This is a genomic window from Olivibacter sp. XZL3, assembly GCF_004368405.1.
Classification (GTDB): domain Bacteria; phylum Bacteroidota; class Bacteroidia; order Sphingobacteriales; family Sphingobacteriaceae; genus Olivibacter.
Genome location: NZ_SBJH01000040.1, coordinates 1 through 54,588 on the forward strand (window position 1 = coordinate 1; position 54,588 = coordinate 54,588).

A 54,588-nucleotide genomic window follows, 5' to 3' on the forward strand; every position below is an offset into this window, starting at 1 on the left:
AAACTCCTCTGGAGTTTCCCACATTCCAACATCTTAATCAACAACAATAAAAGTGTCTACTTTTTTTAGGACATGACATTGGCAATAGGTAGTAGGCCGTAGGCTTTTGATTTTTTGCCTACCGCCAAGCAGGGAGAACTGGAAACTGGCAACCGGAAACTGATAACAAAAAGAGGCGATTATGAAGAGGAAGACAAAACTTCGGTCTTCCGTTTTTCTGCTGCCGTTATATTTGTTGGTTGCTCTTCCATGGCAAAGGTTTTGCTATCGGATTTCCGTTGCCGAAAGTAAGTGAAAGCCGACGGCCCCATAGAAAGTAAGATCAATGCGAGACCGATATATAACAGGTTAAAAACATCTGTAAAAAAGGGTCCTACCGAAAACACCCCCAGAATGATCATTGTAGATAAGGGAAGCGAAAGTGCCAGCATATTCATCGCCAACTCGTTGTTGAAAACCGCGGGCGCATTGGGATCTCCTTCTTTTTTACTCATAGATTCAACAATAGCCATATGCGCAAAAGGCCAAAAACTGCAAGCACTCTGGGGAAACACCACAGCGAGCATCATCGATGCATAGGAAGCCCCCGGCATAAAAGCAATCAATAAGGCACTGAGACAGAAAACTACGCCCGATCTAAAAACAAGTAACCTGAATATGGCTTTAAACTGTTTCCATTTAAATACCACCGCTATACCGATGAATAATAAGATCAACGGTGTCATCAAATTACCAAGCAGGTTCAATGTATCTTGGAAAAAGCCCGGAAAGTCTTCAAAATAAAGGCCACATCCCAACAAAATTAATGCTGCGGCCATAACCAAGTTGATGGGCTCATTCAGCATTCCTATCACTAAGGACTTTAACTTTTCGTTATTGCTGTGCTTCACTTGGCGATTCAATTTATAAAACCAATGCATCGCCAGCATATAACTAAAAAAAAGCACTGCAATTTTATTGCCGATATCCGCTAAAGCACCGCGCGCCAACGCCTCCTCTCCTATGTATTCTGTAATAAAAGGAAAGCATGAAAGGCCGGGTGCCAGCGATGGAATAAGCAACATATAAGTACGCATTTCAGCACTTTGTTTGTGCACACCATACAAGGGAAGGATAAATTTTAAAATCAGCAGAAAAACTACATTAAAAACGAGCACCAACAAAGGAAGTATCAACAAGTTCGGCTTTACATGAAGCTTCATTAAAGCTACGAAAATGACCGTAGGCAAGGCTACGTTCAATATGATCATTTTAATAGACTGCTGATGCTCTTTCTTACTAAGCTTACTTTTTAATAGTAAACCGATCACAATCACTAATAGGAGGGATAATGTTTTTTGTATAGCGATATTCATTAATGTTTTGCTTATTTACATCTCGGGGCCCGATTCCGCATAAAATGCATCTGCTTTGCATTGCCTGCACAATGAAGCCCGACTGGCTGCAGCATCCTAAAAGGTTTACTTTAGACCGCGCCGATGCCAGCGATGAAGTTTTAATATGCAAGAGGCATAGGTAAAATCGGATCTACCATATGCCTCTAAAAAGCTGCCGACCTAAGCAGTCACCTGCTTGAACACTTCGGTAAAGAGTTGCATTTCCGGCATCGTACCCACACTTACTCTACACCATGGCTCATTATTAAAGCTGTATAGTCGAACTCCCACACCCTTAGCCGTCATTGATTTCATAAAGGCTTCTCCAACGGTATCTTTATGTAGTGGGAAGATCACAAAATTCGTGTAGGAAGGAATATACTTATAACCCATTTTTTCGAGCTCTGCACACACGTATTCTCTTGCAGCCGTATTTAAGGTTTTGCATTCCGCACAGAAATCACCGTCTGCCATACTGGCTGCGGCTCCTTTGATCGATGTCACACATAGGCCCATGGTGCTCCGAACCATATCCGTAATGCTTTTGATACGCTCCGGCTTAGCTACCACGTAACCGATACGCAGACCTGCCATAGAATGTATTTTAGAAAAGGTACGCGCCACAATCACATCTTTCCCTTTCCTTACCAAGTCCACCATACTATTGGCTTCCGGATCATCTAAAAATTCCAAATAGGCCTCATCAACGAATATTGGCGTCTTTTCCGATACCTTTGCGCAGAAATTCCGTAAGGCGTTTGGTTCCGTTATAGACCCCATAGGATTATTAGGGTTACACACATACACCAATTGCGTCTTGCTATCTACCGCAGCCTCCATTGCAGGCAAGTCGTGCGCATAGTCTGCCGTTAACGGAACCGCTTTCCAGTCGGCACCAATTGCTTGAGCGGTATTGATCAGCGACATATAGGAAGGGTCCGCAGAAACAATATTTCCGCCTTTTATAAACCGACTAATGGCGGTTTTCTCGAGCAGATCCGTAGAGCCCGGTCCGAGCATGATGTGATCGGGCGTTACCCCCTCCTTTTCGGCGATCATATCGATCAACACCGCTGCGTCTGAATGGCCGTAACGGTTTCCGACAGCAACCGCTTCGCTGATTGCTCGTTTTACACTTTCTGAAGGCCCATAGGGGTTTTCATTAGCGTTCAATTTTGCCTTTAATGTCGGCGCTGCATCCCAATAATAGGATGGATGCTCAATTTCCCAAATAACGCTACTGGAAGCTTTCTTTGCGGAAGACGACCAAGCTAAATGTGGCGCCAAGGTCAAACTGCTAGCTGCCATCAAGCTCGATTTCAGCCAGTTTCTTCGATTTATTTTAGTGGACATGGGTGATAAAATAATATATTAAGTTTCAAAAACTTTATGATTTCTGTATTAGTAACTGCCTCTAAAGACTCCCTATACATCTACGATTTTTTTAAACTCTCCGGCATTGAATCAAAAAAATAAAAAACACGAACAAAATCCGCCAGATCAAACAGGAATAATTGGTTATACAATAGCAATTCTACAAAAAAACCACCTCAAATCAAACTATTTATAAAAATAACAAGAAAACAACATTTAATAATGTAAAAAAGTGTCGTCTATCGCAACAATCGCTAAAAAATTCAAACGATCACCTCACAATTCAACCAGAAGACACACTATTCGCAACACAAATAACAGCTATTCTAAAAAATACAGCAGATTAGTTAAGACCAGCGGAATTACTGGCATTTAGTGAGGACGAGAACAAAGCCATCTGAAAGACGAAATACTTGTCTATGGCGAGCGACTTAAAAGGCCGCAACCAGGCATATCACAGTAGAAGTGAGACGTTGCGGCCCTCCATAAAAATAACCTAAAGTTTAATTACCTCTTAAATCCCTGTACCTACAGCACGGTCGAGATGCACGTAGCCCCCATCCACATGAATCAGCTGTCCGGTGGTATGGGAAGACTGCGAAGAAAGTAGGAACACGGCCATAGCCGCAATTTCTTCAGATGTGGTCATTCTGTTTTCGAATGGGATTCGACTCGTAATCTGCTTGAGCGTTTCCTCCGGATTGTCCAAGGTTTGGATCCAGCTATCATATTGGGGTGTCGCGCATTCCGCTACGACAATAGCATTTACACGGATGCCGTACGGCAAGAGCTCCACAGCCCATTCGCGGGTAAGGGCATTTCTTGCTCCATTGGAAGCCGCATAAGCGGAGGTGCCGCCCTGTCCGGTTTCGGCCGTCTTCGAACTTATATTTAAAATGACACCCCTATGCGCTTTCAGCGAAGGCAAGGCATAGTGAGCCATCAGGTAATAGTGTATCAGGCTGTTATGAAGTCCTTGCAGGAACAACTCATAATTTCCTCCTTCCAAACCGACGCCGTCATTCAATCCTGCATTATTGACCAGGCCGTCAATTCTTCCGTATTGATTTAACACCTGGTCGACCGCCTCTTTACAGGCCATTGGCTGGGTCAGTTCCGCCTCAACGCCGAAAGCACGACCGCCGTCCGCAACGATTTCGTCCACCACTATCTTGTTATCGTTCCTTTTCCGTCCTACAATAACGGGTACAGCCCCCTCTTTTGCTAAGGCAAGCGCTATACTGCGGCCAATGCCTTTCGCGCCTCCCGTTACTATGACTATTTTATCTTTGAGTTTTAAGTCCATTATTATCGCTTTGAGCTATCAGCTTTCGGTTTTCAGCTTTCACCTCAGCAAAATCAACTGATGGCTGATATTATCCGACAACCGACTGCTAATTAAAGTCTATAAAATTCTGCTGCATTTTTGTACCAAATTCCTTCCTGCTCCCCTGCCGTTAAGGCGGAAATATGCCTATCCAACAAGCTTAGCGTTTGTTCGTACTGTGCGGCGACCAGACAGACGGGCCAGTCGGAACCAAACATGAGTCGGGACGGACCGAAAGTATCCAACAGATGGTTAATATAAAAGGAAAAGTCGTCCGCTTTCCAATGCTTCCAATTGGCTTCGGTCGGCATGCCCGACAACTTACAATATAAATTCGGGTAGCGGGCCAACAGGGCCATCTCCGAAGCCCAAGGTTCTGTTTTTTTGGAAGCAATATAAGGCTTGGCAAGATGGTCAATCACAAAGCGCTGCTCCCCATCAAAATGAGGCAAAAACTTGATTACGGCTGGCAACTGCTTCGGTCTGACAAGGATATCGTAGCTGAATCCAAATTTGTGCAAAGCCGCTACCCCACGAATAAAGGAAGGACTCAACATAAATTGCGGATCAGACTCGCCTTGCAAGATATGGCGAAAACCTTTCAATTTAGTAAACAGGCTATAGTGAGCCAAACGACCCTCGATATGGACACTCTTTAGATCCACCCATCCCACCACTCCTTTTATAAAAGGAAATTGATTGGCCAGGTTGAGCAGGAAATTCGTTTCCTCCTCCGATTGGTCGGCCTGTACAGCGACGCAGCCGTCGACCCCGTTCGCCTGCAAAAGAGGCGCTAAATCGGTCGGCAGAAAATCACGCCGGATAACAGCCATATCCGCTGTTATCCAGGCGTCCCTCACCGCATCATAATGCCAAAAATGTTGGTGTGCATCAATGCGCTTCATAAGCTTTTACGACTTGTTTGGAGGTGCCCAAGCCTTCCGCGCCCAGCTCCACCACATCTCCTGGTTTTAAATAAACCGGCGGATTAAAACCGAGTCCGACGCCCGCCGGTGTTCCTGTCGAAATCACGTCCCCCGGCAACAAGGTCATAAACTGACTGATGTAAGAGACAATGAACGGCACTTTAAAAATTAAATTGCTAGTATTTCCGTCCTGTACGGTTTTTCCGTTAACGCTCAGCCATAAACGGACGTTGTTTATATCCGCAATCTCCTCTTGCGTTGCTAAAAAAGGACCGATAGGAGCGAAGGTGTCACAACCTTTTCCTTTATCCCAGGTACCGCCCCGCTCCAATTGGTATTCCCTTTCCGACACGTCATTGTGCAACACATAACCAGCTACATAGTCCATAGCCGCTGCTTCTTCTACATAACTTGCTTTCTTACCGATCACAATACCGAATTCGACTTCCCAGTCGGTTTTTGTAGAACCTTTCGGGATCACGATTGCATCATTGGGTCCTACAAGTGAGGTGGTTGATTTCATAAAGATAATCGGTTCAGCAGGAATCTGCGCCTTTGTTTCTTCGGCATGATCCCTATAATTGAGGCCTATACAAACAATTTTTGATGGGCGCGCAATCGGACTTCCTAAGCGGGTCTCCGCAGGGATTTCCACCAGCGTTCCCTCATTTGCCTTGATAAATTCTTCCAGCCTGGCCAGTCCGTTTTCTTCAAAAAATTGTTCATTGAAATCGCCACCGAAAGCAGATACATCGTAGTTTTTTCCTTCAATTTGTACACCTATTTTCTCACGGTTAGGTTCACCGTAACGGATTAGTTTCATTTGCGTTAGTTATTTGTTGGTCGTTATCCGTTGTTCGCTATCGACTTAACTTACTAAAAACCGACAACCAATAACGAATAACCATATTAATTATTCAATTTAATAAAGCCTCCATCAATCGGATAATCATTTCCCGTAATAAAGCCCGCTTCATCTGAACACAGATAAAGTACCAGCGAAGCGATTTCTTCTGGCTTGGCCATCCGACCAATGGGCTGACTAGCCGCTAATTTAGCAAACATTTCGTCTTCTTTGCCCGGATAATTTTTGGAGATAAAGCCATCCACGAAGGGCGTGTGCACCCTTGCCGGCGATATACTATTACACCGGATTCCATAATCGATATAATCACGTGCGACCGATAAGGTCATTGCTGCAATAGCCCCTTTACTCATGGAGTAAGCAAATCGATCGCTAATACCGACCTGTGCTGCGATTGAAGCCAGGTTCAGAATGACGCCTTTCTTTTGCTCCTTCATATAGGGAATCACACTGAATAGGGCGTTGTAAGCGCCTTTGACATTGACGCTGTAGACGCGTTCAAAATCTTCCTCTTTGCAGTTTTCTAAATTACCGACATGAGCAATACCTGCATTATTTACCAAAATGTCGGCACCACCGATCCGCTGCACGACAGCAAGCATTTCGCCTTGATCGCTTACATTTACGGCATGCGCGAAGGCCTTTCCACCCGCTGCCTCAATCTCGTCCCTTACCACCGAAGCAGCAGCTTCATTCAGTTCCAGTATATGAACCTCTGCGCCCTGCTTACCAAAAAGCAAGCTGATTGCTTTTCCTATACCACTTCCTCCTCCTGTAATAATCGCCTTTTTTCCTGTTAAATCAAACATAATATTTCATATTTAGCTATCGGCCTCATTTCGTTTAATACCTCAGCTTTACTTTAAACCTTACAACTTACAACCGATAATAACGTATAACTTATAACCTAAAAACTTATAACTTACAAAGACACCCCTCGCCTCCATGGAATAAAGTCGTCTTGCCCTAATTTCATCGCTTTAGGCAGCTGATTCCCACTAGCCACCTCGATTACAAAATCCAAGATCCTTTCCGCGGCCTGCGCTATTGTTTCGGTTCCTTCGATAATGGTACCGCAATTGATGTCAATAATATCTGGCATCTTTTCATAAGTCTTCGTATTCGTCGACAACTTAATAACCGGCGCGATCGGATTGCCTGTCGGTGTCCCTAGTCCGGTCGTAAAGAGCACCACATTCGCACCCGCGGCTACTTCTGCGGTTGTGCTTTCCACATCGTTTCCCGGCGTACACAACAGGTTCAATCCGGGCCCATTCGCCAGTCCGGGGTAATCAACCACCGCTTGGACGGGAGAAGTCCCCCCTTTTTTTGCTGCACCGGCGGATTTAATAGCGTCGGTTATCAAACCGTCCCGAATATTTCCCGGCGAGGGATTGGCATAAAAGCCACTACCATCCTGCTCGGCCTTTGCATTATAGGTCTTCATCAATTCCATAAACCGAAGGGCAGTTTCCTCATCTTTACACCGATCGCTCAACTCCTGTTCGACACCACAAAGTTCCGGAAACTCTGAAAGAATAACCGAGCCTCCTAAAGTCACCAACATATCCGACAAATAGCCCAGTGCCGGATTGGCCGAAATACCTGAAAAACCATCCGAGCCGCCACATTCCAGACCGATACATAATTTGTCTAGGCCGGCGGGCTGTCTTTCTTGCTGATTCGCTTGCACCAAGCCGATAAAGGTATGTTTCAGCGCCTCTTGAAGCAACACACTTTCCGATCCAATGCGTTGCTGCTCGAAAATATAGAGCGGTTTGTCGAAATGCGGATCGCGCTTGGCGATCTCCTCTCTCAAAATGCTGGCCTGCGCATGCTGGCAACCTAAGCTTAACACCGTTGCACCGGCTACGTTGGGATGGGTTATGTAACCGGCCAACAAACCGCACAAGGCATCGGAGTCCATTCGTGTTCCGCCGCAGCCCATATCATGATTTAAGAATTTAATGCCATCTACATTGGCAAACAGTTTGTTGGCGTTTTGCGCGCCTTTTGCGCCCTGCAAGTCCGCCGCTAATAACTGCTCAACGGAAGCACCTGTTTTATAAAGCGATATCAGCTGTTCGACCTCCGGCTCATAGCTTTTAGCCTTTTTGAAGCCCAGCTTCTGCTCAAACGCTTCTTTCATCACCAACACATTTCTATTTTCACAGAACACCAGCGGAATGACCAGCCAGTAATTTCCCGTTCCAACAGTTCCATTGCTTCGATGATAGCCTAAAAAAGTACGATTCAGAAAACCCGAAACATCGGGCTTATGCCAATCCAGTTTCCGCTTTCCTAATTTAAAATCATTGGCAGCATGATAAATGTTCTCCGTCGTGATGGCTTCGCCCTTCGCAAGTTGTCTGTTTGCCTTTCCAACCAGCACGCCATACATGTAAATCTTTTCTTCAGGCCCCAGCGATGTCAAAGTGAACTTATGTTTTGCCGCTACCGATTGCTGCAAAGTGAAGCTATCTCCGTTAAAATGAATCCATTCACCTTCCGGCAGATCCTGCAGTGCTACCAGCACATTGTCCGTTGGATGTATTTGTAAATATTTTTGTATCGTTGCCATTTTAACCTATCCGCTGCCCGCCCTAAGCTGGCAGCTTTTTTAATATACTCGTTCCTCTTAAAATATACCTAAGGCTTAAAGCTTATCGCCTATAGCCTATTGCATAAAGTCTATAACTTAAAAATCTCCTCCATCAATAACCACTTTTCACCCGCTTTTGCCTGTGGTAAGGGTTGCTGGAATTTCCACATTAATGCTTCCCACTGCTGCACCTTCGGGTTATTGGCGTCCATTTCGGCCTTCCGCTCAAAGCTAAAGTCGTCGGCAACCTCCATGAGCATAAATAAACGATTGCCCAGTCGATATATCCGCATATCGACAATGCCCGCCGCTTGGATCGACTCTTTAACTTCCGGCCAAATGGTCCGATGGTATTGTTCGTATTCTTCGATTAACTGCGCGTCGTCCTTGAGATCAAGCGCTAGTGCATATGTTTTCATTTTTGCAAAGTCAAAAGTTAAAAGTCGAAAGCCTGTTAGGCATCCTAATCACCCCCTCCCGGCGGCCTAATAGCATACGGCTTGTAGCCTAAGGCATACAGCTTAAAGCCTACCGCTTATTGCCTACCGCCTATGCCCTTCCAGCAACATGTCCTTTCCATCCATAATAAAACACAACCAAAAAGCATACTAGAGGAATCAGATAGGCAATTTGGATACTGTTCGCCGCAACGGAAACAAGGCCCATTAGCAAGGGAACGACAGCACCTCCAATAATGGACATCACCAGGAAGGAAGACGCTATCTTGGTTTCCTCACTGCTGAGGTTCCGTATACCGAGCGAAAAAATGGTCGGGTACATAATCGACATAAAAAAAGGAACGGCTACCAAAGCATATAAGGCGAGGGTACCTGCAGTAAACACCGCTATAAGCAACAGCAGGGTACAAAGCAGACCATAGAGCGCCAATAATGCAGCAGGCCTGATATAACGCATCAAAAAGGTTCCGCTGAAGCGCCCTAACATAAACCCGACCATCGCCACCGACCCAAATAAATAGGCGGCATTCTTTTCGCCCATACCCGCCACATGATTCGCATAACGGATAAAGAAACTACCAACGCCAACCTGCGCGCCCACATAAAAAAACTGACTAATAACCGCCCAGAGAAAATGTTTATGCTTAAATACCTTTAGCGAGAAGTTCGTACCCATAGTATGAGCTTCTTCAGGCTCGTCGTCTTCACTTTCCGGAAGTCGCGTGACGACAAATAACACCAAGAGCGCTAACACAATGCCCGCAATTACCAGATAAGGCAATTTAACCGTATCTGCCTCCGACTGAAGGTACGTATTCAAGGATTCGCTGCTCATCGCCGCCAGCTCTTCCGGGCTATGCTCAATACCTGAAAGAATAAACTTACCACCTAAAATCGGTGCAACTACCGCACCCAGCCCGTTAAACGATTGTGCAAAGTTCAACCGTTGAGTTGCGGTCTCCTTATCCCCCAGCACCGCAATGTAAGGATTGGCAACCGTTTCCAGAAAGGTGGCCCCCGCAGCAATGACAAAAATAGCCGCTAAGAAAAAAACGTAGCTTCGTTCGGAAGCTGCCGGTATCACCAAAAGCGCCCCCGCGGCATATAAGATCAGACCAAGTAAAATTCCCTTTTTATAACCAAAGCGCTGCATATATAAACCCGCAGGAATTGCCACCACAAAATAGCTGATGTAGGCAGAGGTATCAATCAAGGAAGATTGTAAATCGTTTAAGGCAAACGCCTTCCTGAGATGCGGTATTAATATCGGGTTTAGGTTATGAAGCAACGCCCATAAAAAAAATAAAGACGTAACTAAAATGACGGGTATCAGAACACCTTTTTTAGACATAAAACAATATTAGGTTCAGTTTTCAACAAATAAATTTATCTCCATTGGTAAAGCCAATTACAAATTAAGGAATTTGACCCTTTAAAACCCTTGCTCATTTTAGCCAATTATTCAGTTATTTTAGCATATTTATTATATATTTGTTGAATTAGCTGGCCATAAAACTGAATAACTGCGGGTACACCGGGTATTCGGTGCATGCTTAAACACCTAACGTAAAATAACAGATGAAGCCTCAATTACTTAAACTTAGTACGGCTCCTACGCAATCTTTCAGTATCCGTCAGGATTTTGTTCCCTATATCAATAATCGATGGCACTATCATGCGGAAGTGGAACTCATTCATTTTTATCGGGGAAAAGGCACACAATTTATCGGCGACCAGATTAATCACTTCCATGCTGGAGATATCGTTTTGGTAGGGTCGCAGCTACCTCATTACTGGCGGTTTGACGAGCATTATTTCGATCATCAGAACGATGACACTGCGGACGTACGGGTAGTGCATTTTAACGAGCACTTTTGGGGTAAAGATTTTTTGGAGCTGCCCGAAAATATTGCGATTAAACAACTCCTTGAAAAGGCCCGTCGGGGCATTCAGGTAACAGGTGCTGCCAAAAAAAAGGTTGGCCTGCTGCTCGAACAGATGCTTCAATCGGAAGGAACGCGACGCATTATTCTGTTAATGGAAGCGCTGCATGCGATTGCTTCCGACAGTTCACACCGGTTGATATCCTCCATCGGCTTCCACCCTTCCTTACAGGATGAGGAGAAAAAACGCATCAATAATATATTCGACTATACCTTGGCCAACTTTCGCCAAAAGATCAGTCTGGAAGATGTTTCAGCCATAGCCGGCATCAGTTCCAACTCTTTCTGCCGGTATTTTAAAGCAAAAACGGGAAAAACCTATTCCCGCTTTCTTCTGGAAATCCGTGTAGGGCACGCCTGTAAATTGCTGATTGAAAACAAAATGAGCGTGAAGCAACTCTGTTACGAAAGCGGCTTCAACAACTTTGCCAGCTTCCATAAGTACTTTAAGCAAATAACAGAAAAAAGCCCTTTGGCTTACCAAAAGGCTTTTTTGGAGAAAGCTTCGTAGTAGTTAATAGTTAACCTGTTAATAGGGAATAGTGTGTGGGTGGTATAAAATGCTGTAGGCTTCTGCTACTCCTGCCACTGCCACCGCTACTATTTTATCGATCATACCAATAACGAGCAACGAATAACCAATAACGAACAACTAACTGCTACCGCGTTCCATCACAGACACCGCGGAAATAACCGACCGACTCGGCAATACCTGCCAGCGGATCTTTCATATCTTTTTCATACTCCAAGCTGCAAGATCCTGTATAGTTGATTTTCCGCAACATCTTTACGTAGGCAGGAATATCGATTACGCCGCGCCCAAGCTCGCAGGTGGTGCCTTCCTTCGTAGCAGCTGTCACATTTTTTAAGTGCATATCAAAAATCCGCTTACTGTATTTTTGCAGATCGGCCACCGAATCCCGGCCATCCCGTTTATTGTGTCCCATATCAAAGCATATTCCGACCCGCGCGTCTAAATCCTTTATAAGGTCATAAATAACCGATGCATTCGGGTAAAGCTTGTCCTCCGGACCATGATTATGTATCGCATAGCGAATGTTGTATTCCTTCGTTTTTTCAGCCACATATCCGAGATCCTCGTGGTTAGGAATACCGATAATCAGATCGACGCCAACCCGCTTGGCATAATCAAAGCCCTTATCGATCTCGTCCTTCGTTTTCATATAAATAGGCCCAACGGCATAGCCTGTTACGTCAAAGCTTTTTAATTTCGCATGAAAAGCCGCAATCTGCTCCGCGCTGCTATTGTAGGGCAAATGAAAATCTTTGATGCATAAGTAATGTACATCCACCTTTTTCATCATCTGTAAGGACTCGTCTAAATTGAAATTAACAAAGCTATAGCCGGCAATTCCCAGCTTAAAAGGATCCTCTTTCGCCATTGTACGGTGTAGGGGCTGTGCCTGCAGGCTATTGTAGGCGCCATTTGCCAGGGAAGCTCCTACCGCTCCCAATAGGCTTTTCTTTAAAAAATTTCTTCTTGTATTCATGCTTTTGATTTATTTTTTGGTAGCCAATGCAAGGGCTTTGGTTGTCACATAATATTTTGCGATCATGTTAGGCACTTCCCAGTCGGGCAATTTACCCTCCTTCAGATAGCGGAGGTAATTATTGGTCACCTGCGCAAAGTGTTCCTCATGGCTGGTCGCCAATACTTCCGGTACGACTATTTTGTAATAGCCGTTTTTCAGTTTCTCTGCTGTCACTCCGTCGTATTTTTTTGCTACTTCAGCAACCGCTTCTTCAACCGCTTTTTCGAAACCTGCTTTATCTTTACCCACGGCCTCCAGGTAGAGGACAGGCTTATAGTGCTCATCCTCCCCTTGTTTAATGATTAGATTTGCCTTCGATCCCCGCATAATCGAGTAATGCGTATCGCCGGTGCCTTCGGGAGCTTCGAAGTTCCACTTCACTACTACCTTGGCATGAACCCCTTTAATGGTATAGTTGATTTCGCCGTTTGCATATACGCCAAGCTCATTCTTGTCATTCACATTGGCCTGAAAGGTGTCGGGGTAAGTCTCATTCGTCGCCTTCTGAAATTCCGCGGCCTTCAACCAGGTCGGCCACCGCTTTGCCGCCAATAACTCAATATCTTTTTTATAATCAATAGCCTGATTGGGAAAGCCCTCCCATTGCACCAGGTCGACCAAGTGTGTTGTTACATCGACAATACCCTCCCCCTGTTGACTAACGTCAAAAAACCAAGTGGGTCGGATTAAGGGCTTACCCGATACGGTCTTAAAGAAATGATGCACACTTTCTTTGGTGATGGCCGGCTCTTCCAGCGATCCTTTTTCCAAGCTACCGAACAGCGATTCGATCTGCGAAAACTCTTTTTGTAAAGTAGCTGTAATCTCAAAACGTTCGGTCATGATATCATACAGCATGACGTTTTTTTCTTTTGCATCCGCAAATGATTTCTCTAGGGTTTTAAACCCTTCCTCATTAATCGCCATCGGCTTATCGGCCAACACATTGAGCCCTGCGTTGATGGACTGGCTGATGTAATCAATTTTTCGTTTATTGTTACCCGCTAAAACCACCACGTTACCTTTTCTATCCTGCAGCATTTTCTGCAGAAAGTCATCACCGGTATATACTTCCTCTTTCCAATGGGTAGGATGATCGGCATCGCTATTATAACGCTCAATAAGTCCCAGGTGCGCCTGCAAGTCTTTCCCGTCCGTTGGCGCATAAACGTGTACAACACTGTCTACGTCCGGATACATTGACTTTTGAACCAAGGCCGCATGGAAATGTCCGGGATCTAAAGTAATTAGACTTATTTGCTCATGCTGCTGGCCCTTTTCTTCTTTTTGCTGATTATCACATGCTGTCGTCATCATGCCGATCAATAAAGTGGCCGCCATAATCATTTTGGTATTAGCTATCATATCTTTTTTTCGCATAATGCGTCCATTAACCTGGTGTTCAATATCTATTTTTTCCTTCAAAGTTCTGGGTATTTGTTTATATACTCATCCAATAACTGCGTTTTAATATGACGAAGCTTGCCACATACTACTGCAGGCATACGCGGAATTTGTCCATCTCGAACTGATTCGGTGACTCATGCTGGCTTCATTAGGCTATACAAAATACTGGCTTTTACATAGAAACTCCATGTGTAATACAATAATAATCATCTCTGTACAATTTGTTAACCTCTTTCTTCAAAAAATTAACGATAACGTTGTCGTAGAAAAACAGAAAAACATGCCACGTAGGCTTTAAAAACATATTAAATCCTTGTTACTTTGACCAATATTTAACCTCCATGTACAAACCTATTACTATAAAAGACATTGCCAAGACACTGAACATCTCGGTGTCGACCGTGTCAAAAGCGCTCAATGACCATCCCAACATAGGCGCAACCACCAAAGAACGGGTATTGGCACTTGCCGCGAAATTGGATTACACCCCGAATAAAACCGCTATTCAATTCAAGCAACAAAAAACGTTCACGCTGGGGATTATCATCCCCACGCTCCTTGATCATTTTTACACCATTGCTGTCAACGGTTTCGAAAAAATAGCATCGCAGGCAAAGTACAACGTGCTTATTGGCCAAAGCCACGAAAGTCTTCGACGGGAAAAAGAATTGGTTTCTGTAATGCACGGCAACCGCATTGACGGTTTACTGATTGCCATATCAAAAGAGACCGACCATACTGATCACTTGCGTAAGCTGAAACGATCGGGCATCCCGGTAGTCTGTTTAGCGCGTAAACCTGTCAATGAAACTTTTAGCTGCGTGAGCAGTGATGTTTATCGTGCCGCAAGGGATGCTGTCTCGCTTTTCATTTCGCGGGGTCATCAACGGATTGGCTTTATTAACGGCCCCAGTCATTGGGCAACCAGCAGAGACCGCTTTCTTGGCTACAGAGATGGCCTATTGCAGCACAAAATCGCTTTTGACCAACAACTCGTCGAAGAGAGTGATCTCGGTACCGCTAACAATCAGCAGGCAGTGAAACGTCTCATGCGACTACCCAGTCCGCCAACAGCGATTCTTCTATTCAAAGATTACCTGATGTTAGATGTGATGAGCTGCTTAAGAAAAGAGTTTCCTGCACAATATCCAAACATGGATCTCATCGGCTATGGTGCACTTCCCTTATTCAGCCATTTTGAAAAACCACCACTGGCCTCACTCAAAGAACAACCTTTTGAAATCGGAGAACGAGCCGGATCGCTGTTACTTGAAATGGTTCAGCATCCCCAACAGGAATTTAATCCCCAACTCATCTCACTGCCCTGTAAATTACACTATTTTTAGCTTCAGTGCTTGCTGTATTCCTGCCAATACGCTTCCGCTTCATCAGCAGAAAGCTCGCCATCGAACACAATTAAGCGGTATTTCAACAGGTAACTTTTCCTGGGCAGCAAAAGCCAGTCCTTGTATTTAGAAGGCGAAAAATTCACAAAAACATCGCCCTTGCCGTTCGTTCCCGGTGGCCATACGCGAACCGGTTCAGGATGATGAACATTATCCGGATGCAGCAAAAACAAAATGCCTGCGGTATCACCATCAATTAATCCCGACACCATTATCCACCGCTCCAGGGAGCCATCCGCTTCTGCCCGGGTTTTCCCCGTAGAGGTCAATATCTTACTATTATCGTCGTTCCACTGATCGGTAGCCCGAAAGCCTAAGCCTGCATAACGGTAAGCTTTCATGGTAACCGTATCTTTTTGGGGCATCAGGGTTGACACCAAGTCCAAGCAATATCGCTTATCATCAATAGGGCTAATAGTAGATTCCCAATCCTCTCTTAAAACGCTGACTTCCTTCATCGGCTCCGGATAAATTATATGATGCAAACGAGCGCTGAATCCCACCGCCTTCCCTTTAGCTTTTTTCTTATTAAATTTGATATGATCCACCCGCCCCTGCCGATCGCCAATATTCCAGAGGTCGTATAGCTTTCCCTGATACGCTATACGCGTCCAAGGGTTCCAGAGGCCGTAATGATGATAATGATCTGGAGCCTGAATACGCGTGAGGGTCTTCCCTGCAAGCGTATTCAAGGGATGGATGAAGCCACTTTTGCCGAACACGCTGTCAACCCCAGGTGGCGGATACTTCATTTCATATTGATAGCCGAGCAAATAACGCCCTTGCCGATCTTTTAACTTGAGTAGTCCACTTTCCTGTGTTCGCTTTGTTCCCTGTCCGTAAGAATGGAAGCATAACGTTACCAAGGTTAATAATATCCACGTTGTCTTCATGTTTATTTCATTCTAATTATTTTTTCAACGATTGATGAGCCCAACTCCCGCTTTCACTTATAATGGTCAACCGCTAAAATAAGGAATATGCGCTCCATCTGCCAGTTCTTTCCTCTAATTTTAATCGACAGGCATGGGCTCCTCAATAATTTCTGTCAAAGCCGGCACATTATTCTCAAAACCGGAGTAACCTTCATTTTGATTGATCACTCCTTGCGTGTTACCGTTAATAGCGCCAATCGGCACCGGCCAAAGCACGTGATAAGGACTCATCGTATAGGGCACACCAAAATTCGTTCTTACGCCTTTATTATAGAAATCACTCACCGCCATCACCCGATCATAAAAATAGTTATCCTGAGAAAAAGTGGAAAGACTATAGGACTTACCATTTTCAGCCACTTTACCCGTCAGCGCAAAAATATAGGCAATACGCGTCAACTCCGTCTTCCGAGGTTCTTCCCAATACAATTCACGTGTCCGCTCATCCAAGATCATCCCCATATTGACATCTGCGGCCGTGATGGGTGTCGCCTTTGCCCGATTGCGTACCGCATTGATATCCGCTGCTGCACTAGCAAGATCCCCTTTCCAAAAATAAGCCTCCGCGCGCAATAAATAGGTTTCCGCTAAGCGAAAAACATACCAATCGCTATTTCCCCCATCGGGCGTTACCCGCTGTGGATCTTCCACAAACAACTTATAATGCGGCCAACTAAACCAGTTCCGGATGGTATCATTGGTTAGTATCGTACCCCGATCGTTCCGATATTGCAAAGGCTGTCCGTAATAAGGATCCGTTCCCTTAAGGGAAGGCGCGTTATATACTAAATCTTCCATATCCATCCAATTGCCCGGCGCATGACGCAAATCGGTATCATCTGTCCAAACCCCTCTCTGCGTATGCCAGACCGGCCGCACCCGTGCAATTCCCCTTCCATACATGCGCACTTGATCAATCTCTGCATTGGGCTGATCCGAAGTAGCGCGGTTTCCTGCAGGGGTAACAATACCTGTGTTTCCCCAATAGGGTAGCGCATTTCGCATGGTACGCGTACCCCCACTGACATTTCCATCAATGTTCATACGGTCAATTACCAATAGTAAAGCTTCTCTATTTGCCGCTAAAGATTTGTTCTCCGGACGATGTAAATCCCAAATTACATTTTTCGACGTGTCATTTGCATAAGCACCGAAGCGCTGGGTCATCAAGGCATAAGTTCCACCGTCGATGACATTGCTGGCCGATTGGATGGCATCATCAAACAAACCCAAGGCGAGATTCACTTTGGTGAGCAGATGGCTTACCGCTCCTTTCGTTACCCGGCCTTTTACTCCTCCATCCGGCACCCACTCCTGCGCAAACTCCAAATCCTCTTTCATTTTGCGCAGGATGACTTCTCTTTTTGTGCTCTGGTAGTCCAACTTCGGCTCCTGCGGTTCCTCCAAAATCAGCGGAATATCGCCAAACTGCTGGGTCAAACGATAATAACGGTAAGCACGGTAAAAATAGGCAGAACCCAGTAATTGATTACGCTCTTCCTCAGAAGCATAATCCTGTGGAAGATCGATATAGGTGATGGTTGTATTGGCATAACGGATGGCGCGGTAGCCTTCCCGCCAATACCAGCCAATGCGGTTCTCAAACTCAATATTATCGAGGTTCGCATCCGGCCGGATCACCAAGTTTAAATCAATGGCCGGCCCCGGCTTATCGGTACTGCCCGAGACCGCTATATCCGAATAAATCGTTTCGGTGACAATCGGAGCCCCATCGCCATGGGTTTCAATACGCATATTCCGCTCACAGGCTACCAAAGTAGCCCATAAGCCCTGTGCTGATTGAAAGGTCTGTTCGGGTGTATAGAACGATAAGGGTTTTGGCTCTAAGAACTCACGCTTGCAACTAGTAGCAACTAGCAACAAGCTGCTTAATCCGACATATAATGTATATTTAAATTCTTTTCTCATGATTAGTCATTTTAATTGCTACAAGGTTAAATCCAAACCAAAGGTGAAAAATCGTGGGGTGGGGCCTGCATATTCATCTGGATTGGAATCATCCCATTCCGGATCCCAGAACTTCCATTGCGGCGCATACATCGCGGCATTGCGCACATTGAAATAAACGCGTAAGTTTTGTAGCTTAAACTTACTGATCGTACTTTTCGGCACGTTGTAAGCCAAGGAAATATTATCTAAGCGGATAAAAGAGCGCTTGCGATAGATATTGAAACCCGTGGCGCTGCCTTCGCTCGAACTGATGCGAGCCCATTCATTGGAAGGATTTTCGGCCGTCCAATAGGGAAATTTATATGAATTTTGTCGGTCGGGGAATCCATTACGACTTTTCAAGGCATTGAAAGGTTCAGAATGGCCCCACAACGAATACATCATAAAAGAAAAGGTGAAATTTTTGAATAGTTGAAAGTCATTGCGTAAAGACCAGCGGAATCGCGGATCAGCATAACCAATAAACTGTTTATCGTCATTGGTAAAACGGCCATCATCGTTTACATCTTCCAAGCGATAATCTCCCGGCTGCAAACCATAACGCTCCGCCATTTCCTCTTCGCCCAATTGATATACGCCTAAGGCTTTCCAATCCCAGATCACATCGGTAGGCTGGCCGATAAACCAGCCATTCTGAATATCATCTAATTCCCGCCCGTCAGGACCCAAGTCGCCATATAATTCGCGAATAGCGTTTCGATTTAACTGGAATGTTGCTGTGCTACGCCAAGAAAAGTTTTCGCGCTGCATATTATTGGAATTTAATGTCACTTCTATGCCTTTATTACGCACTCTTCCCAGGTTGCTCATTACCAAATCAAAACCATTTACATTAGGCAATCTACGTTCTACGAGCAAGTCAGTCGTATTAGAAATGTATGTTTCAATACTACCATCTAAGCGATTATTAAACACGGTAAAATCCAAACCCAAATTATACGACTCAGTCCGCTCCCAACGTAGATTGCGGTTACGCATTCTGTTTACCCATAATTGGTTCACTTGTACCACCGTTCCATCCGGTTGCACATGTAAATATTTTCCGGTAGTCAAATCTGCAAGGGCCACATATCGTCCAATGTCGCGGTTACCATTACTGCCCCAGGAAAACCGCAGCTTTCCATAATTGAACCATTCACTATTGAAAAACGGCTCATCCGTAAACACCCAACCTGCCGCCAGAGAACCAAAATTTGCACGCGGATTTAATTGCCCGAAAGCCGAGTAGCCGTCCCGGCGAAACGTACCCGTAAAAATATAACGATCTTTCAAGGTATAAACCATTCTTGCCATTAAGGCATCGCCGGTACTGTACTCATCATTGCTTGCCAAAATCGGATTGATCCCCGCCGGCATACCATGATAACCCAAATCATCATTTGGATCAAAATTATCAGCATCCATCCGATCTTCCCAACGCTGGAATTTTTCCGCATTAACCAAAAACGTAGCATCGAAGCGATGCATATCCGCAAAGGTTTTATTCCATTTTAGGATGTTATCTAACTGCCAGTAATAAGTCTGCCGGTTACGCCTAAAAGCACTTCCTCCATAAGCAGCCCAAGCCTCATGGGATGACTTGTTGTGATTGTATTCTTCCAGCAGTTCTAATTGTGGCGTAAAATTCGTTTGAAAGGTAAAACCAAATGGAAGGGTGAGCTTCGCATATATCGTACTATTCAGTGAAGTCATTCGTTTGAGAAAGTCTCGGTGCGAAACATCATAACCCGGGTTTACCCCACCATTAGGTTCGCCATTGGGCCGCCAAATCAGTTCTCCATCGGCGTTATACTGATTTCCCCAAGGGGATAAACTGGTAATATTTCCCCAGGCATAGCCAAGCGCACTTTCATTGCGCGAAATGAATTGTGTATTCATCCCCACCTGTAAGAAATCGGTAATATTCGCTTCTATATTGGCTCGGGTGCGCAAGGTTTTGAATCCATCACCCGTCACAATACCTTCGTTATTCATATAGCCCGTACCGAGGTAATATGAAATATCTTTGTTTCTTCCGGAAACACTGATATTATGATCTTGTCTCAATCCATTCTGAAAGCTTACATCGTACCAATCGACTGACCTACCTGCCAGATAGTTTTCAATCTCTACGGGCTGGAGATTTAAACGACGCAGCCAAGCACGTACCGGATCGCCCGTTGAGCCATCGTAGGCTAACCAATCATCCACACTGATATCGGACGGCAAATTTCGCGGATCATCAAAACGAAAAGGTTGGGCATTCGGGTTGATGCTTTTAAATACGTCTTGCCGCCAGGGCACAAAGCTCTGCGCATCATGAACCGGCTCGTTTACTGCCATGGTAGCAATACCGATGTTCGTACTGTAATTGATCATGGGTTTTCCTTCTTTCCCTTTCTTGGTAGTAACCAAAATGACTCCAGCCGCAGACTTCGCCCCAAAAACCGCTGCAGCGCTGGCGTCTTTGAGCACATCTACGGTTTCAATATCATTGGGATTGATATCTTCCCAGGCGCCGTAATAAATCGCACCATCCAGTACAATCAGCGGACTACTGCCTGCATTTAGCGAATTTCGCCCTCTTAACTGCAAACTGCCTCCGCCTTTTGCACTACGATTATACCCAACATTCAAGCCCGCCACATTTCCGCGCAGCATGTCGCTCAACTGTGCCGGCGCCTCATTTTCGATAACTTCGCTACGCACTTGCGATACGGCACCCGTTAGATCGCGCTTTCGGGTTGTCCCGTATCCTACAACCACAACTTCTTCCAGATTAGATACCTCGGCGGATAGATACACCTCAATCGTGTTCCGATTGCTCACATTGGCTTCTTGGCTAATATAGCCAAGGGAACTGAACACCAGCACGCCTTCCGGCTTGACATTGTTTAACACAAAAACGCCGTCCTCATTGGTGCTTACACCATTTTTTGTTCCTTTCTCCACTACCGCTACTCCAGGAAGCGGTAGCTTATCCGCCTGCGAATACACCACCCCTTTGACGGATATCCCGGGTTGCGCCCGCGCAGCTAAGGATAAAAAAATCAAACACAGTACGGTCCAAACATACCGTAGCTCCATCTTTTTCACATACGAAATACTTCGTGTAGAAATCTTCATAATTGGTCTCCTTCTTGTTTTTTTAGGGTCATGGTTCACTATGACGCCTAAGGTTTATACCAGAATCATCGGTTAATTATTCTGTGCTAAAATTAACAAGAGAAATAGGAGCTTAAGCATTTTAGCTAAAAGCCTAGGCTATATTTGATTAAAAAAGCAACGTATTGAGCTTATTCAAACGTTGTACTTAAATTACAACTAAGGCCTGGAATCAGTGTACAGATAATGGAACGTAGCGAATTAACATAGGAGTTAATGCTACGTTCCATCCAAAAGAGATTAAAGAAGTATATGCTTCGACTCTACGGTAGCGGGACCATAAAATAGCTGTAGCTATAATCTTGATAAGGAAGGCGGTATTTTTCCAAGGGCTGTGATCCCCAACTATCGATGCCCTGCAGCCCGATCTGATTGAGATCCATATGGACATAGGTCTTATTCCGCTTTTCAAGCTCACCCGAGTGATATTGTTGCTTTTCTACTTCGGGATCCAAGTCGTCCAAACTATATGGCAAAGCCGAAAAATTCAATAGACTGTCTACATAAACAAACTTTATTCCTTTGCCTCTGGCATTGGTAAAGCTTACCCAGCGCACATCGGACTTGTTGCCACTTTCCTGCGGACGCGCATAAGGAAAATACTGCTCATCTACCTTTTGTTGATATAATCCCACCATAGAGGCCGACTTACGGTCCCAATAGTTTTCCCAAGGACCTCTTCCATAAAATCGGATCTGATCCAATTGCGCATTCAATTCCAGATTATTTCCTATACGCATCAGGAGCTTATGATTTCCATTTATTGCCTTAAAGCTGTTTTCCACGCGTATTGCGCCGTTCGGGTATACCGTATACACTTGCGTACTTCTCCATCGCCGTTAAGAAGCGCTTTCGTAAAGGTAACAAGGTAGCACTTCCCGTCTTCCTGAATATCTGCTGTGATTAACTGTCCTTCTTCGTAAGCATTTCGCCAAGCCCGTAATTTGCGATGATAGCCCGCCCCGATATCATTGTCGGTTGGTGCCCGCCAATAGGATGGCTGTGGACCATTACTTATCAGCTCGGTATTTCCCTGTTTATATGCCGCCAGTATGCCGGCCTTCAGGTTAAATACAATCTCCAGGTCCTTCACCCTAAAAAACACCTCATCGCCTGCTTTATCCATATTCAAACGTCCCTTTACAGTGCTAGACAGCTTCAATGGGATCGGTTCTGTCAATGCGAATTGCTCATAAGCCTGCTCATAACCGGCTTCCAAGAAGGGTTCCGCACTTTTCAGCACATAATATACATTTAAAAAGTATTCGCTTCCCTCTTTCAATTGACCACCCTTTATCGGTAAACGAATGGTAGTGCTGTCTCCAGGGGCTACGGCTAAGGTAGTCACGCGGCCCTGCTGTACCACCTTACCGTCGCGCTGCAGTTCCCAGTTCATCTGAAAATTAGCTAGATCCCTGAAGAAATAGGCGTTTTTGACCTTCAACGTATAATCGCCTTCATAATAGGTTTTGATATACTGATGTACTTTCTTCAGTTCAACCGCCATAGGTGTTAGATCGCGATAAGCCGTTACCACACCCTTGACGCAAAAGTTATTATCGGTTATATTCTGGTCAACGGGACCTTCCAATGGAAAATCTCCCCCATAGGCCATAATCCGCTTGCCATTCTTCACTGTATCCAAAGCCTGATCGATCCATTCCCAAACGTAGCCCCCTTGTAAAGCGGGGTTATTTTCGATTACCTCCCAATATTCTTTAAAGTTGCCCAAACTATTCCCCATGATATGAGCGTACTCGCTCATAATCATACTTCTTGTCTGCGGCCTACCAGAAAAGTATTTCAGATAATCGGGCCCCGGATACTGGGGCACTAACATATCGGTGTTGTATTCCCTTCCGGCCCTTTCGTACTGAACGGGCCGATCGTCATGCGCTTTTAACCAGTCGTAGGCTTCATACATATTGATACCGTTCCCGGCTTCATTCCCTAAAGACCAAGCAACAATGGAAGGGTGATTTTTATCCCGCTCATACATCCGATAAATACGCGAGAGATGGGTTTCCCGCCAGGCGGGATCGTTCGCAAAGGTATACTCCAGGTCATAATAGCGCCCGTGCGATTCAATATTCGCTTCATCGATGACATACAGGCCGTACTCGTCGCATAGTTGCATCCAATATGGATCGGGTGGATAGTGGGAATGCCGCACGGCATTGACGTTCAGCTTTTTCATCATCTCCATATCTTTACGCATATCCGCTTTACTAAGCGTATGTCCCGTCCGTGCGTTGTGTTCGTGTCGGTTCACGCCCTTGAAAAAGACCCGCTTTCCGTTCACCAATACGTCGGCACCTTTTAACTCGATACTTTTAAACCCGACTTTTACCGGGACCACCTGTAGGATTTTCCCGACTTTGTCTTTTAAGGTAAAATACAGCGTATAGAGGTTCGGTATTTCAGCAGACCACTGCTTTATCTGTGGAATATCGGCCTGAAAACCGACTTCTTTCTTGTACCGTCCTAAAACAGATTGAACACCTTGACTTTGACCTTCGTAAACGAGCCGATCATTTGCATCGCGTAAAGCGACTGTTAAAGAGAAGGTGTCGGGCACACTCGTCAAGGTGTTCGTGTCGACTTTATAGCTTTGCACCAAGGCCTTCACCTGAAGCGTTCCTACCTGGTAATTGTCTTTGAGACCTGCTTCTACTTTGAAGTCGCGTACATCCAATTTAGGGGTTGCATAGAGGTATACATCCCGCTCAATGCCCGATATCCGCCACATGTCCTGACACTCTAAATAACTTCCGGCACTCCAACGGTATACCTGCAACGCAACAAGGTTCTTTCCTGCCTTTACATATTTGGTAATATCAAATTCTGCAGCTAATTTGCTGTCGGTGCTATACCCCACCTTCTTGCCGTTGATCCATAGGAAGAAAGCCGACTTAACCGCACCAAGATGTATGAAAATCTGTTGACCATCCCAATCTTCCGGTAAGGTAAAATCTCTTCTATAGGAGCCCACTGGGTTGTTATCAACCGGAATATCGTTAGGCGGATCCAAGCTTGCACCCATCTTTTTCCGCCCCGTAAACTCGTAAGGATGATTTACGTAGATAGGTAGGCCATAGCCATTGGTTTCCCAATTGGCGGGCACCTTAAAATCGTCCCAACGGCTATCGTCAAAGCCAATTTGATAGAAATCAGCAGGCCGCTTCCTTGGGTCCTGCACCCAATTGAACTTCCAAGTTCCGTTGAGCGACAGAAAGTTATTTGACTTTTCCTTGCCGAAGGTCTTTGCCTTTTCGAGGTTTTCGAAACCGAAGGCATCCGCACGCATGGGCAGTCTATTCAAAGCTACTACTTCAGGACTGAGTAACTCCGAAGGGAGCTCCTGAGCCTTTACAATGGTTCCAACTAATAGTACAAGTATCGTTAAGAATTTATTCATCTATATTCGTTTTAGAGGCTGATATGCACCGGCATTTTTATTGTTCGAAGACCAAACTATCTATAAATCGAGCAAATTACAAACTTCAAATCAACGCAATCGATTGTCTTAATTAACCCGAAAATTGGTCAATCGATTGCGTTCCGGATTCATTTGTGAAAACATATTATTAACATTAGTTTCATCCGCTCAGACACTAAAACCGGAGCAACAGTTCACGTGAAAAAGATTTGTGGTACTTCTTTTAGAGCATTTTTCCGAAACCCAAACTACATAAATTTTAACAATCTATTATGAGCACAACACGCAACAAAAGGGTAATGGTCCCTTGGTTAACTGGTTTTGCGCTAGCAGGAACTTTGCTGCTAACGCATCAGCCGACGGCCCGCGCAGAGAAACTGGCCGGATACAGATCCCTTGTAACATCGCAGCAGACAACAATCGAAGTACAGGGTATTGTCACCAGTGAACAGGGGCCATTAGCCGGCTTAACCGTCAGCCTCAAATCAAACCCTAACATCGGTGTAAGCACCGATACAGATGGTAGATACCTAATTAAAGTTCCCGAGAATGGCACCTTGGTTTTTCAGATGCTTGGTTACCAAACCCGGGAAATTTCGATAGCAGGTAAACAGCGTATTAACGTTCAGATGGAACCCGACAATACGGATCTGGATGAAGTGGTGGTGGTTGCTTATGGTACCCAGAAAAAAGCAAACCTAACAGGAGCCGTAGCAACCATTAAGAACGAACAGTTGGTCAACAGACCGGTCACTTCAACGCAAAATGCACTACAGGGATTGACCCCGGGGGTTACCGTATTGCAGCGCCCGGGTGATGTTGGGCGGACCGACAACGGAACCAGCAATAATACCGGTGGTGTGACGGTACGTGGAAGAAGCAATTTAGGTTCGCCTGCACCGATGTACATTATCGACGGCATACCGGCTTCAGCACAGGAATTCGCTTCGCTTAACCCTAACGACATCGACAATATGTCGGTATTAAAAGATGCCTCCTCAGCAGCCTTATACGGCTCCCGCGCCGCAAACGGGGTCATCGTAGTAACTACGAAAAGAGGTGGCGGCGAAAAAGCAAGCATCTCTTTCAATGCCAATTACGGTCTACAATCGGCTACGCGACTGCCCAATTATAGCAATTCGGCGGATTATGCCACATTATATAATGAAGCGATGCGGAACGCCGGTCGTTCCGAACTTTTCAGTGCCGATGAAATCCGTATGTTCGCAGACGGATCCAATCCTGATCTATATCCCAATACCGATTGGTATAAGGAAGTACTTCGCAGTAGCGCGCCACAAAGTGATGTCAATCTCAACATCAGTGCACCGGGCAAAATCACCGATTACTACTTAGGACTTTCCTATTTAAATCAGGCGTCGCTTATACCCGACAAAACGCAGGATCGCATCGTGGCCAAACTCAACACCACAAGTAAGCTGCTGCCGAACCTCTTAACTATCGGAACGAACTTTTCCTTTATCAAACAAAACTTTGATCGGCAAGGTGCCGAAATGAGTTGGACTGAACTTAACCGCTCGTTGCCAACCGCCGTATTACGACAGTCGGACGGCAACTGGGGCTCGATTAACGCAGGTGTTGCCAATGCCGACGTTGCCAACCGGAACCAACTCCGTAGGCTACAGGAAGGCGGTAGTGCTTGGGATCGCGACAATTACTTACAAACCGCGGCTAATGCAACGCTTACACCACTGAAAGGGCTTTCCATCAATGGCTTGGTTTCCTTAAAATATACAAATTCCAACTCGTGGTCATTCAATGCCGAAATCGATCCGATTCCGAATTTCCTGAGCGGTGAACCAATGACAGCCTCCCGTTTCTTCCCGAATGAAATGCAGGAATATTGGAGAAAGCGACAGGAACTACTGGTACAAGGAACCGTTGATTATGAGCGCACTTTTGGCAGACACTACGCAAAAGCAACCGTTGGAGCATCACAGGAAAGTAATGTCTACCGTACCGCCTTTTTGGGCCGGAGAAATTTCCCTAATAATGATATGACGACTATCGGCAGCGGATCTACCAACCCATCTGACATCAGCTCGGACGATGACGGCCAAGCGAACAGAACGCTGCAGGAAGAATGGGCCATGCGCTCCTTATTCGGTCGCATAAATTATTCCTATAAAGACAGGTATCTGCTCGAAGCCAATGTCCGTATGGATTATTCATCCCGTTTCAGAGAAGACCTCCGCCGGGCAGTGTTCCCCTCTTTTTCTGCTGGATGGCGCATTTCCGAAGAGGACTTCATGAAAGATATTGATTGGTTAGATAACTTAAAACTGCGCGGTTCTTGGGGCTCGCTGGGTAATCAAGATGCAGTCCGCATCGGTAACTATTTTGAATTGATTAACACCGGATACGCCTACAACTTTGAAGGCACCCCCTTAGACGGCGCATGGCAGGGCTTAGGCACGAACCCGCTAGCACTTTGGGAAAAGGTATACATGACGGATATCGGTCTGGACCTCACCTTATTCAAAGGGAAATTAGATGTTGTAGCCGATTATTTTGTAAAGAATACCGATGGCATTTTGATGCAAGTGCCGGCTTTAGCCTCTTATGGATTCCCAACATCGGGCATACCCTTTATCAATGCCGCTGAAACGCGCAACCGTGGAATCGAGCTGATGGTTACCCATAACAACACCATTGGAAAGGACTTTCAGTACAGCATCAGCGCGAATATTTCCAAAATCAACAATGAAATTATGAGCTTGGGCGGTGCACAGGAGCGCTTTAACAGTTATTGGATTGAACGGGTAGGTGAATCTGTTGGTGCCATTTTCGGCTACCAAGCCGACGGTCTGTTCGTGGATGAGGCCGATGTGGAAAATCATGCCTTTCAAAGCAATGCTACCCGCCCGGGAGACATTAAATACCGCGATCTAAACAACGATGGTGTTATCAATGCAGACGACCGGACCATTATCGGTAATGACGTTCCTTGGTTTAACTATGGGTTTAACTTGGCAGCGGCTTACAAAGGCTTTGATCTGAATATAATCACTTATGGTGTAGCCAATGTACAAACCTATTTTGAAAGCGAAGCCGCTTTCCCGTTCTTCAATGGCGCGGGTATCAAGGAAGAGCTAAAAAACCGCTGGACACCGGAAAACCCCGATCCTAACGCACATTTCCCACGACTGTTGGTTTCCGCAGATGGGCAACAGAACTATGCAAACGGAAACCGTTCCTCGTTCTGGGTATTTAATGCTTCATATTTCCGCATCAGGGGAATTACCTTGGGCTACACCTTTAACGAGCAAATCAGCAAAAAACTTGGTATGTCGAATTTACGCATTTTCGGAACGTCCAATAATCCGTTCACCTTTATGGCAGATAAACGTTTGGCCGATTATGACCCAGAAATGGAAGCCGGTAGAGGGGGATACCCCGGTATTAAAAGCTGGTCCTTTGGATTAAATGCCCGTTTCTAATCACCTTATAATATTAAAGCATAGCACTATGAATACTAAATTTTCACTATATATCGCTGCAATAAGTACTTTATTGCTAGTTCAAGCCTGCAGCAAAGATTTTTTGGAACGGCCGCCATTGAATCAGGTTTCCCAGGAAACGTTCTGGCGCTCTGAAAACGACGTTTATCAAGCGGTTAATGGCGTGTACAATCAATTACCTGCGGACGCCATCATCTATGACGATGGCACCTCCGACAATGCGCACGCCCAGTACACCTGGGAAAGTTTTGCAACCGAACTTTCTTCCGGCAACGTAACCACCGCACTGGCGGGAAGTTGGGACTTCGAAGATATCCGCCGCTGCAATTATTTTCTAGAAAACGCAGATATGGCCGCACCGGTGATGGATGAGGTCCTACTCAACCGCTTCAAAGCCGAAGTACGTTTCGTAAGGGCCTTTGCCTACCTTCGACTAATGAACAAGTATGGCGACGTGCCGCTGATTACGGAAACGCTGGAACTCGAAGAATCGAACGTACCTCGTACCCCACGGGCAGAGGTGTTTCAGTTTATTGTTGACGAGCTAAGTGCGGCAGCAACTATTTTACCGGAAACTTATGCTGGTGGACGGCCAAACGAAAAAGGCCGGGCTACTAAAGGGGCCGCACTGGCGCTCTTGGCTAGGGCCAATCTTTATGAAGGGAGATGGCAAGCAGCCGCTGATGCCGCACAGGAAGTGATGGGGCTAGGCTATTCTCTTTTCCGCGTGAATAGCGAAAGCGGTCCCAGTCAACGGGATAACTACAGCAATTGGGTAGATTTCAACGGGGCAGAGGACGAACAAAACTTCAGGTTGGCCCTCCGCAGTTATGAAGGCTTATTTCATCAGGTTAATGAAGATAACAATGAAGTCATCCTGGATAGACAACGCATTCCACAAGTGGATGCCAACTTCTTGAACACTTATCTCCTTCCCGGCGATATGGGCGGATGGAGCTCGGTTACACCTACCCAAAGCTTGGTAGATGCCTACGATAACTACCGAACTGGGGCACCCGTCACGCCAGTCAGCCGGGAAGACCGTGCCTCTTGGTACAGCGGTGGCGACCCCCGTTTTGCCGATGAATACAAAAACCGTGATCCACGCTTTTACGCAACCATCCTGTTTAATGGTGCGCCATGGAATGCGCTCTCCGATGGTTATACCTTCACCTGGACGCCCGGCGCCTCCAACATGTCACAAACAGGCTATAATTTCCGGAAACTGGTGGATCCACGTTTCTATGCCGAGAACATTGACAACCACGCTAATGTGATCTTGATTCGCTATGCGGAGGTGTTACTAACTTATGCAGAAGCCAAAAATGAAGTAAGTGGACCCGATGCTTCTGTTTATGAAGCACTTGACCAGATTCGCCAACGCGCCGGCATGCCTCCTGTCGACCGTAACACCTATGCCTCACAGGCAAGCCTCCGCGAATTCATCCGTAAAGAACGGCGGGTTGAACTAGCATTGGAAGGACAACGTTTTATGGACATCAGGAGGTGGAGGATTGCGCCCGAAGTGATGACGAATGTATATGACGTACGGAACACCTTGGCACAAGCAAGAAATTGGGACGACAAGCTCTATTTATTGCCCGTTCCTCAAAACCAGATTGACCTTTCACAAGGTATATTGACACAAAACAACGGTTATTGATTCACTTCTATAAAAAAATCCCGAGTGCAATGCGCTCGGGATTTTTTTATTCCTTTCGGTTTAATGAAAATCGCTCAATGAAAGCTTATGCTGTTTCCCTGCTACAAGCTCTAGCTCAGTTGACTTCCCTTGGTATACGATTGTTCTTTTCTGGCCTTTATCCGCAATAATAGCAGCCGACTTCAATTGGCCTCCCTCCCATTTTAAATCCACTGTGAAACCTCCCCGTGCGCGCAGCCCCGCAATTTCTCCGGCAGACCATTCCCGGGGAAGTGCCGGCAACAGCTCAATTTCACCGGTATGCGACTGCATCAACATTTCGGCTACGCCCGCTGTGGCCCCCATATTTCCATCCAACTGAAAAGGCGGGTGGGCATCCAAAAGATTGGCATAAGAGCCGGAGCCATCTCCTTCATAGTTTATTTCACCAGAGGCCGCTTTCGTCGCGCCAGCTGGCTTAATTACCATTTTATATAACTTCAATGCCCGATCGCCGTCTCTTAGTCGTGCCCAGAAATTCACTTTCCAGCCTAAAGACCAACCAGTGGCTTCGTCACCACGGGCTTCTAAACTTACCCGCGCGGCTTCCGCAAGCGTTGTCGTCTTTAAAGGCGAAATCTGCCGTCCAGGATGCAAAGCAAAAAGATGCGATACATGGCGGTGCTTATTATTGGGGTCATCTACGTCTTCCTTCCATTCCTGTAATTGTCCCCATCGCCCTATTTTCGGCGGTAAAATGCGGTCACGGATGCGCTGTGCGGTATCGGCAAACGCCTTATCGCCCAAGATGATTGCCGCTTCAACCGAATTATTCAATATATCCCAAGCGATTTGGTGATCCATCGAGGCTCCACCGGAAATACCGCCATGCTCCGGCGAATAGGAAGGCGAAGACACCAGGTAGCCATCTTCGTCAGGCGTCAAATAATCAATCCAGAACAGGGCTGCCTCTTTCATAATCGGATAGGCCCGATCCGCTAAATAAGCTGTATCTTCTTTATAGGCATAATGCTCCCATACGTGCTGCGCAAGCCAAGCTGCTCCCGCCGGAAAGAAGCCCCAAGGTAAATCCCAGTTTATTGCCGTATAGCCGTAGGCATTGTTCATGGTATTCACCATCCAGCCCCTTGTACGGAAAAAATCCTGCGCGCTTTTTTTGCCAGGCTCTACCAAGCTTTCGATGTAATCGATTAAAGGCTCGTGACACTCAGGCAAATTGGTTACTTCTGCCGGCCAATACAACATTTGTTGATTGATATTGGTATGATAATCGGCCGCCCAGGGCGGGTTTACACTATTGTTCCATTTCCCCTGTAAATGCATGGGCATAGTCCCAGGTCGCGAAGCCGCAATCATCAGGTAACGCCCATATTGAAAATACAATTCTTCCAAGCCCACATCTTCCGCCCCTTCAAAAAAAGCCCGTTGCCTTTCATCTGTTGGCCGATCGATAGTAGATTTACCTTGTAATTTAAAGCTAACCCGGCCGAATAAAGCGCCATAATCCGCTTTATGTTCACTAAGTAATTGCTGATAACTCTTTGGCTTTGCTTCATCCAGACGCCTTTTCACTTCCGCCTTAAAATTATTCCCTTTATAGTGCGGATATTGCATCCTATACTCGGTAGAAGCCGTGTGAATAATAACGAGCGACTTAGCTCCTTTCACCGAAACCTGTCCGTCCGCATATTCTACTTTCCCATCTGTTACAATTTGATAGGCCGTCTCGAATGCCTGTTTGTTATTCGGCACATAGCCCACGCATGTGTACCGTAAATTTTCAAAGTGCTCCCTTTCTTTATGCTGCGGCGTTACAAAACGAAGCTCATAGCTCTCTGCCTCGTCGGCCGTAAACTTATACACCATGACACCTGCTGGATAGTGACCAAAATAGCTGCGGCTGTACTTATTGCCCTTTATGCTGTAAGATACACGTCCTACCGCTTGCTTTATGTCCAACTCTCGCCTGTAATTTTCTACGGCTGCCTCGCCGTGTCCTATCGTAATAAACAAATCGCCCATGGTTTGCTGCGCACCGTAATCTCCCCAGTCGGTGCGATCGCCCGGCTGTTTAACCGGAGCTACGCCGACCATATAGCGTGCTACCAGTTCATCAGCCTCTTTCAATTTTCCCTGCTTAATCAGCTCGCGCACTTCGCCAAGATGCTTCCACGCGTTTGGACGATTTCCAAAGTTGTACTGCGGGTTCGCACCGGGGCCGCCGGACCAAAGGGAACCTTCCGAAAACTGGATCTGCTCCTGAGCAATTCCACCGAAAAACATAGCGCCGATATAGCCGTTCCCAATTGGAAGAGCCTCCCCCATCCAGTCGGTAGCCGGTTTATTATACCAAAGCTTCAGCGGTTCATCTTGAGAAAACACAGTTTTTATACCTATTAGGATGTAAAAAAGTAAGAGGACAGTCGATTTCACCATTTATTTTGAATTAGTTAAACTACATAGATAGCATATTACCTTCGCAAATGAAACAACTATATCAGCGAATTATTCAGCTATATTTACATTATTGATTACTTAGTTGAAACTTTCCCTTCTCAAAACCTTCTGCTATATTTACTTGTTGCTATAAAACCAAAGAAAATACCATGAAACGGTTTTCCTTTCTGCTACTTGTACTTATTTCTTTTGCTGGCTATGCACAAAAACGCGATACGACAGACGCATTGCAACGCACTTTGAAGAACTTGGAAACTTTTCAGCAGAAGCATCCGCAAGAACGGGTTTACCTACAAACGGATCGATCGTACTATGAAGCAGGTGACGACATTTGGTTTAAGGCTTATGTAACAGTAAGCCAGTTTAATTTGCTGTCGGCCATCAGTAAAATCATGTATGTAGAACTCCTAAATGACCAACAGGAAGTGGTACAATCCCGGCGCTTGCCCGTAATTTCGGGACTGTCCATGGGCGACTTCAAACTACCCGAAACACTTGTGGAAGGGCGATACCATATCCGTGCATACACCAACTGGATGCGGAATTTCGACGAAGGTCTATTCTTTCACAAGCCTATCACTGTCAACAGCAGAGACGCGAGCGGCATAATTACCCGCAGCAGCTTTATCTACAGGAATACTGAAGAGAAGGACAAACAAGTACACGGCACAGTGCTGCTTACCGACTTTGACGGACGGCCAATTCCCAACAAACAAGTTGCTTTTGAGCTGAAGGGCAATGGAAAAACCATCGCACAACAGGAGGTAGCAACAGATGAAATCGGTCGACTGCGTTTTCAGTTTCCATATGAAGGAAGAAAGAGGGGGCAACCGGATTTGTTGATACTCCATATTGATCAAGGCAGCGAGGGTCCAACGGTGAAAACAGTCCCCGTAGTTGTTCGCCCCGATAAACGGGCCGTACATCTTTACCCCGAAGGCGGTACGATGTTGCCGGGAATCCAAAACCGCATCGGCTTTCAGGTCACACGCAATGCCATAGAAGAACAAGGGGAAGTGCAAGGCCTTCTAAAAAGTGGACAGCAAGTGATTGCTCGTTTCAACAGCGACTCGACAGGCTTGGGCAGTTTTTCTTTTGTTCCCGAAGCGCATAAAGAATATACCGTGCTTATGCATTTTGGCGATGGAGACACCTTACGAATGCCCCTTGCGGATGTGCGGGAAGAAGGTTTTCATTTAGCAGTGAATAATTTGATGGACCAAGGGATTGTAGCCCAACTTTCGGCTACCGAAAAGCAGCTGAAGAACCAACAGATCGCCTGCATTGTTCAAAGCCAAGGTATGGTGTTTTATGCTGCTAAACAACTATTGAATAAACCTGAAATCGTTTTCAATATCCCTAAAAAGGATTTGCCCTCTGGCATTCTGGAACTCGCTATGTTAGATGAGCAGATGGATTTAATCGCTTCGCGTAAAGTTTTCATCTTAAATCCACGTGACACACTCGGGCTACGCGTGACGCCAGATCAAACGAGCTACGCCCCTCGGGAACGGGTCACGCTCAACATCGAAGGCCTTATGCCCGACACGGCAGATGTCGGTGCACTCTCCGCTTCCGTTATCAACATAAGCAAAATACCGAAAGTCCTTTCCGTCGACAACGACATTTTGTCGACCTTACTATTACAAAGCAACACCTACGATACATTCGACCAGCCTGTTATTACAGCCGATTATGAAGACAAGCGGGTACAACAGCGGATTGACGAATTGATGCTCACTCAGCCGAGCAATCGGGTGTTTTGGAAAAACATCAAGGAAGGTAAATTTCCGGAAATTGCCTACAAACCGGAAAAAGAGTTGCGCATAAGTGGCATCGTAACCAATCAGCAAGACGAGCCGGTGGCCAACGCGAAGGTGACAATCGCTTCCTTTAAACCTACGGCAACCGTTTTAGATACGGTGACAGACAGTGCTGGCCGTTTCAATTTCGACAAGCTGTTGTTCTACGATCAAACCGACTTCCTTGTGCAGGCAAGGGATGCCCGTGGAAAGAAAAATGTAAAAGTAAAACTGGATGAAGTGCCGAGCCAAGCGATATCACAAGCGGAGAATAAGGCCGGAGAAGTGAGGGTAAGCGCCAAAGAGGGGCCTGACAGTCAAAACAGCGAAAAATCGCTTGATGAGATACAGCAATACGGCTTTTCGGGAAAAAGCATTGTGTTGGAGGAAGTGGAAGTGAAAGCCAAAAAAGAAAATCCGGCGAAACACTCTGCAAATTTGAACGGCCCGGGAAATGCCGACCAGGTTATTAGTGGCGATGAGCTCTACTTCAACGGCTGCCCTACACTCGACATCTGTCTACAGGGACGATTGGTGGGCGTACGTTTTATGAATGGGATTCCCTATAGCACACGGTCTATGAACCGACCGATGCAAATTATTGTCGATGGGATGTACATGGATCCGTCGGCACTCAATATTATCAATCCCTTTGACATCGCCTCGGTGGAAGTATTACGAACCGTGGGCAATACGGCCATTTATGGTATGTATGGCAGTAACGGTGTACTAATTATCACTACACGGCGAGGCGACCAGCCGAGGCGTTTCGGACCGGAACTTTACACTCCGGGAGTAACGACCTTCAGTCCACAGGGCTTTTATGAAATTCGTAACTTCCCTTCGCCCGACTATGGCGCAACGGCGGAAAAAGTAAACGAAGCGGATCGCCGTACGACGATCTATTGGCAGCCCGATGTGATCATTCAACAGGACCAACCGGCCTCGGTTTCTTTTTATTCTGCGGATGAGCCCGGTGTCTATCGCATCGAAGTGGAAGGGCTGGATGTGAACGGTCGACTAGCCAAAACGACTTCCTACATAACGGTAAAAAACCAATAAGCCCATGCAGCTGCTGCGTCGACTATACGACTTCCGCAAAAACAAGTCGATTCGCCAGATCCAATTCTTCTTTTGATATACTATGCATTTTACCTTTGAATATCTTCAGGCTAACTTGGGCGCCCAAAGCTTCCAAAACAGAGACGCTCTCTTCCACACGCGATAAGGGGACATGGGGGTCCGGATCACTGGTTGTAACCAGTATCGGCGTCTGCTGAAAATCACCTTGGTACCGTGCTTTTTTCAGCTGTTCTCCTATCAATCCTCCCGTAAGAGCTACAACACCTCCATATTTCGTGGCGTTCCGCGCTACATATTCTAAGGTCAGGCAAGCACCTTGAGAGAAACCCAAAAAATAGATCTGCTCTTCTTTGATCCCGTTCGCCTTTATTTCCTCCACCACCTCAGCGATGGTAGCTATTGCCGAGTCCAAAGCAGGTTGGTTATCCTGCTCAGGAGCCATAAAACTATATGGATACCAACTGTTGTTACTTGCCTGCGGAGCGGAAATAGCCATATCATCCAATTTTAAAAAACGTTGAAGCGAAATGATGTCTTCTGCACCTCCACCCCGTCCGTGAATCATGACGATAGCTTTGTTGGCCTCACCGAAAGGTTTGCCTGCTGTTATAAATTGTTTCTGATGTGTGTACATGTTAGTTGCCCGTTATTCGTTATTGGTTATCGTTGTTAGGAGTAAGCGCAGGGCGAACCTGCGCTACCGATATTCATAAAATCTTTCTACTCATAACGTCTTTATCCGCTCATTCACTTCCCCTATACCAAGGAAGGAAGTACTTTCTCTAACTGTTCACGATATGGTTCATATTGTGAAGGTAATTTTAAAGCGCTACCGAGGTCAGCGACGGATTCATCAACCGCAAAGCCGGGATTGTCGGTTGCTATTTCAAAAAGCACGCCTCCCGGCTCTCTGAAATATAAGGAATAGAAATAATTACGATCAATTTTCTCCGTAATTTGCAAGCCTGCCTCCAGCACCTTTTGACGGTAATGCATCAACACTTCTTCATTTTCTACTCTAAACGCCACATGATGCACGGATCCGCCGGCTACATGGCCTGCGCTTTCGCCTGGCGCCTCAACGAGATCCACCAAGTTCGCTTGCTCCGCATGGTCGGTAATGAAGCGGAAGCGGTTGACATGCTCCTCTGCCAAACGATAACCCAAGATATCCGTCAACACCTTAACCGTCGGTTCTATCTTATTCGTGGTGATGGTAATATGGTGAAAGCCCCTCGTTGCTACTAGCTCGCTCACCTCTGGGGTAACCCAAGGTTTACGAACATCTTCTTTTTTGGGAACGGTCAACTCAAATTTCAGTCCATCGGGATCTAAAAAAGTCAAATACTGTTCGCCAAATTTCTCGGCCACTTTATTGTACGTTACATTATTTTCCTCAAAGCGTTTCATCCAAAAATCCAAGCTTCCTTCCGGCACCGCATAACCGATCTCCGTCACTTGTCGCGTTCCGCGCCTACCCGCCGTTATCCCACCCCAGGGGAAAAAGGTTAAAATAGTACCAGGCGTACCCACCTCATCTCCATAGTAGAAATGATACGTTTCCGGGTCGTCAAAATTGACTGTTTTTTTCACCAAGCGTAAGCCCAAAACACGCGTATAAAAATCGTAGTTTTTTTTGGCGTCACCTGCTATTGCCGTGATGTGGTGGATACCTTTTACTTGATTGTCCATGATGTATTCCTTTCATTAGTATGATACAAAAATCGGCATCCTTTTGTTCAAAAAACTTAATCTAGGACAAGAAAGGAAAAAGCTCACTCAAAAAAAGTTAACCTATTAAAAATAAACCCGTTAAAACAAAAAGCAGTACGAATTGTTATTTCAATAGTGTTCAATTAAACTTTGTTGTCATGGAAAAGAAAACATCATCCGTTCAAAAAGAAGAGACTCAAGATACAAAAAAACGTATATCGCCGAAGGTACAAAATGAGTTAAAAGACCGATCAGAGAGCTTTGCCGACAAAAAGCACAGTCGAAAACACGATTCTCCGAAGACCAGCAGAAATCCGAAGGGCTTTGCTTAACTTTAGCGGCAGCTACTTCATTCAAAACTTGTGAAAAAGAAATTTGCCTTAAGCTGATAACAGAAGGGGTCGCCTGGCAAAAGGCGGCCTCTCAATGGGTGAAAGCTCGTCCACCGAATTGACGCAAATTATAGGTGAAGCTTAACAGAAAATACTGCTGCAAGATGTTTGATCGGGCGTCTTCGATATAGCGCTCCGTTATGGTGCGCGTTATCTGCGTATTACTATTCAATAAATCAAAGGCCGTAAGCGTTATTTCGGCTTCCTCCTTCTGAAAAAGCTTTTTACCAATAGAAGCGTTCCATAACAGAAAACGTTGATCATAACCGGCGGCCAATCCGGTATTATAACCATAATTTAGGCTAGAGGCCACCCTTAGTCCTTTCCAAAAGATATAAGTTATGTCGTTCCGGATCTGCTGGTTATACGAATTGTTGCTTAAACCGTCGTTACTGCTATTCCTAACCAGGTTATAATTACCGCTGTAAGACAAGCTAAAAATGATCTTGCGACTAATGTTGCTATTAATACCGATGCGCTGATTGATTCCAAATGTGTTCGTATGGGTTACCACCTCGTTCAGTAAACCGACATCGCGATTATGATGCAGGGTGGTGTTTGCGTTCAAATTGATCTTTAGTGCTTCAATCGGAATACCGAAGGATGTATTGGCACGTACACTGTAATAGCCATTTACATTAACCGGCCTGGTAAACTGCGCCCCTTTCCCTAGCAATACGTTATCCAGGATAAAGGTATCTACCGCTGCTACAATTGTGGAATTTACAATACGGTTATCGGTAAGTTCACCATTCAGTCCGACCGAAAAGTTAGCGCCAGACCGGCGGTTCACGCTATTATAGTTCATAGAAAAGGCGTGCCTAAATTCCTGTTTAAGGTTCGGGTTCCCTCCGGTGATGTTAAGCGGATTTTGGTTGTTTACGACATCCTGCAGCTGCAGTACATTTGGCGGATTGGTAGCTGTATTATAATTAAAACGCAGGCGGCGATCGCGCGAAAAGCGATAAGTAACATTCGCATTCGGCAGGTAATTAATAAATCGATGTGCGGCACGCGTCACTTCCGGAAAAATCCGGTCATTAGCCATGTTGGCCTGTTGATAGTCAATTCCTAAATCAAAAAGAAAGGCTTCCGAAGTATATTGGTAATTGAAGCCCGCGCCATAGAATTTGTAATCGTTTCTAAATTCATTGGACAATTCGCGATTTAGCTCACTATATTGCCCGGTTGCCAGTAGGAAATCGTACATTCTCCGATCTGAATAACTATTGTTAGTGCGATGGCTCAGATTCCCCATTAATCGCATGTGCGCTCCGAGCGGCTCGGTATAAGTAATTCGAGCATTCCAAAGGGTGCTGTTCGACCGACTATCGTTTCTGTTATCAACCGTATCGGAACGACTTACCATCCCGTTCGTGTAAAACATATTGTGGGAAAGGGCAAAAGCTTCGTTCGTGTTCCGGTTATAGTTATTTTCCAGATGCGCGGAAACGGATCGGCCGCTGCTGTTTAGTCGGAGCCCGTAGTCGATACTTCCACCAATGGTAAAGGCATGGTTATCACCCCGATTCTGTCTGTCTGAGGTATTAATCAATTCCTGCAAGACGTCCAATGTACGTGTATTATTGGCATTACTGGTCTTTCCACGACTAAAGTTGATCCGCGGATTGAAGGTCAAGCGCTGGGTAGAGTCGCGCTTAAAGACAACGCGTACACTAGCCGAATGGCCCTGATTATTTCGATTTGTTTGCTGGGACGATACATTAAACTGACTGGCTTCGTCTGTCATCAGCACTTCCCGATTAGCGGTTTGTATTAAGTCCTTATCCGATGTATTGAAATGGTAATCGGCATTAAACTCCACTTCTTTCCACCAGGTATTACTATAATTCAAGGCAATGCGATGGTTCGGACCGATCCCGCTACCAGTACCGCCGTCGCCCCCGCGCCCGCCTCTACTGCTAGCTCCCACCAGCTCATTACTCGAAAAACTTCGTTGGTTTATATTATTTGAAAGGATATTTCCGCTGATTCGCCTATCCCCATTAAATGCATTGAGAAAGCCGCCGGTATTATATCGATCTTCATTTCCCGTTGCGCCCGCCAGGCGGCCAAAATAGCCATGTCTCTTGTCCGGTTTCGTAACGATATTGATAATTTTGCGCCGATTGCCGTCATCGAACCCAGTCAATTTCGACTGCTCACTCTTTTCATCGATTAACTGTATTTTATCGATCACATCCGCTGGAAGTGTCTTCAAGGCTACCGCTGGATCGGAACTAAAAAACTCCTTTCCATCCACAATGATCTTTTGGACATCTTCGCCCTGCGCCTTAATTTTCCCTTCTGCATCGATTTCTACACCCGGAATTTGCGCCACCAAGGCATCGGCATCTGCGTAAGCTTCAGTTTTGTAAGCAGCCGCACTGAACTCGGTGGTATCACCTTTGACAACTACGGGCGGCGGTGAAACCGTAATATTAACCGCATCGAGCATCGTAAAGTCGGTCGCCAAAGAAAACCTGAGCTGTAAATCGCGTCCTTGCACTTTCACCTTGCTTTTGTTTTGCTTATAGCCTATATACGTTAACGAAAGTGTATACTCGGCGTTTCGCAAATCCGCCAACACAAAACTTCCATCCGCCTGAGCAACGGCTTGTTTAATAACCGAATCCTTGGCATTCAATAGACTTACGCGGGCACCTTGCAGTCCTGAACCGTCCGCACTGTCTAACACAGTACCGATGATTTTATATTGGGCCGAGCTAAAAAAGAATGAAAAGCAAAAAATCAGGCAAATAGAGACTCTTAAATGTATCTGACGCATTTATCATAAATTGGTTTGGATAAACCCAGAATACGCATTAGCTCATGAACTGCAATGAAATGGATGGTTTCGATCATTCCCTTTCGTTTTAATTCCTAACGCGTAATCTGGGATAAAAAGTGATGTCTAAACCGACGAAAGTTTAGACATGCACTCCTTGCCTACCCGAGGCTTCTACCCAACTGAATTAATGTTCTGTTTGTTTTAGTATAAGATAAGACTGCGTATCATCTTGGTGGTTTAATCACCACTTAATTGTTACAAACCGCTATACCGAAGTTTTGCAAATAGCGCGGCGGACTTAAGAAGTAAAGTGGCTTTTTTATCTATTCCTCAATAGGAGATATATAAGGCCAAAGTTTTAAGAACAGCTTCTCTGAATCTTTATCCCTAAAGTGATTTTCTAAACAGAAAGTCTCTTGCCCATCCTCCCCATTAGCCGCTACTTTTACGGGCACTCCTTCATTCACTTTTTCGAGCACATCCACTAAACATTCACTTAAGAAAGTAGTAGGGTGGCCATTTTTTTTCAGGTCGGCAAAATTTTTATAGGGTGCTAATTGCACCGGGGTAATAGACATAAGCACTTTCGCAATATTATCTAAATTGGGTCCCATGACTCGCTCAAAATCCACTTCCCCTGACTCAATACACCGGCAATCGATGGAAGAAATTAAAATAGTCAATTCCAAAAAGGCTTCTGGATTTTTTTCCCATTCGGGATGATAAGACATCAATATGCGGATCAAATCGATTTCTCGTAACATAACGCTATTGGTATAATTGGTTAACATTCGTTCCTTTTGACTCTAGACAAGCAGGTAACGTATATTCAAACTTACTAATCTATGTTGAAAATTCCAAACGAACTTCTTCAATTTGAATCGTTTACAAAAACAACAGCAAAGAAAATGATTTGGTTTTCGTCGGAGAAAGGAGCCTTGGGGGATATGAGTGAACCGCCGCTATATGGGTAAGAAATGTATGGGAAGAGAGACGGAAAAGGAAATCCGAATCCGTCTCTCGATTGGAGCGCAAACTGTTATTCGCTATAGGGAACGCTGAACATATTACTAACTCGGCCTTTAGGGGTCACGATAATATAATTCAAGTTCACCGGCTTTTCTTTTTTGCCTGTTTTAGGCAATTGAATAGGCCCTGTGTACACATTAGCTGTCTGATCCGCTTTATGATTGTCTACCGTGTAATAAACGGTGCTATTCGCCACGAAAGGAATGATCTCAGCTACGTTCCTTCCCGATGCAGGATCGGTACTGATGTTTACCTTTGCTTCGGGAATACGATAAAAGACGTTCAATTTTTCCAATTCCTGCAGACGTGAGGGTAACCTGTTAACCGAAAAGTCATCAAAACCCTGCTTGTCTTTTGCGGTCCAAGCAATCTCCGCCAAAGCTAAAACCCTCGGGAAGAGCATGTATTCTAACTTATTATTGGTACCGATGTACTCCGTCCAAAGGTTAGCCTGCACCCCTAAGATATGCTTTTGTTCTTGCGCACTCAATGACGCAGGGCGCGGATGATAACTATATACCCGTTCGAGCGGTAGAAAACCGCCAATAGCCAATGGCTCTGTGGTGATGTCTTTTGCCTGATAGTGGTCAATATAGAGATGGCTATTGGGCGTCATAATCACGTCGTGCCCCATCTTTGCAGCGGCAATACCACCCTCTTCGCCTCTCCAGCTCATGACGGTTGCGTTGGGAGCCAATCCACCTTCCAAAATTTCATCCCAGCCCACCAATCGCCTATTGTGCTTATTCAAAAATTTCTCGATCCGCGTGATGAAATAGCTTTGCAGGCCGTGCTCATCCTTTAATTTGTTCTTTTTAATCAGTTTTTGAGCAAAGTCAGATTGCTCCCAGTGCTCTTTCGGCACTTCGTCTCCGCCGACATGAATATATTGGCTAGGGAAGATATCCATTACTTCCGTAAACACATCTTCCAAGAATTTGAAAGTTTCTTCTTTCGGACAAAAGATATTAGGGTGTACGCCCCAAAAGCCGGCCACCTGATACGTGCTGTCTTTACAGCCGAATTCAGGGTAAGCAGCCAAAACTGCCGTACTGTGTCCAGGCAACTCGATTTCCGGAATGACGGTAATTTTACGATCTGCGGCATAGCTTACCAGTTCACGGGCTTCGTCTTGCGTGTAATAACCACCGTGTTTCTCACCGTCGTAAATAAAGGGCTTAAAATCGCCATATTGACCAATGATGGTAGAATCTCGCCACGCCGATACTTCTGTCAGCTTTGGATATTTTTTAATCTCCAAACGCCAGCCTTGATCGTCCGTCAAATGCCAATGCAACCTATTGAATTTAAAGTATGCCATTAAATCCACCACTTTCTTCATCTCGTCCAGCGAGAAGAAATGCCTTGCCACATCAATCATCACTCCACGATAGCCAAATTCAGGCTTATCTGAAACGCTTACTGCAGGTATTTGTAGGCCACCGTTTTGCTGCTCGATTAACTGTAAAACCGTTTGGAGCGCGTAGAACGCACCGCTATTACCACCTTTGATTTGAATCGATTTTTCAGAAACCGTTAATTGGTACGCTTCTTCTTCCGCTTGTCCATTCTCAATAAGAATGTACTTTCCACTCGGCTCCTGAACAAGAGGTAAGCGCAATTGATAACGGTTCCATAAGATTTCATTGAACAGGCTCATATTTTTCCGTGTAGCCTCATCCTTGACAACCAGTTTCGTCTGATTATCTAATTTAAAGACGCCTGTCCCTGCTTCAATAGATTGAGGCTTTGGAATTAAGGGGTAGGTGCGCTCTTGAGAAAAAGCAGTCGTCAGATAAAAAAGGCCGACCGCCAGTGTAATAATTTGTTTTAGCATATTCGTTGTTGTTGGTTTTACGTTATAAGTTTTTTTGTTACAAGTGCTGCAGTCATTAGCAGAAGCCGTATCTAGTATTCACTGCTGACAGCGCCCTCGTTTTTCCCTACGGGAGGCAAGCTTTTTACTTTTTTTCATACACCTCCAGCTCGGCAATGCTAAAAGCTATTTTGCCTTTGTCTGAGACCGACTGTTTCGCCTCCAGCTTGATGTACTGAGCGTCCACTTTCTCTTTCAATGGGGTGTACTGTAAAATAGGATTGGCTTTGATATTTGAAAACTCGCCATCGGCCACCAGCTTCCATGCTTTACCATCGTTGCTTGTGTAATAAGCATACTTTTCAACCATACCGATTGAGCTTCCGTCCTGTCTTGGCAAATAGCCGACAGCCGCTATTCTTTGCACAGAACCTAAATTCACAACAAGAGAATTCTTTTTGGTTAAGAAAAAGGATTCTTTATCGTTGTCAATTGCTTTTTTCGCTTCGCCCGTTGGCGTCGACCAAGTATTTTTTTCCAGTCCTTTTCGTTCGGTGGTTCCTGCGTCCTTCAGTTCTTCCGGTTCAGCAAACAGGCCGATGTCACTCAAAGCAATGCTAACCGGCGCGAATACACGTAATCTCAGCTTATTGGTCTCTACAGCCTGCGGCATACGAATAATACGATTGGCACCAATGCTGGTTGCCCTCGCCAGCGGCATCCACTGCCCCTCTTTCCATTCGTCTACCAAAATACTGTCGATGCGCTGTCCTAACTTTATATTTTCGCGCAAACGGATTATATTAAAAGATCGTTTTCCGGGGAGCTCGATTTCAAGTTCCGCCTGGTGCACCTCATCGTCAGTTGCCCAATAGCTGTAACGATCCTTATCCAGCAAATGCTGCATACCATAACGCGCGGTGTTTTCGCCACGTATGTTGGACGCTTGCAGACGGGCCCCATCCATCAGGTTTTTTGCAAACACCTTTTTCAACAGATCGCCGAATTCCTTCAATACCTTCACATCGGTTTCGTGCAGCAAACCATCGGTGTTGGGCGATAAGCCTAAATCGAAAGCACCGCCACGTCCAACGCTTTTGCAGTATAGATCAAACAACATCGCCGGCGTTTTCACCTGATCATCCTGCGAAGCGTGATAAAACCAGCCCGGTCGCAAGGGAACATCACATTCTGTTGGAATCCAACTTTCGCCGTTTCGCGTCCCAGTTCCGAGATTGCTGTCATCCATATATCCAGGCATTGGCGCTTTGCCGTCTTTGCCCACCAAGGTTATAGTCGACCAGCTTGTTTCTCCTGCGACCCCTTTTTCATTACCCACCCATCGCACATCGAGGCCGATATCGCTAAAGATATTCGCCGTTGGTTGCAGGGCCCGCGTGATGGCCCAAGTATTCATCCAGTCATAATAGGTCGATTGATCAACCTTTCGTTGTTCCCTCTTTCCTCCATAATAACCGTCTCCTCCATTTGCGCCGTCGTGCCAGCTCATGAAAAGCTCACCATAGTTGCTGTAAAGCTCCTTCAACTGGTTACGGTAAATCGAAACATAAGCCGGGGAACCATAAGCAGGGTTGTTTCTATCCCATGGAGAACAATAAACACCGAATTTCATTCCTAGTTTTTCTGCTGCCAATTGAAACTCCTTCACCATATCGCCCTTACCGTTTCTCCACGGGCTCTCGCTGATATTGTAAGCAGCCGTTTTTGTGGGCCAAAGAGCAAAGCCGTCGTGATGCTTTGCTACAGAAATAATTCCCCTAAACCCACCGGCCTTTGCCGCCGCAACAATTTGTTCGGCGTCGAAATTTTTTGGATTAAAAATGGCGGGGTCTGCATCGCCATAACCCCATTCCTTATCTTGAAAGGTCGTCGGTGTAAAATGTATAAGGCAATACATCTCTGTTTCATGCCATGCTAACTGACGTTCGCTGGGTAATGCGCCGTAAGGTTTAGGGGCATCATTAAAATCCTGCGCCATGCTACCGGCTCCAAACAAACACAGCGCCACCCAGGCTAAAAGGTTTTTTCCATTGTACATGCCTACAAACTTAACTTTCTACCAAAGTTAAACATTCAGGGAAATTAGCATAATGTTAAGTTAAATTAACTCTATCTACTTTCTTTCTCCACAAAGAAAATAGCGGCGAAAGCGCATGGCGGACTTCTTAGGGGGGAGGTCTTTCCTAAACTCCAACAATGAGCAGTCTCGATCTATACTCGCTCTCAAGCCATCAAATAAATAGCCAAGCTCCGGGGACCATGGGCTCCTAGCACTAATGATTGCTCAATATCAGCGGTTTTGGAAGGTCCGGCAATAAAGGCCCCGAAGGAATCATCGCCTAGACCCATTTTTTCGTATGCCTCGTGCATATTGTTAAGGATTTGTCGGCTGTCGACAAGTAACACTAAATGCTGACAAATAAACGGCAACACCCTTATCATCGTTTCCGGCACCCACAGTGCGCTGTTTTCTGCTACGCCGAACTGTGCCGACATAATCGCCATATCCACATTCTCTAGACTATGTGGATCAAGCGCGACATCGGTAATTTGTTCAGCCAAGCCTTCCATTTCAGGCAGGGTCGACACCATACGAAGTGGCTGCTCCAGCCCCCATCGTGTCTGCACTTCTGGAATGTAAGTCTGCATCAGATGATCTTTCACCGCTTGGTGGCTTTCAGCCTCCAGCACACTGGTACCAACGGCCTTCGCCACGTCGGAAAATTTCTGCACGGGATCCTCATAGGTGATGGGATTGCCCACCGCCGCCGGTAAAGGCACTTCTTCCAATGCTGCTGCTTTTATAGCTTGTATTATTTTGTCTCTACTGCTCATGAATAATTCAAAAGTAAAAAGTAAAAAAAGTGCCGACCGCATAGGCCTTTTCCCGACACCCTACTAACTATTCCCAACTCAACTACTCCCAAAATCACCTCTTCCCTTATACCACTCCCTAAAAGATTGCTTGGGAGGTTCGGGCATTTCACGCCCTTTATACCAAGGATTAAAACGGTTATTGACCGTAAATGGTGCGTACTTCAATGTAATGCGGCCCATTTTTCCAGCAAATTTGAATTTGCTCGGCGATGCCAAGGTACTGGCCATGAGTTTCATTGCGATCGTCTTTTTCTTATCGGTGTATCCGGCCTTTACCAGTTCCTGTCTCCATTTATACAGTTGATTATGAATGTCTATTTTTACTGGGCACACATTGCTGCAGGAACCGCATAAGGTAGATGCAAAAGGAAGATCAGCGAACTTCTGCATATCCAGATTAGGTGCTAAAATTGAACCGATAGGCCCGGATATGGCGTGATGATAGCTATGGCCACCGCTACGTCTGTAAACCGGACAAGTATTCATACACGCACCACATCGAATACACTTTAAGGAGTTTTTAAAATCAGGCCGCGCCAACTGCCTACTTCTGCCATTATCTACTAGGATGACATGCATTTCCTGTCCTTTTCGAGGCCTTCTGAAATGACTTGAATAGGTTGTTATTGGCTGTCCGGTTGCGCTTCTGGTAAGTAGTCGGAGAAACACGCCAAGATGAGCTCTTTTAGGAATTAGCTTTTCAATTCCCATGCTAGCGATATGAATCTCGGCAAGATGGGCGCCCATATCGGCATTACCTTCATTCGTACAGACCACCATTTCTCCGGTTTCCGCAACAGCAAAATTCACCCCGGTAAGCGCTGCACGGCGGGTAATAAAGACGTCTCTCAGGTGTTGTCGAGCCGTTTCGGTTAGAACTTGGGGGTCAGAAACACCGGCTTCCGTGCCTAGATGCTCATGAAAAATGTCGCCAATTTCCTCCTTCTTCTTATGTATACAAGGCAAAACAATATGACTCGGCATTTCTTTGGCCAGCTGTACAATCCGTTCGCCCAGGTCTGAGTCGATCACCTCGATCCCATTTTCCGCTAAATAATCATTCAAATGGCATTCTTCGGTGAGCATGGATTTGCTTTTAACCATCCGGTCTATACCCTTCTTCTTCAACAATTCACAGACAATCCGGTTATGCTCTTCAGCGTCTGCTGCCCAATGCACCTGTACGCCGTTTGCCAGTGCCTGCTCCTCAAATTCTTGCAAATAGTGCTGCAAGCGCGAAAGCGCATGGTTCTTTATTTGCGAGGCAGTATCCCGCAACACTTCCCATTCAGGAAGATCATGCGTCAAACGGTCGCGCTTAGCACGAACAAACCAAAGCGTTTGGTCATGCCAATTCACTCTAGCCTCATCCTTATTGAAAATATCCGCTAATGCGGCGTGTTTTTTATCTGTGTGCATTTTTGTGAATTGTGAGTGGTGAGTTGCGAGAAAACTGATCACTGGCAACCAACAGCTGGCAACTCGTAACTTAATTATTTGCTATTCAATATTTCGGCGATGTGGATCACTTTGGTGGCACTTTTATTTCGACGAAGGATGCCTTCCATGTGCATAAGGCACGACATATCGGCTCCTGTTATAAATTCCGCACCATTTCTTAGATGATCAGCCACCCTGTCTTTACCCATCTTTACAGACACCGCTTCTTCCGCCACGCAAAAAGTGCCGCCAAAACCACAACATTCGTCTTTTCGGTCCAACTCAACTAGTTCAATGTCTCTCACCATATTCAAAAGCATTCCAGGTTTTGAAAAAGGAGATGCTGTCAATTCGCTCATCTGCGAAAGCATCAAACCCCGCTGGCCATGGCAGCTTTGGTGCACGCCTACTCTATGCGGAAAGCGCGCATCCAACTGCTTCACCTTTAAAATATCTGTAAGAAATTCCGTCAGTTCAAACACGCGATGACGTATCTCATTGCTTGCCTCCGGAGCTTTATCCGAATGCAAGTGGTCTTTTACATGCAAGACGCAACTTCCCGATGGCGAAACAATATAATCGTAGCCTTGAAAGCACTTAATAAAATTTTCATTACATCCGCCGGTAAGATGTTCGTAGCCAGAATTCGCCATGGGCTGTCCACAGCAAGTCTGCCCTTCCGGATAGCTCACCTTTACCCCTAGTTTTTCTAAGAGCTCAAGTGTTGCTCGCGCCGCTCCCGGATAAAATTGGTCTACATAACATGGTACAAATAAGGCAACCTCCATGTGTTATTGTGTTTAGTTAAAAAAGGCTATGGACGCAAAGTAAGCAACTTTCATTATAGCATCATTTCACAATTTTGACTATTTATTAAGCTATCTTTACTAGGTCACTGATTAAGTCCGCTATTAAATATAAACAAAAAAACACATTGCCTGACAAACAACTGTCATGGGCAGTCAGGCTTCATTTAGTTGCCAGTTATGAATTGCCAGCTATGAGTAGCTAAATTAGCTAATTCATAACTCTACCCATAAAAGGATCACTTTTAGCATCTCTACCGGTCTCTACTCTTCCGGCATAACGACGTTCAAAATCGGACATTCCCTCCACAAACAGCGAAAAATCATACCAGCCGTAACTGTTGCCCGTGTCAACCTTCAGCAAAATCGTTTCACCCGCGCTTATCTTTTTGGTAATCGGCTTATTGCCGTAGGCCCAATCCTTCAGCTGTACATTTATCTGACCTTTTTTATCTTGATCTAGATTGCTTATCCGTAACAGCACGTTTCCTGTTGGCTTATTTGTTTGCCCGTCGAGACCTTCGTATCCACAGGATACAGCGACAGCCGTTTTTTGATTATTCCCTTGAAATTCCCGGAAAAAGCCATTCGGACCATATACCCTTAAGTAATACCCTTGTTCAAAATGATCCAAGGGCCAACGATATGTTAAACGGTCACCCGCTTTTACAGCAAAGGCCCATGTTTTTACCGGCTCAAAAGAGGTCGTGTCATCTGCTCGCTTCTGTAAATAATTTGCTGGGGCATAGACATTGAAAGCCGCTCCCGCTGCTTTATTTCCAAACAACCTATTTGCCGCCTCAAAATTGATTTTCAATGCGCCATTTTCAATTTCCCCATCTACATATAACTCATAAGGAAGCGCATTTGAATCTTTTATGCCGGTTTCCTGTTGAGGCAATAAAGGCGTGTTTACAGGGTTCTGATGGATGGACTCGACTTCTTCTTTCGTTAAACGTTTATAGGCATTTGGCAGGCCCTTAAAACGTGCGTTATGAATGGATTGCACAAAAGGACTTAATTCGACCGTCTCCGGTAATGCAATTTCTTCACCGTTATAGGGTCTAAAGGCCGAGCTTAAATCACCCGTAATACTTCTTCTCCAGCTGCTGATATTGGTCTCCAATACTTTTTTTCCCGTTTTCTTTTCCAAAAATTTCTCCATAAACCGTATAGTGGATGTGATATCGCATACTTCGGAATTTACCCATCCACCCCGTGTCCAAGGGGAGGCAATAATCAAAGGCACCCGATAACCTAGGCCTACCGGACTTTCCCGGGCATCCTCTTTCTTCAGATCCGGCCGTGCCCATTCCTCTTCCAGCGTCACATATTCGTCTGTTGTATCCAAGCCGGCAGATACTGCTCCACTCTCCCGATCATTTGGCTTCGGTGCAACAAAGGGAGGAACATGATCGAAGTAACCATCATTCTCGTCATAGGTCAGCATAAATATCGTTTTTTTCCACACTTCCGGATTTTTGGTTAAAATATCCAGCACCTCCGATATATACCAGGCGCCAAACCAGGGTGAGCTGGGATGATCCGAGAAAGCCTGCGGAGCAACTAACCACGATACAGTAGGCAAGTTACCTTGGTTTACATCCGTTCGAAATTGGTGCAGCACATCCCCTTTAGGCAAGTGCATGCTACGTTCCTCCCCCTGATCATCGTATTTAAATTCTTCAATTTGATGATAGTGCGGATCATTGCTGTTCGTCGTAAAAGCTCTTTGATGCAGATGCTGTTCAAATGTACTGAGTTTGGCAAAATTCGCTGGATTATATTTGGCCAGTTCTACTTTATATTTAGCCAGCTGCGCCTTCTTTTGCTCCATCTTTTTCTTAAGCGGCTGTATTTGATTTGGCTTCAACTGCTTCATCTCTTTCTCCAAATCAGCAATTTCCTGAGGCAATTGCCTTACACGTTTGCTTAAAAACTGGCGATGGCCGCTACTAAAGCGCACATGATACTGTTTAAACCATTCCAGGTTATTGTCCGTAAAATTCGCTAACCAGTATTCCTCTTCTCCTTCTAATTCCGTCTGCACACTTAATTCGTTCTGATAAACTTTCCAGCTCACTCCATGTTCTTCCAAGCGTTCCGGAAAAGTTTTCCAATCCACTTCCCTATTATAATACACATCCGAATTACGGACATTCGCCTTTGCCCCAGGTTCTCCTTTCAAGGCACCGCTCCAGAAAAACAATCGATTGGTAGTTGTCCCCGTAAGGGAAGAACAGAAATGCTGATCACACACCGTAAATGCATCAGCAAAAGCATAGTAAAAAGGAATATCCTCCCGGTTAAAGTAGCCAAGTGTGAGCGGCATATCTTTATATTCCTTATATCCCGAAGGCTTTGCCGCTAACCAGCCATCGTATTTCCCTCCATTGCGGGCATCCACCTGGTTTTCCCAGGAATGCGGCAGACTACCCATCCAAGTAGACTTGGTATCTTTTATATTGAGTCTGAAAGGCGCATAGGTATTGCTTTCCTTATCCGATTGTAACCAAACGAGGTTTTTATTTGGCAAGGTAATCGCACGCGGGTCATTAAAACCTCTTACCCCTTTTAATGTTCCAAAACAATGATCAAATGAACGGTTCTCCTGCATGAGCAGGACGATATGTTGTGCATCATAAAAGGTAGTCCCCGGTTCCGGATTAATTTCCAAAGCTCTTTTCAATGATGGAGGCAAGGTACTCCATAAACCTGTACTTCCTGCTAAAAACGCCGCTTTCTTGATAAATTCTCTTCTGTTCTCCATGTATAGTTTTGGGTTGTGAGTTGCCAGTTGTCAGTGAATTAATTTGATAATTGACTAATTAGCTAATTTAACCCACCAAATGCAATCCCTTTGGCTTGGTAAATGCCCTTAACCCTTGGTGCGATAGCGTTGCGCCGATGCCCGAATGTTGCCGGCCGCTCCAAGGTAATGCGGGACTGACCCGATCACAGCAGTTCCAATATCCAGATCCTACATTTAACTGTTTCAATATTGGCAATGCCCTTTCCTGCCGATCTGCATATACACCTGCGGTTAGTCCGTATGCTGTATCTTCCATCAGTGCCAAAGCTTCCGCATCATCTTTCACTTTCATGATGCCGATTATAGGGCCAAAGCTCTCCTCTCGCATAACGAGCATGTCATGTGTGACATCCACCAATACCGTAGGTTCAAAATAATAGCCCTTTCCTTCGATCACTTTCCCACCGGTCAACAGCCTGGCCCCCTTCGCTAACGCATCTGCCACCTGCGCTTCCAACACCTGGAGATGTGCGCCCCGGGTGATGGCTCCGAAATAGACACCCTCTGTTGTTGGGTCTCCCAATTTCCAGGCTTCGACCTGCGCCACGAAAGCCTCAACATATTCGTCATATACCTTCTCATGCACATAAATCCGCTCTACCGAACAACAACTTTGTCCGTTATTATAGAACGCTCCATCTGCTGTCGCCTCCGCTACCGCTTTCACCTCTTTGATATCGTCCGTAATATAGATCGGATCTTTCCCTCCTAACTCCAATTGGCAGGGAACCATTTTAGCAGCCACCTGTTCATAAATGTATTTACCCGTCCGATAGGATCCTGTAAAAAAATAACCATTCAGAGGCAGCTTTAATATTTCTTTGCCGATATCTCCTCCACCAATCGCCACTTGAAATATCGCTTCAGGAATCCCTGCTCCCAGCAATAAACGCCCAATATGTAAACCGGTATTTGCAGCAAATTCCGACGGCTTATATAGGACTGCATTACCCGCCAGCAGTGCCGGTACAAACACATTTACGCCTACCAGATAAGGATAATTCCATGCAGAGATATTAGCAATCACACCCAGCGGTTCATAGCTAATGATCTCTGTAAAAGACGCGTTTTGACGCATGATTTCATCCGAAAGATAAGAAGCTGCGTTTTCAGTTAACCACTCCACGCGGCTTACAGCTCCCTTGATTTCATTGTTTGCTTGTTGTAATGGTTTCCCTGTTTCGGCCGTTAATGTTGCGGCCAGCACCGGCTGCTCTTGAAGCAATAGGTTCTTGAACCGCACTAGTGCTGCTATGCGCTCATGCAAGGAGACCCTTGCCCATTGCTTTTGGGCGCTCTTTAATTGTCTATATTTTTCTTCCAAACTTTCTGTAGAATCCACGGTTAGCGTGGCAATAATTTCCTCTGTTGCTGGATTGATACTATTCATTTTTGTTGTTGCTTATTATGAGTTGCAATAACGATAATAGTAAAGTGTCTGCTCGTGCCACGGCTCGTGCTACTGAATTTCGCTTTCCGCTTCCTAAGACTTATTACTTATAACGTATAGCTTAAAACTCTCTGTTTTAGGCTTTCCATTTCCTACACTATTTCACGCTGTCAAGAAAAGCCTCCCTAATATTTCTTACAAAAGGACTTTCGGTATCCGCCATGCGTTCCGGATGCCATTGTACCAAACATAAAAACGGTTTATCCTGTTTATCTTTCCACTCCAAGGCTTCTACCACGCCGTCCTTAGAAATGGCCGAAGCAACCAGATCCTTTCCAATCTTATCGGCGCTTTGATGGTGCAAGCTGTTTACAGTGCCCTCCGTGCATTGTACCAAACCGGCGAGTTCCGACTGCGGGTCTACGTAGATGTGATGTTCTCTCACGTTGCCATCCGGTAATTTGGCATGATGGAATTTCCCCCAAGAAGGAATATCAGGAATCAGCGTTCCGCCATGAAACACATTGATGAGTTGTAAACCACGGCAAACTCCCAAAATCGGCAATTTCCGTTGCACTACATCCTCCAAAAGCTTCCACTCGAATGCATCCCTTTGTTCATCAAAATCCCCTGGAACGCAATAAGGCAGATAATCCAATCGCCCGTAACGCCGAGGATGTACATCTTCTCCCCCCGTAAAAACTAACGCCTGACATTTTTCCACCTCCGAAAAATTATCCAGCGCATAACCTACGCGGATGATTTCGATTCCGTCATCCGCTCCCTTGATCCAATTGGCATACAAGTCGTACATTCTGCCATCCGTCATCCCTATGATTCGTTTGTTTTGCATACATGATAAGTTGTGCGTTGTGAGTTGCCAGTTGTCAGCTCTTTTTTGACCATTCATGAAAAGCTAAAAATCTGGTTGAATTTATATTTTGTAAGTTAAACACTCCTAACCCACAACAGGCAACTGGCAACTTGATTACAATGCTTCCTCATATAACTGCTTAAAATCCTCCCTACTTACTGGTTTCGGATTATTCGGGTGTGCAAAATCCGCTACGGCCAAATCAGCCAAGGTTTCAATATGCTCACTTTTGACCCCGATATCGCTCAACTTTTTGGGAATACCGATACGTGCATTCAGATCGAAAAGATAGTGTACCACTGCCTCGCCACTTTCTTCTTCAAGCTCCAGTGTGCGGGCAATTCTCCTAAATTTTTCTTCATTTCCTGCTATATTAAAGGCCATCCCATAAGGGATATTAACCGCATTGGCCAAACCATGATGTGTATCGAGTAGCGAAGACAGGGGATGAGCCAATGAATGTACTACACCGAGACCTTTTTGGAAGGCGATTGCCCCCATCATGGATGCCACCAGCATGTTGCTACGTACTCCCTCATCAGGATCCAGCACTGCTTTTTCCAATGATTTTGCAATTAAATGTATCCCCTCCAGTGCAATACCGTCACAGATAGGATTTGGATTTTTTGCTAGGAAAGCTTCCATATTATGTGTCAGCGCATCCATCCCTGTGGCGGCCGTAATATGCGGCGGTAGCCCCATGGTTAATAGAGGGTCTGCAAAAACGATACTGGCCATGAGTTTAGGCGAGAACAGAATCTTTTTTTGATGCGTTTCATCGTCCGCAATAATCGCACTCCTTCCCACCTCACTCCCGGTTCCAGCCGTTGTAGGCACGGTAATGAAAGGAGGCACCTCATTTGTCACATACACATCACCCCCGATTAAGTCATCGTATTTAAATAAATCTTCCCGATGATTCACCCGTAAGGCAATCGCCCTGGCGATATCCAAAGCTGCTCCGCCACCGACACCCACGATGCTATCACGAGCAGTTTGATCCCATACATCCGTGCCTTTATAAACGTCCGATTTAACGGGGTTTTTATGCGTGTCGGCGAACACCTCCACATCAATGCCGCGCGCCAGCAAATCATCCACAATTTCCTTAAAAAAAGGAAGCGTAGCAATCGTTGGGTCAGTCACCAACAAAGGCCTTTTCAAGCCATTATTTCTTAAATAAGCAGGTAATTCCTTTATAGCCCCACAACCAAAACGAATGGTGGTAGGGATGTTAAATTGATTAATCATTTTTGTTGTTCGTTGCAGTAGCAGTTGCAGTAACGATAATGGTAAAGCGTCTGCCCGTGCCACTGCTTGTGCTACTATTTAGTTGTGTCATGTCCTAAAAAAAGTAGACACTTTTATTGTTGTTGATTAAGATGTTGGAATGTGGGAAACTCCAGAGGAGTTT

37 protein-coding genes are annotated in these 54,588 nt (G+C 45.5%); 7 read left to right on the top strand and 30 right to left on the bottom strand.

Annotation, left to right across the window (positions count from 1 at the left end; translation table 11 throughout):
- Positions 1–179 precede the first annotated feature (179 nt).
- The 9 genes from EPX21_RS08670 to fucP all read right to left on the bottom strand — a co-directional run bounded on the left by EPX21_RS08670 (position 180) and on the right by fucP (position 10,279).
- Positions 180–1,355 (bottom strand): permease, encoded by a 1,176-nt coding sequence (locus EPX21_RS08670; protein WP_134089274.1) that lies wholly within the window; start codon positions 1,353–1,355, stop codon positions 180–182.
- Positions 1,356–1,556: 201 nt separating this feature from the next.
- Complete coding sequence (locus tag EPX21_RS08675) at positions 1,557–2,729, bottom strand: histidinol-phosphate transaminase (protein ID WP_134089275.1); 1,173 nt, start codon at positions 2,727–2,729, stop codon at positions 1,557–1,559.
- 535 nt (positions 2,730–3,264) lie between these two features.
- Entirely contained in the window at positions 3,265–4,056 is a 792-nt protein-coding gene (locus EPX21_RS08680; RefSeq protein WP_134089276.1) for an SDR family oxidoreductase, read from the bottom strand.
- 92 nt (positions 4,057–4,148) lie between these two features.
- Positions 4,149–4,982: an amidohydrolase gene (locus tag EPX21_RS08685; protein WP_134089277.1), complete on the bottom strand. Its 834-nt coding sequence runs from the start codon at positions 4,980–4,982 to the stop codon at positions 4,149–4,151.
- Positions 4,969–5,826, bottom strand: a complete 858-nt coding sequence (locus EPX21_RS08690; protein WP_134089278.1) for a fumarylacetoacetate hydrolase family protein — start codon at positions 5,824–5,826, stop codon at positions 4,969–4,971. Before EPX21_RS08690 ends, EPX21_RS08685 begins: the two co-directional genes overlap by 14 nt.
- A gap of 86 nt (positions 5,827–5,912) precedes the next feature.
- Positions 5,913–6,677 (bottom strand): SDR family NAD(P)-dependent oxidoreductase, encoded by a 765-nt coding sequence (locus tag EPX21_RS08695; protein WP_134089279.1) that lies wholly within the window; start codon positions 6,675–6,677, stop codon positions 5,913–5,915.
- Positions 6,678–6,790: 113 nt separating this feature from the next.
- Entirely contained in the window at positions 6,791–8,449 is a 1,659-nt protein-coding gene (locus EPX21_RS08700; RefSeq protein ID WP_134089280.1) for a UxaA family hydrolase, read from the bottom strand.
- Positions 8,450–8,559: 110 nt separating this feature from the next.
- Positions 8,560–8,889 (bottom strand): L-rhamnose mutarotase, encoded by a 330-nt coding sequence (locus tag EPX21_RS08705; RefSeq protein ID WP_134089281.1) that lies wholly within the window; start codon positions 8,887–8,889, stop codon positions 8,560–8,562.
- Positions 8,890–9,019: 130 nt separating this feature from the next.
- Positions 9,020–10,279 (bottom strand): L-fucose:H+ symporter permease, encoded by a 1,260-nt coding sequence (gene fucP / locus EPX21_RS08710; RefSeq protein WP_134089282.1) that lies wholly within the window; start codon positions 10,277–10,279, stop codon positions 9,020–9,022.
- 227 nt (positions 10,280–10,506) lie between these two features.
- On the opposite strand from fucP, the gene EPX21_RS08715 reads away from it, so the two are divergent.
- Positions 10,507–11,382, top strand: coding sequence for an AraC family transcriptional regulator (locus EPX21_RS08715; protein ID WP_134089283.1), 876 nt, complete (start codon positions 10,507–10,509; stop codon positions 11,380–11,382).
- A 148-nt stretch (positions 11,383–11,530) separates the two neighbouring features.
- Here EPX21_RS08715 and EPX21_RS08720 read toward each other — a convergent pair whose 3' ends face one another.
- Entirely contained in the window at positions 11,531–12,382 is an 852-nt protein-coding gene (locus EPX21_RS08720) for a sugar phosphate isomerase/epimerase (protein ID WP_134089284.1), read from the bottom strand.
- A gap of 9 nt (positions 12,383–12,391) precedes the next feature.
- Positions 12,392–13,804 (bottom strand): putative oxidoreductase C-terminal domain-containing protein, encoded by a 1,413-nt coding sequence (locus EPX21_RS08725; protein WP_240768614.1) that lies wholly within the window; start codon positions 13,802–13,804, stop codon positions 12,392–12,394.
- Between the two features lie 368 nt (positions 13,805–14,172).
- Here EPX21_RS08725 and EPX21_RS08730 point away from each other — a divergent pair, with 368 nt between their 5' ends.
- On the top strand, positions 14,173–15,177 hold the full coding sequence (locus tag EPX21_RS08730; RefSeq protein ID WP_134089285.1) for a LacI family DNA-binding transcriptional regulator: 1,005 nt from the start codon (positions 14,173–14,175) through the stop codon (positions 15,175–15,177).
- A gap of 2 nt (positions 15,178–15,179) precedes the next feature.
- On the opposite strand, the gene EPX21_RS08735 is transcribed toward EPX21_RS08730, so the two are convergent.
- From EPX21_RS08735 to EPX21_RS08750, 5 genes are all read right to left on the bottom strand, one after another.
- A complete protein-coding gene (locus EPX21_RS08735) occupies positions 15,180–16,130 on the bottom strand; it encodes a PmoA family protein (RefSeq protein ID WP_134089286.1) in 951 nt (316 codons plus the stop codon).
- Positions 16,131–16,250: 120 nt separating this feature from the next.
- Positions 16,251–18,101, bottom strand: a complete 1,851-nt coding sequence (locus EPX21_RS08740) for a RagB/SusD family nutrient uptake outer membrane protein (protein ID WP_134089287.1) — start codon at positions 18,099–18,101, stop codon at positions 16,251–16,253.
- An 18-nt stretch (positions 18,102–18,119) separates the two neighbouring features.
- Complete coding sequence (locus EPX21_RS08745; RefSeq protein ID WP_206106037.1) at positions 18,120–21,248, bottom strand: SusC/RagA family TonB-linked outer membrane protein; 3,129 nt, start codon at positions 21,246–21,248, stop codon at positions 18,120–18,122.
- A gap of 302 nt (positions 21,249–21,550) precedes the next feature.
- The gene (locus EPX21_RS23245; protein ID WP_370450949.1) at positions 21,551–22,105 is read right to left on the bottom strand and encodes a beta-galactosidase small subunit; all 555 of its coding nucleotides are present in this window, start codon (positions 22,103–22,105) and stop codon (positions 21,551–21,553) included.
- On the bottom strand, positions 22,048–24,705 hold the full coding sequence (locus EPX21_RS08750; RefSeq protein ID WP_206106039.1) for a glycoside hydrolase family 2 TIM barrel-domain containing protein: 2,658 nt from the start codon (positions 24,703–24,705) through the stop codon (positions 22,048–22,050). Before EPX21_RS08750 ends, EPX21_RS23245 begins: the two co-directional genes overlap by 58 nt.
- 293 nt (positions 24,706–24,998) lie before the next feature.
- On the opposite strand from EPX21_RS08750, the gene EPX21_RS08755 reads away from it, so the two are divergent.
- Together EPX21_RS08755 and EPX21_RS08760 are read left to right on the top strand one after the other, a co-directional pair.
- On the top strand, positions 24,999–28,187 hold the full coding sequence (locus tag EPX21_RS08755) for a TonB-dependent receptor (protein ID WP_134089288.1): 3,189 nt from the start codon (positions 24,999–25,001) through the stop codon (positions 28,185–28,187).
- Positions 28,188–28,215: 28 nt separating this feature from the next.
- Positions 28,216–29,871 carry a RagB/SusD family nutrient uptake outer membrane protein gene (locus EPX21_RS08760; RefSeq protein WP_166670717.1) on the top strand — a complete coding sequence of 552 codons (1,656 nt, stop codon included), beginning with the start codon at positions 28,216–28,218 and terminating at the stop codon, positions 29,869–29,871.
- A gap of 60 nt (positions 29,872–29,931) precedes the next feature.
- Here the strand turns inward: EPX21_RS08760 and EPX21_RS08765 are convergent, their stop codons facing one another.
- Positions 29,932–32,307, bottom strand: a complete 2,376-nt coding sequence (locus tag EPX21_RS08765) for a glycoside hydrolase N-terminal domain-containing protein (RefSeq protein WP_134089290.1) — start codon at positions 32,305–32,307, stop codon at positions 29,932–29,934.
- 170 nt (positions 32,308–32,477) lie between these two features.
- Between EPX21_RS08765 and EPX21_RS08770 the strand changes: the two genes are divergently transcribed.
- The gene (locus EPX21_RS08770; RefSeq protein ID WP_134089291.1) at positions 32,478–35,192 is read left to right on the top strand and encodes an MG2 domain-containing protein; all 2,715 of its coding nucleotides are present in this window, start codon (positions 32,478–32,480) and stop codon (positions 35,190–35,192) included.
- A 22-nt stretch (positions 35,193–35,214) separates the two neighbouring features.
- Here the strand turns inward: EPX21_RS08770 and EPX21_RS08775 are convergent, their stop codons facing one another.
- A complete protein-coding gene (locus EPX21_RS08775) occupies positions 35,215–35,847 on the bottom strand; it encodes an alpha/beta hydrolase (RefSeq protein ID WP_134089292.1) in 633 nt (210 codons plus the stop codon).
- A gap of 122 nt (positions 35,848–35,969) precedes the next feature.
- Positions 35,970–36,905 carry a ring-cleaving dioxygenase gene (locus EPX21_RS08780; protein ID WP_134089293.1) on the bottom strand — a complete coding sequence of 312 codons (936 nt, stop codon included), beginning with the start codon at positions 36,903–36,905 and terminating at the stop codon, positions 35,970–35,972.
- Between the two features lie 179 nt (positions 36,906–37,084).
- Here EPX21_RS08780 and EPX21_RS22665 point away from each other — a divergent pair, with 179 nt between their 5' ends.
- Complete coding sequence (locus EPX21_RS22665) at positions 37,085–37,258, top strand: hypothetical protein (protein WP_166670718.1); 174 nt, start codon at positions 37,085–37,087, stop codon at positions 37,256–37,258.
- Between the two features lie 91 nt (positions 37,259–37,349).
- On the opposite strand, the gene EPX21_RS08785 is transcribed toward EPX21_RS22665, so the two are convergent.
- Together EPX21_RS08785 and EPX21_RS08790 are read right to left on the bottom strand one after the other, a co-directional pair.
- On the bottom strand, positions 37,350–40,016 hold the full coding sequence (locus EPX21_RS08785; RefSeq protein ID WP_166670719.1) for a TonB-dependent receptor: 2,667 nt from the start codon (positions 40,014–40,016) through the stop codon (positions 37,350–37,352).
- A 416-nt stretch (positions 40,017–40,432) separates the two neighbouring features.
- The gene (locus EPX21_RS08790) at positions 40,433–40,873 is read right to left on the bottom strand and encodes a hypothetical protein (RefSeq protein ID WP_134089295.1); all 441 of its coding nucleotides are present in this window, start codon (positions 40,871–40,873) and stop codon (positions 40,433–40,435) included.
- Positions 40,874–40,954: 81 nt separating this feature from the next.
- On the opposite strand from EPX21_RS08790, the gene EPX21_RS23250 reads away from it, so the two are divergent.
- A complete protein-coding gene (locus tag EPX21_RS23250; protein WP_255502063.1) occupies positions 40,955–41,083 on the top strand; it encodes a hypothetical protein in 129 nt (42 codons plus the stop codon).
- A gap of 65 nt (positions 41,084–41,148) precedes the next feature.
- Here EPX21_RS23250 and EPX21_RS08795 read toward each other — a convergent pair whose 3' ends face one another.
- From EPX21_RS08795 to EPX21_RS08835, 9 genes are all read right to left on the bottom strand, one after another.
- The gene (locus EPX21_RS08795) at positions 41,149–42,975 is read right to left on the bottom strand and encodes a beta-N-acetylhexosaminidase (RefSeq protein WP_134089296.1); all 1,827 of its coding nucleotides are present in this window, start codon (positions 42,973–42,975) and stop codon (positions 41,149–41,151) included.
- 124 nt (positions 42,976–43,099) lie between these two features.
- Complete coding sequence (locus EPX21_RS08800) at positions 43,100–45,013, bottom strand: alpha-L-fucosidase (RefSeq protein WP_134089297.1); 1,914 nt, start codon at positions 45,011–45,013, stop codon at positions 43,100–43,102.
- A gap of 185 nt (positions 45,014–45,198) precedes the next feature.
- A complete protein-coding gene (locus EPX21_RS08805) occupies positions 45,199–45,810 on the bottom strand; it encodes an LUD domain-containing protein (RefSeq protein WP_134089298.1) in 612 nt (203 codons plus the stop codon).
- A 78-nt stretch (positions 45,811–45,888) separates the two neighbouring features.
- Entirely contained in the window at positions 45,889–47,271 is a 1,383-nt protein-coding gene (locus EPX21_RS08810; protein ID WP_134089299.1) for a lactate utilization protein B, read from the bottom strand.
- A 74-nt stretch (positions 47,272–47,345) separates the two neighbouring features.
- Positions 47,346–48,080 (bottom strand): (Fe-S)-binding protein, encoded by a 735-nt coding sequence (locus EPX21_RS08815; RefSeq protein WP_134089300.1) that lies wholly within the window; start codon positions 48,078–48,080, stop codon positions 47,346–47,348.
- Between the two features lie 229 nt (positions 48,081–48,309).
- The gene (locus EPX21_RS08820) at positions 48,310–50,868 is read right to left on the bottom strand and encodes a phosphocholine-specific phospholipase C (RefSeq protein ID WP_134089301.1); all 2,559 of its coding nucleotides are present in this window, start codon (positions 50,866–50,868) and stop codon (positions 48,310–48,312) included.
- A gap of 67 nt (positions 50,869–50,935) precedes the next feature.
- Positions 50,936–52,300, bottom strand: coding sequence for an aldehyde dehydrogenase family protein (locus tag EPX21_RS08825; protein ID WP_134089302.1), 1,365 nt, complete (start codon positions 52,298–52,300; stop codon positions 50,936–50,938).
- A gap of 157 nt (positions 52,301–52,457) precedes the next feature.
- A complete protein-coding gene (locus EPX21_RS08830) occupies positions 52,458–53,153 on the bottom strand; it encodes a gamma-glutamyl-gamma-aminobutyrate hydrolase family protein (RefSeq protein ID WP_134089303.1) in 696 nt (231 codons plus the stop codon).
- Between the two features lie 135 nt (positions 53,154–53,288).
- A complete protein-coding gene (locus EPX21_RS08835) occupies positions 53,289–54,425 on the bottom strand; it encodes an iron-containing alcohol dehydrogenase (protein WP_134089304.1) in 1,137 nt (378 codons plus the stop codon).
- Positions 54,426–54,588 lie beyond the last annotated feature (163 nt).

Excerpts from the sequence above, each read along its gene's own strand:
- EPX21_RS08670 (WP_134089274.1), bottom strand. The coding sequence starts at position 1,355 with ATGAATATCGCTATACAAAAAACATTATCCCTCCTATTAGTGATTGTG.
- EPX21_RS08675 (WP_134089275.1), bottom strand. The coding sequence starts at position 2,729 with ATGTCCACTAAAATAAATCGAAGAAACTGGCTGAAATCGAGCTTGATG.
- EPX21_RS08680 (WP_134089276.1), bottom strand. The coding sequence starts at position 4,056 with ATGGACTTAAAACTCAAAGATAAAATAGTCATAGTAACGGGAGGCGCG.
- EPX21_RS08685 (WP_134089277.1), bottom strand. The coding sequence starts at position 4,982 with ATGAAGCGCATTGATGCACACCAACATTTTTGGCATTATGATGCGGTG.
- EPX21_RS08690 (WP_134089278.1), bottom strand. The coding sequence starts at position 5,826 with ATGAAACTAATCCGTTACGGTGAACCTAACCGTGAGAAAATAGGTGTA.
- EPX21_RS08695 (WP_134089279.1), bottom strand. The coding sequence starts at position 6,677 with ATGTTTGATTTAACAGGAAAAAAGGCGATTATTACAGGAGGAGGAAGT.
- EPX21_RS08700 (WP_134089280.1), bottom strand. The coding sequence starts at position 8,449 with ATGGCAACGATACAAAAATATTTACAAATACATCCAACGGACAATGTG.
- EPX21_RS08705 (WP_134089281.1), bottom strand. The coding sequence starts at position 8,889 with ATGAAAACATATGCACTAGCGCTTGATCTCAAGGACGACGCGCAGTTA.
- fucP (WP_134089282.1), bottom strand. The coding sequence starts at position 10,279 with ATGTCTAAAAAAGGTGTTCTGATACCCGTCATTTTAGTTACGTCTTTA.
- EPX21_RS08715 (WP_134089283.1), top strand. The coding sequence starts at position 10,507 with ATGAAGCCTCAATTACTTAAACTTAGTACGGCTCCTACGCAATCTTTC.
- EPX21_RS08720 (WP_134089284.1), bottom strand. The coding sequence starts at position 12,382 with ATGAATACAAGAAGAAATTTTTTAAAGAAAAGCCTATTGGGAGCGGTA.
- EPX21_RS08725 (WP_240768614.1), bottom strand. The coding sequence starts at position 13,804 with ATGCGAAAAAAAGATATGATAGCTAATACCAAAATGATTATGGCGGCC.
- EPX21_RS08730 (WP_134089285.1), top strand. The coding sequence starts at position 14,173 with ATGTACAAACCTATTACTATAAAAGACATTGCCAAGACACTGAACATC.
- EPX21_RS08735 (WP_134089286.1), bottom strand. The coding sequence starts at position 16,130 with ATGAAGACAACGTGGATATTATTAACCTTGGTAACGTTATGCTTCCAT.
- EPX21_RS08740 (WP_134089287.1), bottom strand. The coding sequence starts at position 18,101 with ATGAGAAAAGAATTTAAATATACATTATATGTCGGATTAAGCAGCTTG.
- EPX21_RS08745 (WP_206106037.1), bottom strand. The coding sequence starts at position 21,248 with ATGAAGATTTCTACACGAAGTATTTCGTATGTGAAAAAGATGGAGCTA.
- EPX21_RS08750 (WP_206106039.1), bottom strand. The coding sequence starts at position 24,705 with ATGAATAAATTCTTAACGATACTTGTACTATTAGTTGGAACCATTGTA.
- EPX21_RS08755 (WP_134089288.1), top strand. The coding sequence starts at position 24,999 with ATGAGCACAACACGCAACAAAAGGGTAATGGTCCCTTGGTTAACTGGT.
- EPX21_RS08760 (WP_166670717.1), top strand. The coding sequence starts at position 28,216 with ATGAATACTAAATTTTCACTATATATCGCTGCAATAAGTACTTTATTG.
- EPX21_RS08765 (WP_134089290.1), bottom strand. The coding sequence starts at position 32,307 with ATGGTGAAATCGACTGTCCTCTTACTTTTTTACATCCTAATAGGTATA.
- EPX21_RS08770 (WP_134089291.1), top strand. The coding sequence starts at position 32,478 with ATGAAACGGTTTTCCTTTCTGCTACTTGTACTTATTTCTTTTGCTGGC.
- EPX21_RS08775 (WP_134089292.1), bottom strand. The coding sequence starts at position 35,847 with ATGTACACACATCAGAAACAATTTATAACAGCAGGCAAACCTTTCGGT.
- EPX21_RS08780 (WP_134089293.1), bottom strand. The coding sequence starts at position 36,905 with ATGGACAATCAAGTAAAAGGTATCCACCACATCACGGCAATAGCAGGT.
- EPX21_RS22665 (WP_166670718.1), top strand. The coding sequence starts at position 37,085 with ATGGAAAAGAAAACATCATCCGTTCAAAAAGAAGAGACTCAAGATACA.
- EPX21_RS08790 (WP_134089295.1), bottom strand. The coding sequence starts at position 40,873 with ATGTTACGAGAAATCGATTTGATCCGCATATTGATGTCTTATCATCCC.
- EPX21_RS23250 (WP_255502063.1), top strand. The coding sequence starts at position 40,955 with ATGTTGAAAATTCCAAACGAACTTCTTCAATTTGAATCGTTTACAAAA.
- EPX21_RS08795 (WP_134089296.1), bottom strand. The coding sequence starts at position 42,975 with ATGCTAAAACAAATTATTACACTGGCGGTCGGCCTTTTTTATCTGACG.
- EPX21_RS08800 (WP_134089297.1), bottom strand. The coding sequence starts at position 45,013 with ATGTACAATGGAAAAAACCTTTTAGCCTGGGTGGCGCTGTGTTTGTTT.
- EPX21_RS08805 (WP_134089298.1), bottom strand. The coding sequence starts at position 45,810 with ATGAGCAGTAGAGACAAAATAATACAAGCTATAAAAGCAGCAGCATTG.
- EPX21_RS08810 (WP_134089299.1), bottom strand. The coding sequence starts at position 47,271 with ATGCACACAGATAAAAAACACGCCGCATTAGCGGATATTTTCAATAAG.
- EPX21_RS08815 (WP_134089300.1), bottom strand. The coding sequence starts at position 48,080 with ATGGAGGTTGCCTTATTTGTACCATGTTATGTAGACCAATTTTATCCG.
- EPX21_RS08820 (WP_134089301.1), bottom strand. The coding sequence starts at position 50,868 with ATGGAGAACAGAAGAGAATTTATCAAGAAAGCGGCGTTTTTAGCAGGA.
- EPX21_RS08825 (WP_134089302.1), bottom strand. The coding sequence starts at position 52,300 with ATGAATAGTATCAATCCAGCAACAGAGGAAATTATTGCCACGCTAACC.
- EPX21_RS08830 (WP_134089303.1), bottom strand. The coding sequence starts at position 53,153 with ATGCAAAACAAACGAATCATAGGGATGACGGATGGCAGAATGTACGAC.
- EPX21_RS08835 (WP_134089304.1), bottom strand. The coding sequence starts at position 54,425 with ATGATTAATCAATTTAACATCCCTACCACCATTCGTTTTGGTTGTGGG.